At 54.5% G+C, this 57,671-nt stretch carries 47 protein-coding genes, 1 tRNA gene and 1 pseudogene; 16 read left to right on the top strand and 33 right to left on the bottom strand.

What is annotated here, in order from left to right; translation table 11 throughout:
* Window positions 1-131 precede the first annotated feature (131 nt).
* Together GCWU000341_RS00290 and GCWU000341_RS00285 are read left to right on the top strand one after the other, a co-directional pair.
* Window positions 132-731 carry a hypothetical protein gene (locus tag GCWU000341_RS00290; RefSeq protein WP_009213581.1) on the top strand — a complete coding sequence of 200 codons (600 nt, stop codon included), beginning with the start codon at window positions 132-134 and terminating at the stop codon, window positions 729-731.
* A gap of 148 nt (window positions 732-879) precedes the next feature.
* On the top strand, window positions 880-1,413 hold the full coding sequence (locus tag GCWU000341_RS00285) for a hypothetical protein (RefSeq protein WP_009213580.1): 534 nt from the start codon (window positions 880-882) through the stop codon (window positions 1,411-1,413).
* A 369-nt stretch (window positions 1,414-1,782) separates the two neighbouring features.
* Here GCWU000341_RS00285 and GCWU000341_RS00275 read toward each other — a convergent pair whose 3' ends face one another.
* Entirely contained in the window at window positions 1,783-2,460 is a 678-nt protein-coding gene (locus GCWU000341_RS00275) for a hypothetical protein (RefSeq protein WP_009213578.1), read from the bottom strand.
* Window positions 2,461-3,187: 727 nt separating this feature from the next.
* Here GCWU000341_RS00275 and GCWU000341_RS00270 point away from each other — a divergent pair.
* Complete coding sequence (locus GCWU000341_RS00270; RefSeq protein WP_009213573.1) at window positions 3,188-4,825, top strand: ABC-F family ATP-binding cassette domain-containing protein; 1,638 nt, start codon at window positions 3,188-3,190, stop codon at window positions 4,823-4,825.
* A gap of 130 nt (window positions 4,826-4,955) precedes the next feature.
* Here the strand turns inward: GCWU000341_RS00270 and GCWU000341_RS00265 are convergent, their stop codons facing one another.
* The 7 genes from GCWU000341_RS00265 to GCWU000341_RS00235 form a co-directional block, all read right to left on the bottom strand.
* Window positions 4,956-6,182 (bottom strand): AI-2E family transporter, encoded by a 1,227-nt coding sequence (locus tag GCWU000341_RS00265; RefSeq protein WP_009213572.1) that lies wholly within the window; start codon window positions 6,180-6,182, stop codon window positions 4,956-4,958.
* 157 nt (window positions 6,183-6,339) lie between these two features.
* Window positions 6,340-7,269: an ABC transporter permease gene (locus GCWU000341_RS00260; RefSeq protein WP_009213571.1), complete on the bottom strand. Its 930-nt coding sequence runs from the start codon at window positions 7,267-7,269 to the stop codon at window positions 6,340-6,342.
* Window positions 7,270-7,271: 2 nt separating this feature from the next.
* Window positions 7,272-8,348 carry an ABC transporter permease gene (locus GCWU000341_RS00255; RefSeq protein WP_009213570.1) on the bottom strand — a complete coding sequence of 359 codons (1,077 nt, stop codon included), beginning with the start codon at window positions 8,346-8,348 and terminating at the stop codon, window positions 7,272-7,274.
* Window positions 8,345-9,880: an ABC transporter ATP-binding protein gene (locus GCWU000341_RS00250; RefSeq protein WP_009213569.1), complete on the bottom strand. Its 1,536-nt coding sequence runs from the start codon at window positions 9,878-9,880 to the stop codon at window positions 8,345-8,347. The genes GCWU000341_RS00255 and GCWU000341_RS00250 overlap by 4 nt, the downstream gene beginning before the upstream one ends.
* A gap of 30 nt (window positions 9,881-9,910) precedes the next feature.
* Window positions 9,911-10,897, bottom strand: a complete 987-nt coding sequence (locus GCWU000341_RS00245) for a radical SAM protein (protein ID WP_040652781.1) — start codon at window positions 10,895-10,897, stop codon at window positions 9,911-9,913.
* Window positions 10,897-12,453 carry a YjjI family glycine radical enzyme gene (locus GCWU000341_RS00240; protein ID WP_009213567.1) on the bottom strand — a complete coding sequence of 519 codons (1,557 nt, stop codon included), beginning with the start codon at window positions 12,451-12,453 and terminating at the stop codon, window positions 10,897-10,899. Before GCWU000341_RS00240 ends, GCWU000341_RS00245 begins: the two co-directional genes overlap by 1 nt.
* A gap of 53 nt (window positions 12,454-12,506) precedes the next feature.
* Entirely contained in the window at window positions 12,507-13,637 is a 1,131-nt protein-coding gene (locus GCWU000341_RS00235) for a BMP family lipoprotein (protein ID WP_009213566.1), read from the bottom strand.
* A 336-nt stretch (window positions 13,638-13,973) separates the two neighbouring features.
* Here GCWU000341_RS00235 and GCWU000341_RS00230 point away from each other — a divergent pair, with 336 nt between their 5' ends.
* From GCWU000341_RS00230 to GCWU000341_RS00220, 3 genes are all read left to right on the top strand, one after another.
* Window positions 13,974-14,906, top strand: coding sequence for an amino acid ABC transporter substrate-binding protein (locus GCWU000341_RS00230; protein ID WP_040653082.1), 933 nt, complete (start codon window positions 13,974-13,976; stop codon window positions 14,904-14,906).
* Window positions 14,907-14,972: 66 nt separating this feature from the next.
* Window positions 14,973-15,620 (top strand): amino acid ABC transporter permease, encoded by a 648-nt coding sequence (locus tag GCWU000341_RS00225; RefSeq protein ID WP_009213563.1) that lies wholly within the window; start codon window positions 14,973-14,975, stop codon window positions 15,618-15,620.
* A gap of 17 nt (window positions 15,621-15,637) precedes the next feature.
* Window positions 15,638-16,399 (top strand): amino acid ABC transporter ATP-binding protein, encoded by a 762-nt coding sequence (locus tag GCWU000341_RS00220; RefSeq protein WP_009213562.1) that lies wholly within the window; start codon window positions 15,638-15,640, stop codon window positions 16,397-16,399.
* 238 nt (window positions 16,400-16,637) lie between these two features.
* Here the strand turns inward: GCWU000341_RS00220 and tig are convergent, their stop codons facing one another.
* The 5 genes and pseudogenes from tig to GCWU000341_RS00195 all read right to left on the bottom strand — a co-directional run bounded on the left by tig (window position 16,638) and on the right by GCWU000341_RS00195 (window position 21,848).
* Window positions 16,638-17,882 (bottom strand): trigger factor, encoded by a 1,245-nt coding sequence (tig, locus tag GCWU000341_RS00215; RefSeq protein WP_009213560.1) that lies wholly within the window; start codon window positions 17,880-17,882, stop codon window positions 16,638-16,640.
* A 13-nt stretch (window positions 17,883-17,895) separates the two neighbouring features.
* Entirely contained in the window at window positions 17,896-19,290 is a 1,395-nt protein-coding gene (locus tag GCWU000341_RS00210; protein WP_009213559.1) for an aminopeptidase, read from the bottom strand.
* Window positions 19,291-19,431: 141 nt separating this feature from the next.
* Window positions 19,432-20,109: pseudogene (lepB, locus tag GCWU000341_RS00205) on the bottom strand (signal peptidase I); the annotation flags it as partial.
* Window positions 20,110-20,449: 340 nt separating this feature from the next.
* Window positions 20,450-20,782, bottom strand: a complete 333-nt coding sequence (locus GCWU000341_RS00200) for a DUF3783 domain-containing protein (RefSeq protein ID WP_009213557.1) — start codon at window positions 20,780-20,782, stop codon at window positions 20,450-20,452.
* A gap of 7 nt (window positions 20,783-20,789) precedes the next feature.
* Window positions 20,790-21,848, bottom strand: coding sequence for an alpha/beta fold hydrolase (locus tag GCWU000341_RS00195; RefSeq protein ID WP_009213556.1), 1,059 nt, complete (start codon window positions 21,846-21,848; stop codon window positions 20,790-20,792).
* Window positions 21,849-22,048: 200 nt separating this feature from the next.
* On the opposite strand from GCWU000341_RS00195, the gene GCWU000341_RS00190 reads away from it, so the two are divergent.
* From GCWU000341_RS00190 to GCWU000341_RS00180, 3 genes are all read left to right on the top strand, one after another.
* Window positions 22,049-22,567: an SPFH domain-containing protein gene (locus tag GCWU000341_RS00190; RefSeq protein WP_009213554.1), complete on the top strand. Its 519-nt coding sequence runs from the start codon at window positions 22,049-22,051 to the stop codon at window positions 22,565-22,567.
* 94 nt (window positions 22,568-22,661) lie between these two features.
* Complete coding sequence (locus GCWU000341_RS00185) at window positions 22,662-23,603, top strand: SPFH domain-containing protein (protein WP_009213553.1); 942 nt, start codon at window positions 22,662-22,664, stop codon at window positions 23,601-23,603.
* Entirely contained in the window at window positions 23,596-24,516 is a 921-nt protein-coding gene (locus GCWU000341_RS00180; RefSeq protein ID WP_009213552.1) for an HAD hydrolase family protein, read from the top strand. The genes GCWU000341_RS00185 and GCWU000341_RS00180 overlap by 8 nt, the downstream gene beginning before the upstream one ends.
* A gap of 19 nt (window positions 24,517-24,535) precedes the next feature.
* Here GCWU000341_RS00180 and GCWU000341_RS00175 read toward each other — a convergent pair whose 3' ends face one another.
* From GCWU000341_RS00175 to GCWU000341_RS00145, 8 genes are all read right to left on the bottom strand, one after another.
* Entirely contained in the window at window positions 24,536-25,534 is a 999-nt protein-coding gene (locus tag GCWU000341_RS00175; RefSeq protein WP_009213551.1) for a hypothetical protein, read from the bottom strand.
* Entirely contained in the window at window positions 25,531-26,736 is a 1,206-nt protein-coding gene (locus tag GCWU000341_RS00170) for an LTA synthase family protein (RefSeq protein WP_242651581.1), read from the bottom strand. The genes GCWU000341_RS00175 and GCWU000341_RS00170 overlap by 4 nt, the downstream gene beginning before the upstream one ends.
* Window positions 26,670-27,227, bottom strand: coding sequence for a hypothetical protein (locus tag GCWU000341_RS13840; RefSeq protein WP_242651580.1), 558 nt, complete (start codon window positions 27,225-27,227; stop codon window positions 26,670-26,672). Before GCWU000341_RS13840 ends, GCWU000341_RS00170 begins: the two co-directional genes overlap by 67 nt.
* A gap of 130 nt (window positions 27,228-27,357) precedes the next feature.
* Complete coding sequence (locus tag GCWU000341_RS00165; protein WP_009213549.1) at window positions 27,358-27,906, bottom strand: HD domain-containing protein; 549 nt, start codon at window positions 27,904-27,906, stop codon at window positions 27,358-27,360.
* A gap of 158 nt (window positions 27,907-28,064) precedes the next feature.
* Window positions 28,065-29,687: a mannitol dehydrogenase family protein gene (locus GCWU000341_RS00160; RefSeq protein WP_009213548.1), complete on the bottom strand. Its 1,623-nt coding sequence runs from the start codon at window positions 29,685-29,687 to the stop codon at window positions 28,065-28,067.
* A 67-nt stretch (window positions 29,688-29,754) separates the two neighbouring features.
* The gene (gene uxuA, locus GCWU000341_RS00155; RefSeq protein ID WP_009213547.1) at window positions 29,755-30,828 is read right to left on the bottom strand and encodes a mannonate dehydratase; all 1,074 of its coding nucleotides are present in this window, start codon (window positions 30,826-30,828) and stop codon (window positions 29,755-29,757) included.
* Between the two features lie 115 nt (window positions 30,829-30,943).
* A complete protein-coding gene (locus GCWU000341_RS00150) occupies window positions 30,944-31,228 on the bottom strand; it encodes an ABC transporter permease subunit (protein ID WP_081443107.1) in 285 nt (94 codons plus the stop codon).
* Between the two features lie 200 nt (window positions 31,229-31,428).
* Window positions 31,429-32,652, bottom strand: a complete 1,224-nt coding sequence (locus GCWU000341_RS00145; protein WP_040653064.1) for a trans-sulfuration enzyme family protein — start codon at window positions 32,650-32,652, stop codon at window positions 31,429-31,431.
* Window positions 32,653-33,068: 416 nt separating this feature from the next.
* On the opposite strand from GCWU000341_RS00145, the gene rsmA reads away from it, so the two are divergent.
* The gene (gene rsmA / locus GCWU000341_RS00140; RefSeq protein ID WP_009213541.1) at window positions 33,069-33,944 is read left to right on the top strand and encodes a 16S rRNA (adenine(1518)-N(6)/adenine(1519)-N(6))-dimethyltransferase RsmA; all 876 of its coding nucleotides are present in this window, start codon (window positions 33,069-33,071) and stop codon (window positions 33,942-33,944) included.
* Between the two features lie 95 nt (window positions 33,945-34,039).
* Here rsmA and GCWU000341_RS00135 read toward each other — a convergent pair whose 3' ends face one another.
* The 12 genes from GCWU000341_RS00135 to rpmH form a co-directional block, all read right to left on the bottom strand.
* Entirely contained in the window at window positions 34,040-36,532 is a 2,493-nt protein-coding gene (locus GCWU000341_RS00135; RefSeq protein ID WP_009213540.1) for a hypothetical protein, read from the bottom strand.
* Window positions 36,529-37,029, bottom strand: a complete 501-nt coding sequence (locus GCWU000341_RS00130; protein WP_009213539.1) for a DUF4446 family protein — start codon at window positions 37,027-37,029, stop codon at window positions 36,529-36,531. The genes GCWU000341_RS00135 and GCWU000341_RS00130 overlap by 4 nt, the downstream gene beginning before the upstream one ends.
* A gap of 222 nt (window positions 37,030-37,251) precedes the next feature.
* On the bottom strand, window positions 37,252-38,181 hold the full coding sequence (locus tag GCWU000341_RS00125) for a ParB/RepB/Spo0J family partition protein (RefSeq protein ID WP_009213537.1): 930 nt from the start codon (window positions 38,179-38,181) through the stop codon (window positions 37,252-37,254).
* 2 nt (window positions 38,182-38,183) lie between these two features.
* Entirely contained in the window at window positions 38,184-38,948 is a 765-nt protein-coding gene (locus GCWU000341_RS00120) for a ParA family protein (RefSeq protein WP_009213536.1), read from the bottom strand.
* A gap of 1,153 nt (window positions 38,949-40,101) precedes the next feature.
* Window positions 40,102-40,887 carry a 16S rRNA (guanine(527)-N(7))-methyltransferase RsmG gene (gene rsmG, locus GCWU000341_RS00115; protein ID WP_009213533.1) on the bottom strand — a complete coding sequence of 262 codons (786 nt, stop codon included), beginning with the start codon at window positions 40,885-40,887 and terminating at the stop codon, window positions 40,102-40,104.
* An 83-nt stretch (window positions 40,888-40,970) separates the two neighbouring features.
* Entirely contained in the window at window positions 40,971-42,860 is a 1,890-nt protein-coding gene (gene mnmG, locus GCWU000341_RS00110) for a tRNA uridine-5-carboxymethylaminomethyl(34) synthesis enzyme MnmG (protein ID WP_040652776.1), read from the bottom strand.
* A 527-nt stretch (window positions 42,861-43,387) separates the two neighbouring features.
* A complete protein-coding gene (gene mnmE, locus GCWU000341_RS00105; protein WP_009213530.1) occupies window positions 43,388-44,767 on the bottom strand; it encodes a tRNA uridine-5-carboxymethylaminomethyl(34) synthesis GTPase MnmE in 1,380 nt (459 codons plus the stop codon).
* An 85-nt stretch (window positions 44,768-44,852) separates the two neighbouring features.
* Entirely contained in the window at window positions 44,853-46,067 is a 1,215-nt protein-coding gene (jag, locus tag GCWU000341_RS00100) for an RNA-binding cell elongation regulator Jag/EloR (RefSeq protein WP_040653060.1), read from the bottom strand.
* A 43-nt stretch (window positions 46,068-46,110) separates the two neighbouring features.
* Complete coding sequence (locus GCWU000341_RS00095; RefSeq protein WP_040652773.1) at window positions 46,111-47,436, bottom strand: YidC/Oxa1 family membrane protein insertase; 1,326 nt, start codon at window positions 47,434-47,436, stop codon at window positions 46,111-46,113.
* A gap of 16 nt (window positions 47,437-47,452) precedes the next feature.
* Window positions 47,453-47,668: a membrane protein insertion efficiency factor YidD gene (gene yidD, locus GCWU000341_RS00090; protein WP_009213527.1), complete on the bottom strand. Its 216-nt coding sequence runs from the start codon at window positions 47,666-47,668 to the stop codon at window positions 47,453-47,455.
* 104 nt (window positions 47,669-47,772) lie between these two features.
* The gene (rnpA, locus tag GCWU000341_RS00085; RefSeq protein ID WP_009213526.1) at window positions 47,773-48,138 is read right to left on the bottom strand and encodes a ribonuclease P protein component; all 366 of its coding nucleotides are present in this window, start codon (window positions 48,136-48,138) and stop codon (window positions 47,773-47,775) included.
* Window positions 48,139-48,208: 70 nt separating this feature from the next.
* On the bottom strand, window positions 48,209-48,337 hold the full coding sequence (gene rpmH, locus GCWU000341_RS12850; protein WP_081443128.1) for a 50S ribosomal protein L34: 129 nt from the start codon (window positions 48,335-48,337) through the stop codon (window positions 48,209-48,211).
* A gap of 340 nt (window positions 48,338-48,677) precedes the next feature.
* Between rpmH and dnaA the strand changes: the two genes are divergently transcribed.
* The 6 genes from dnaA to GCWU000341_RS00055 all read left to right on the top strand — a co-directional run bounded on the left by dnaA (window position 48,678) and on the right by GCWU000341_RS00055 (window position 57,408).
* The gene (dnaA, locus tag GCWU000341_RS00080; protein ID WP_009213525.1) at window positions 48,678-50,042 is read left to right on the top strand and encodes a chromosomal replication initiator protein DnaA; all 1,365 of its coding nucleotides are present in this window, start codon (window positions 48,678-48,680) and stop codon (window positions 50,040-50,042) included.
* Window positions 50,043-50,200: 158 nt separating this feature from the next.
* Window positions 50,201-51,322, top strand: a complete 1,122-nt coding sequence (dnaN, locus tag GCWU000341_RS00075; protein ID WP_009213524.1) for a DNA polymerase III subunit beta — start codon at window positions 50,201-50,203, stop codon at window positions 51,320-51,322.
* Window positions 51,322-52,461: a DNA replication/repair protein RecF gene (gene recF, locus GCWU000341_RS00070; protein ID WP_009213523.1), complete on the top strand. Its 1,140-nt coding sequence runs from the start codon at window positions 51,322-51,324 to the stop codon at window positions 52,459-52,461. The genes dnaN and recF overlap by 1 nt, the downstream gene beginning before the upstream one ends.
* A 123-nt stretch (window positions 52,462-52,584) precedes the next feature.
* Window positions 52,585-54,504, top strand: a complete 1,920-nt coding sequence (gene gyrB, locus GCWU000341_RS00065; protein WP_040653057.1) for a DNA topoisomerase (ATP-hydrolyzing) subunit B — start codon at window positions 52,585-52,587, stop codon at window positions 54,502-54,504.
* A gap of 29 nt (window positions 54,505-54,533) precedes the next feature.
* Window positions 54,534-57,017 (top strand): DNA gyrase subunit A, encoded by a 2,484-nt coding sequence (gene gyrA, locus GCWU000341_RS00060; protein ID WP_009213521.1) that lies wholly within the window; start codon window positions 54,534-54,536, stop codon window positions 57,015-57,017.
* A 301-nt stretch (window positions 57,018-57,318) separates the two neighbouring features.
* A tRNA-Ser gene (locus tag GCWU000341_RS00055) sits at window positions 57,319-57,408 on the top strand.
* Window positions 57,409-57,671 lie beyond the last annotated feature (263 nt).

The following is a 57,671-nucleotide window of genomic DNA, read 5'->3' as shown; positions in this document are numbered from 1 at the left end:
TCAATGGTTAAATTAAGAAGCTGTCCACAGAATCAGAAACGAACGAAGAAAAGACTGAAATTATATTTTTCCGAAAAATACTATCCCTTTCCCTCTTTGGGGGGTATTATATCAATAACGAAGAGTGACGAATGCTTCTATTCTGTATAAGTGGTGAAGCCATGAAAAAAGAAGCTCTTTCTCCCAGTCCGATCGACAGGTTTTTCCCAAAAGCAGAAAGATTAGGAAGAAAAATCATGGAAAGAAAAAACAGTGAATCCTCTATTCAGTGGGAAGCTTATACACGTACCTGGGGATTTAAAAAATTTTATCTGAAAGTTTTTTGGGCCACCGGCATTTATCAAAGATCGGTCGTGTTCAAGATCCAGCTGATTGGCTTTCTGCTCCTTTTTATGAAGACACTTTATTTTTTTAAGATCCAATGGTATCAGCTGTCTGATCTGATTTTTAATTTTATCTTGCTGTGCATCGCCCTGCCCGCAGTATACTTCACTCCTATTATTGCTTTTTCATTAAGCCGCTTTAGAAAGCCGAATCCTCTCAAAAAGAATATCTTTTCTTCCCTTACGAAGGAAGAAATCCTGGGCAAAGCCTGGTTGAAAGATCTCTCGGTCAAAGAATATGAGGATGGGATTGTTATTTACAGTTCTAAAAGGCTTGAACTCCTGCTTTATAAACCCATGGTAAGCAATGAAAGATACCAGCGCATCAGAAATTTTCTCTTGTCATAGTATACGGACCATATCAAAAAACTATCTATTTACATCTCTAAGAGGTATTCTATAAGCGGTGAAAGATGGCGAGTGATTTTATTTCTATCTTTCAAAAGCACCTATTCCAACGAAGAGTATTCGGGCCTTAGATCGCAGGAAGAAAAAGATGGAAAAAAAGGAAATAGAAGCAATTTTCTTCAGTCGGGAATTTAAACGCTTTCTCATAAAAGCCGGGGATCAAGTTCCTATGCGAAAGCTCATGAAAAAAATTGTCCCTTTTTATGTCGCAGTTCTTTTCCCTATCATGCAGTTGTTTGATATGCATCTACATAAAAGTTCTTTCCTGTCTACACTTTTGTTGATTTTGTTTTACGAGTTTTCTGCCCTGTTTCTCTACTTTTTTCCACATCTCTTTCTTTCCGTTCTGATATATCTTCGCAAAAAAAATATCCTTCCCCCAAATTCTCATGCGAAATTTATGAATGGCATGTCTGCAAAAGAAATCTTGGAGGGAAGATGGAAGTCGAAGATGAGAGCAGTTGAGCTCCAGGATGGGATTGTATTTTTCAATTTTTTCCGTTTAAAGGCTTATATCTATAGACCCTTTTTTAGTGAAAGCACTTATGAAGCCTTACGGCTTATATTCCTTGCGCAGAATCTCCACTCAAAAAACAGGGCCAATTCATCAGAATCTTCCTGAATCGGCCCTCTCTTCCAATGATTCTTTGCATTGTCTTACCGTCATAGACTCCGCAGAAATAACGCGGCCTCTTTGGAAATCTCAAGAATGAGCTCTTCCATAAGCGCAATGGGGATGAATGCCCGATTCCCGAATTCATTCAGGAGATCAACGGCTGCCTCCGCCAGCATTGCTCCGATCGGCTCAAGCCATCCGCTGGCCTTTGGCGCGAAGAAAAATAAGATACTCATAAGTTGTCAACTCGTAAGTATATAAATTCTACGCTGCTTCGAAGATATGTGCCGGGAGCATCTTCCCAGGCATCCGGAAGTGCCGCCATTCCCGATTTCTGGAATTGGAGAATGGCGGGCGCCTCAAGCTCTGGTCCCCTTAAATCGTTTCCGCGCCGCTTACCGCAGCAGTCGGAGTGAGAATATCCTCTTTGTTCTCCTGAAAGAGGATAAGCCCTCCCCGAGGCGAATAGCCGGTCTCCCACAGCGCGTCGAGCTTCACCCATTTCGCCTCAGAGTAAGTGAGTGTGAGGACGGAAAAGTCCGCCTCCTCTGAAAGCGGATCCTCCCCCTGATAGCGGCAGCCGATCAAAAGGAACCAGTGCCAGACATAGTCCTCCAGCGCCGGATCTTTGTGATTTAAGATGAGACAGGGGACGGGAAGAGACGCATCGATCTGACGGAGAACCGCCTTCTTTGCCTCCTCCGGATCGCTGCTCCCCTCCAGGGCTTCGATCCCGATCCCATGCTCCCCCCGGTCCTCCAGATATTTCTGATAGCCCTTCGCAAAGAGGGAGAGCTTATCGATCCCGCTCCAGCGCGGATGAAGATAATGCTTCATCTCCTCCGTGAAATAGAGATAACGGTCCCGATCGATCCGCTCCGGATCTCCGGGATAGAGCGCGCGATGGCCGCGGCGAAGCGCAAAGTAAATGGAACAGTCGCAGGCCGTGACGGCCGCACAGCCGCCAAGCTGCATCATATGGTCCAGACACCAGTCCTGATTCCCGCCCAGAGAATCCCCTATATGGAAGAATTCAAGCTCCTTTTTCACCACAGATCCCCCTCCTCAAAGAACGCCCCCTATTGTAGCAAAATCCCGTATTTTTTCAATGCCCGAGAGCCCTTTGACATCCCCCAGAATCTCCGATACAATGATTCCAGTAGTGTCGAAAGTTCCTTCTCCGCGACGTGCTTGCACGAGAGGGGAGAAGGAACTTTATGACACGCCCCCTTCATGAGCATGCAGCGGGGCGAAGCCACGCGGGAATGCGAATGAAGGGCGCGGGGCGGGAGCGGCCCGGGCCGCAAAGCCACGCGGGAATCATTGTTCCTGTAAGAACATGATCTTCGCGGGAATCATGCTCTGCGAAGAAAGTCCCTCTCATGAGCATGCAGCGGGGCGAAGCCACGCGGGAATGCGAATGAGGGGCGCGGGGCGGGAGCGGCCGAGCCGCGAAGCCACGCGGGAATCATTGTTCCTGTAAGAACATGATCTTCGCGGAAATCATGCTCCGCGAAGAAAGTCCTTCTCCGCGACGTGCCTGCACGAAAGAGGAAGAGGAACTTTATGACACCGGAATCATGATTTACACAGGAACATGATCTGTAAGAAATCGGAATTATGATCCTTGCGGAATGATGTGCTTCGCGAAATCCCATGCCGCTGCACGGCGAAGCTCCGAAAAACACAAGCCCCGCGGAAATCATGATCCGCAGATGGAAAAGCGAAGCAAGGGAAATATTTCAGGAAAAGAAAAGAAAGGGAGAGCTGGGAAGATAAGATGATCGCTGCAAGCAATGTAACCTACAGAGTGGGAAAGAAGGCACTCTTTGAGGATGTCAATATCAAGTTTACCGAGGGAAACTGCTACGGGGTAATCGGCGCAAACGGCGCGGGAAAGTCCACCTTTTTAAAGATCCTCTCCGGCGCGCTGGAGCCGGGCTCCGGGGAGATCATCGTGACGCCGGGGCAGCGCCTGTCCGTCCTGGAGCAGGATCAGTTCAAGTACGACGCCTATCCTGTGATCGAGACGGTCATCATGGGAAATTCCCGCCTCTATGAGATTATGAAGGAAAAGGATGCCCTCTATCAAAAGCCCGATTTCTCCGATGAGGACGGCATCCGCGCGGCGGAGCTCGAGGGAGAGTTCGCCCAGATGGACGGCTGGAACGCGGAGACGGACGCAGAGACCCTTTTAAACGGCCTCGGGATCGGAACACCTCTCCACCGCGAGCTGATGTCCTCCTTAAAGGGCTCCGAGAAGGTCAAGGTCCTCCTCGCAAAGGCACTCTTCGGAAATCCCGACATTCTCCTCCTCGACGAGCCGACGAACCACCTCGACCTGAACTCCATCGAATGGCTGGAGGACTTCCTCATCGGCTTCGAGAACACTGTCATCGTCGTCTCCCACGACCGCTACTTCCTGAATAAGGTCTGCACGGGCATCGCGGATATCGACTACGGGAAGATCACGCTCTTTGCGGGAAACTATGATTTCTGGTTTGAGTCCTCCCAGCTCATCGTCCGCCAGCAAAAGGAGGCGAACCGGAAGAAGGAGGAGAAGATCAAGGAATTGCAGGAATTCATCCAGCGCTTCTCCGCAAACGCCTCGAAATCCAAGCAGGCGACCTCCCGGAAGCGCGCCCTCGAAAAGATCGAGCTCGAGGACATCAAGCCCTCCTCCCGCCAGTACCCCTATATCCAGTTTAAGCCAAACCGCGAAATCGGAAATGATGTCCTGGAGGTAAAAAACCTCACAAAGAGCATAAACGGCGTAAAGGTGCTGGACAATATCAGCTTCAACCTAAACCGGACGGACAAGGTCGCTCTCGTCGGCCCGAACGAGCTCGCAAAGACCGTGCTCATGCAGATCCTCTCCGGAGAGATGGAGGCGGATTCGGGGGACTACAAGTGGGGACTCACGACCAGTCAGTCCTACTTCCCGAAGGACAACAGCAGGGAGTTTCAGTCCGAGGACACGATCGTCGAATGGCTGACGCAGTACAGCCCGGACAAGGATACCCAGTACGTCCGGGGCTATCTCGGCCGCATGCTCTTTAAGGGAGATGACGGCGTGAAGAAGCTGAATGTGCTCTCCGGAGGAGAGAGAGTCCGCTGTATGCTTTCAAAGCTCATGATCTCCGGGGCGAATGTTCTCCTTTTGGATGAGCCGACGGATCACCTCGATATGGAGGCGATCTCTGCCCTGAATGACGGCTTAAAGAATTTCCCGGGCGTCCTCCTCTTTTCCTCCCGGGATCACCAGGTGGTAGAGACCACGGCGAATCGGATCATGGAGATCATCGACGGAAAGCTGATCGATAAGCTGACGAGCTACGACGAGTACCTCGCCTCCGATGAAGAGATCAAGAAGCGCTTCACCTTTACGCTCTCAGAGGCCGACGCAAGCGACAATTAAACGGATTCTCTAAGAGGGAACTCCCGGACCGGGGAGCTCCCTCTTTTTGCGCGCTTTCTGCGCGCTCTTTGCCGCTTTTCTTGACGGAAGCTATGCTCTTCCCGGCCGATTTTTGATGCTTTCGAATTTCTCAGGAGACAGGATCTCCCGCAGCAGAGCAGCTTTTTCCCTCCTTATAGCGGAGCAGGCGGTCAAACTGAATCTTTAAAAGGCTCCCGACGGGGACCGCGATCAGCATGCCCAGGAAGCCGCCCGCCGCGCCTCCGATCAAAAGAGAGGCGATGACAAGGAGCGGGTGTACATTCACGCTGTCGCTTAAAAGCTTCGGATTTATGATATTTCCATCCAGGGTCTGGATCACAAAGAGGAGGGGGAGCGCGATCAAAAGTCTCCGGTAATCTCCGTAGAGGAGGCAGATCAGGAGAGTCGAGCCATAGGCGACCAGGGGTCCGGTATAGGGGATCAGATTCCCGATCCCCGTGAGGATTCCGATAATGAGGGCGTATTTCACGCCGACCAGAGCCAGGACGGCACTGACCAGGACCATCATGATGACGGCGTCGATGATCTGCCCGCGGATATAGCCAGAGAAGGCCCGGTCCGCATCCGAGAGAAAGACGCCGAGAAGGCGGAAGATCCGCTCACCGAAGAGGAGGCGGAAGGCTCTCCCCCAATAGCGGGCGATATTTTCCCCGTCCAGGAGAAAGTAGATGCAAAAGATCAGAGCGAAGACAAAGCTTGAGAGGAAGGAGCCCACATTCCCGAAGGTCGACAGAATCCCCTGCAAAAAGCCCTGGAGGAAGGACAGTCCCGTCCCGACCCCATCCTGCAGATATTGACTGAAGTCGCTCCCCCCGACCGGGAGCTTTGAGAGCTTCTGCAGGATATCCTGGTAGAAACCGTTTACGGCGGCGGCAAAGCCGGAGGCCATCTCCCAGAGATTATCCATGTCAGCAAGCTGCACGCTGCTTGTGAGCGCGGAGACCAAAAGGGACAAAAGCAATGTGACGGAAAGGATCACAAGGAGGAAGGTTAAGAGGAGTGCGGCAGGCCGGCATCCTCTCCGCTCCCCTCTTCCCTTCCCCTTCTTTTCCCCTGCGCTTCTTCTCTCCGGGAGGATCTCCTTAAGTCTCTTCTCCCAAAATTCCACCACCGGACTCAGAAGATAGGCGAAGGAGAAGCCGAGCGCAAGGGGCTTTAGGACGATGAGGAGCCAGCCGAAAATCCCCTCCGCCGATTTCAGAAGATCCCCGAAGTGATCCACCAGCTTGCTTCCGATATAAAGGAGCAGTGCAGTCGCGATCACATAGAGAGAAAGGATGAGGTACTGCGGTTTCAAAAGCTTCTTCCAGTCCATTTGAATCGATCTCCTTCCCTTCGTCCATTCCTTCTGCCTCCATCTCCTTCCCCCTCTCCTGATGCATCCCTCTTCGCTCCCTTCTCTTTGGAATGGAAGCCTCCGCCTCTTTCCGGGAAAGCGGGGAGCGGAGGACGGGCCCTGAGATATTACAGAATCATTTTGATCTCAGATAGGGCTTTCCGTTTGCGGCCGGGACATGTCCCGCCCCCACGAAGAGGATCAGGGTGAGCAGCGTCACGACATAGGGGATCATGGAGAGAAGGTGCGGTGAGATCAGGTTCGAGCCGCCAAGAAGAGAGCGGAGCCCGTTGCAGAGCCCGAAGATCAGGCAGCCGAGGAGGGTCCCCTGCGGTGTGAACTTCCCGAAGATCACCGCCGCGATCGCGATGAAGCCCTGCCCCACGATGACGGAGGGGCGGAACTGCGAGACCGTCGCAAGCGTCACGAACGCTCCCCCCAGCCCCGCGAGAAAGCCCGAGAGGATAACCGCGGTATAGCGGATCCGGTAGACATTGATCCCGAGCGTCGCGCAGGCCTCCGGGTGCTCTCCGACGGCCCGGAGCCGCATCCCGTAGCGCGTTTTGAAAAAGACGAACCAGAGAAGGAGGACGAGAAGGAAGCTGAGATAGGCCACGGAATAGGTCGAAATCACATTGTAGGCGAAGGAGCCCGCCGGAAAGACTCCGACGAACATCTTCGGAAGCTTCGCCGCTGTATCGAGCGCCGGGCTGTCGGAGGAGTTCTCAAAGATCGCCTTGCACAAAAACACCGCGCAGCCGGGGCCGATGAAGTTGATCGCCGTGCCCGCGATGGTCTGGTCCGCATGCAGACTGATGCAGGCCGCGGCGTGGATCAGGCCGAGGAGCGCCCCCGCGAGCCCTCCGCAGAGGAAGCCGATCCAGCCGTTGCTCGTATAGTAGGCGGCGAGGGCGCCGACGAAGGCGCCGATCGTCATCATTCCCTCGATGCCGATATTTACGACGCCGGATCTCTCCGAGAAGCAGGAGCCGAGTCCCGCGAGGAGGAGCGGCGGCGTGGAGATGAGCATCGCATTGATCAAAAGTCCGAGATAGGTGAGCAGCATACTTATTTCCCTCCCTCCCCTCTGACGGCCCTCAGGAGCACCGTGCGGACCGACGGGGTGATCGCAATGAAGATGATGATCGTCCCCATGATGATATTTACGACCTCCGTCGGGACATTCACGACGGTCAGCTTATTCCCTCCGTACTTCATGGCCCCGTAGAAAAGTCCCGAGAAGATGCATCCGATCGGATTCGTCCCGCCGATCAGGGCCACCGTGATCCCCTGGAAGCCATAGCCCTCCTGTGAGGCGAACTGGGCGATCCGCTCCGCCATGCCGAGGACCTGCACCGCACCGCCGAGCGCCGCCAGCATTCCGGAGATCCCCATTGAGAGGAGGAAGACTTTCTTCGAATCGATGCCGGCGTATTCCGCCGCCGAGCGGGAATAGCCCACTGCGCGGAGCTGATAGCCGAAGCTCGTCTTCGCCATGATAAACCAGATGAGGAGAGCCGCAAGGAGCGCGAGCACGATGCCCCAGTGAATATCCGTACAGCCGCTCAGGCGCGAGAAGAACTCCGGCATGCGGATGCTTGCGCTCTTTAAGATATTCCTGCTGGCATCCGCCCCCTGCTCCGTGTGGATCGCCTTTTGGTTGATCACATAGTTTGAGAAGTAAAAGGCGATCCAGTTCAGCATGATGTAGGAGAGGACCTCATTGATCCCCTTCTTCACCTTGAGAAGACCCGCGAGAGCGCCCCAGAGCCCTCCCGCAAGAGCCGCCGAAAGCAGGCACACGATCGCGTGGAATGGCGCCGGGAGCGGGACGAGGAGACCCACGACAAGCGCTGCGAGGCTTCCCATAATATACTGCCCCTCTGCCCCGATGTTGAATACACCGGTCCGGAAGGAGAAGGCGACCGAGAGCCCCGTAAAGATGAGCGGTGCGGCATAGACGATGCTGTAGACGACGAACTTCGGCTTTCCGAAGATCCCGTTCCAGAGCTTCCCGTAGGCCACCGCAGGATTTACGCCGATCAGAAAGAGGAGGATCGCGCCGAGCAAAAATCCGAGCGCGATGGAAAGAAGCGTATAGAGCGTCGGACTTTTCAAAATTTTCTGTTTCATTCCGCTTTTCATTCCGCTTTTCCTCCCGCCATCAAAAGACCAAGCTGATACTCGTCCGCATCCTTCCCGGGCATCTCCCCCGCGATCCTTCCGTCGAAGATGACGGCGATCCGATCCGAGAGCCCCATGATTTCCTCCAGCTCGAAGGAGACCAGAAGGATCGCGCGGCCCTTGTTCCTCTGTCCCAGGAGATAGCTGTGCACAAACTCGATCGCGCCGACATCGAGCCCTCTCGTCGGATTAAAGGCGATCAGAAGCTCCTTGTCATTTGTCACCTCTCTGGCGATGATGACCTTTTGCTGATTCCCTCCGGAGAGCTGTCCCGCGGGCCGCTCCTCGCAGCCTGAGGGACGGATATCAAAGCGCTCGATCAGCTCCGCCGCATGCTTTCGGATCGCCCCCTTGTTGAGGATCCCCCGATGCGAGTACGGCCTCTGTCCGAAATTCTGTAATATGAGATTCTCCGCCACTGTGAAGTCGAGCACCAGTCCGTGCTTCTGCCTGTCCTCCGGGATGCTGGAAACCCCCTTTAAGAAGGTATCTCGCGGCGTATGATTTAAGATGTTTTCTCCCCCCATCCTCACCTCGCCGGACTCCGCCTTGGAGAGGCCGGTGAGAATCTCCACAAGCTGAGACTGCCCGTTTCCGTCGATCCCGGCAAGTCCCAGGATCTCTCCTCCTCGGATCGAGAGACTGAGCCCCTTCAGGATCTCCGCGCCGCGGTAGTCCCTCGCCCGAAGCTCCTTTACGGAGAGGACCGTCTCCCCCGGATTCCTCTCCTCCTTCTCCGCCCGGAGGCTGACCTTCCGCCCCACCATGAGCGATGCGAGCTCATCCTCCGTGTGCTCCGAGACCTTCACCGTATCGATATACTTTCCCCTCCGGATGATCATACAGTGATCCGAGCTCGCCTTGATTTCCTTCAGCTTATGCGTGATTAAAAGGATGGATTTCCCGGCGGCCGTGAGGCTTCGGATGATCTCCATGAGCTCGTCGATCTCCTGAGGCGTGAGGGAGGCCGTCGGCTCATCCAGAATCAGGATCTTCGCCCCCCGGTAGAGGACCTTCAGGATCTCCACCCTCTGCTGCATTCCGACACTGATGTCCTCGATCTTCGCGTCCGGATCGACCTTCAGATTGTAGCTCTCCGAGAGCTCCAAAATCTTTTTTCTCGCCCCCGCAAGGTCCACACTGATCCCCTTCCTCGGCTCCGAACCGAGCACGATGTTCTCCGTCACACTAAAGGGAGGAATCAGCATAAAGTGCTGGTGCACCATGCCGATACCGAGCGCGATCGCCTTCTCCGGGCTGTCGATCTCCACCTCTTTTCCCTCGATCCGGATCACGCCCTCCGTCGGGCGGTACATGCCGTAGAGCACATTCATCAGCGTGGATTTCCCCGCACCGTTCTCTCCGAGCACCGCGAGAACCTCCCCCTTGTGAAGGGTGAGATCGATATGATCGTTTGCGACGAAGTCCCCGAAGCGCTTCACGATGCCGCGCATCTCGATGACCACGGTCTTCCCGTCCATGTTGCTTCCCATATTTCTCCCCTGCCCCCTTTCCCGTCTTCCCTACAGGGTCAATACCTTCACCGCCCCCTCGCTTTTTGCGATTTCCAAGAGGCGGGACATCTCCTCCTCCGTCGGGCTCTCGAAATCCCGATATTCCGCTCTCACGCCGTTCTTCCGAAAGGCGATGATCTTATAGCGGACCTCCGGGTAGGGCCGGAGCAGCCTCGCGCACTCCCGGATGCAGCCCTCATAGTCGAAAAGCCCCGGCACCACCACAGTTCGAAGCTCATAGAGCTTGCCGCATTGCAGGAGAGAGCGCAGATTCCTGAGGACATCCTCATTGCCCGTTCCGGTGACTCTTTCATGCTCCTCTCTCTTCCAGGCCTTGACATCCAGCATGACACCGGAGAGGAGCGGAAGCAGTCCCGCGGGATCCTCCGAAAAATCATAGCTTCCATTCGAATCGAGCAAAAGCTCCAAGCCCTCCGAAAGAAGGAGGGCGGCGAGCTCCCGGAGGAAGGCCGGATAGAGGGTGCACTCTCCGCCGGAGACCGTCACTCCCCGGATAAAGGGACGATTTTTGGACAGCTCCCGGAGGAGCTCCTCCGGACTCATCCAGCGGATGCGCGGGCTCGCGTCGTGACGGCATATCCGGATGCAGCGATCACAGCCAATGCACTTTTCCGGAGAAAAGAGCACCCATCTCCCGGAATGGGGGCTTTCCCGCTCTCTCTCCTCCGAAATGCCCTCTCTTTTTTCTTCCCCCCAAAAAGGGTAAGAGGATAATGCAGGCGCCGTCCGTGCAGACTCTTGTTTCTCTTCCCCCGGAAAAGGGCGGGATGCGGAAGGAAAAGGAGAATCAGAGAAATACAGCGCTCCTCCCGGACAGTCCTCCACGCAGTCCCCGCAGTGAATGCACAGCTTCCGGGTCTCCGGATTATGGCAGTACTTACAGTTAAAATTACAGCCCTGTAAAAAAACGGCGGTCCGGTTTCCCGGCCCGTCGACTGCGCTGAAAGGGATAATCCGGTTGACCGGAGCCCTCATCAGCGGACTCTCCTCTCCAGAATATGGCCATTTTGCTTTGCGCCCATGCCGAGCGCCGTCGTATCATGCTTCACATTCCCGCCCTTCTCGAGAGTTTTGATCTCCGAGCGCTTCACGAGATAGCCGGTGATCCGGATCACATCGGAGTCACTGGAGTAGAAGGAGAGGTAGCGGAGCTTCTTCTGAAAGGCTCCCTTAATGATATCCATGATATATTCCGGATTCCGGTGCACCGTCCGCTCAATCGGAAAGATATCTCCCGTCCCGGAGGGAAAATAGTGGTGGAAGCGGCTCAGAAGCTCCAGCTGATCCACGAGCTCCTCCGGCTCCTCCCCGATCGGAATCCTGGTCCCGGGGCTGATACCGATGTCACTGGAGATCCCGACCTGCGCGTGCAGGAGAAAATGCCCGCCGCTCACCTCGCAGTAGGGATTTCTGTGCGCCTCGTTAAAGGCGGAAATTGTGTCCATGATGCGGACGCCGAGCGACACGGCCTCCTCGGAATGCCCGAAGCGAAGGCCCTTCTTCCCCTCTTTCTCGAGCAGGATATTGACCGCCTCCGCGAGTCCCACAAGGCCGAACATCGCCGTAAAGCGCTCCCTTCGGATGAAGCCCTCCTTCGCGAGGAAATTGTTCTCGAAGAAGCCGGACTCCTCGACGATGAAGCGGATCCGCTCATCCATATAGCGGGCCTGAAGATCCATCACATAGGGAAGCTCCCGGGAGAGAAAGTCCTCAATCCCCTTCGCGCGCTTTGCGATATTTCCGAGAATCAGGCGGCAGAGCGTATAGGAGCCTCCTCCCTCGGGGAGGCCGTTATAGCAGGATGCGATGACATACTCCGGCCCGAGCTCCGAGCGAAACATCGCATCGTTCGCAAAGCTCGGCTTTGCGCTCTCCAAAGCGGCGCGGACCGCCTCCAGCAAAAACGCATCCTCCGTCAGGGAGGCGTCATACTTCATCGTCATATTCGGGACCGCGTCCTTCGTCTCCGCGATCGCGCGGAGGATGAGACTTCCCGCCTTCGTCCTCTCAGGGCCGATATTTCCGTGGGAGAAGGAGTCCAGGATCGTCCGGTCCATATGGATGAAGAAGGCCCGGATCAGCCGATAGGCCTCCTCCTCGTCCATGGAAGAGACAAAGGGCTCCAAAAGCCGGTCCAAAGCCCCCACATAGACCGGATAATTCGTGACGGAGGGGACATGCTTATAGAAAATCTCCAGCGCATTGATCGCCTCATAGAGATCTCCCGGCGCTCCGAGCTCCAGGAAGGAGGAGCCCTCCTTCAGAAAGCGCCCGTAGTCCGGGATGATGTATCGGGGGCGCATCGGCGCGTGCCCCTCAAAGAGATCGCAGATGCACTGCGTCTCGATCGGTGCATCGAGGAGCTCGGAGAGCCCCTCCGGGATGTTCAGCACCTCCAGGAGGGAATCCGCGAGGGATGCCATCGCGGCGACCTTCTGCTCATGCGTGAGCACTGGGGATTTCACGGTCTTAAGCATCTCCTCCCGTGTCTTCTCCACCCTCTCCATCGTGATTTCTCTCATTTTTCCCATTCGCTCCCTCCGTCCGAAGGCCGGGCGGCTAAACCTCTGTCTCTCCCTGCTCCTTAGTCGTCCAGCTCGTAGACAGAGCCGTACTTTGCCTCGAACTCCGCCTTTGTCTTCGGGACCGTGATCTCCCCGGAGATGATCTTCTTCTTGAGTTCCTCGACCTCAGAGAGCACGGTCGGGTCGATATTGTCCGTGACCGGCGCGAGATCCACACCCTCATCCGCGAGCGCGTAGGTCTTGACTCCCGGCTCCAGCTTCCCTTCCGAAAGCTCCTTTGTGACATCGAAGACCGCATTGTCCACTCTCTTCATCGCGGAGGTCAGGATCGTCTTCGGTGCGATAGAGCTCTGGTCGGAGTCCACGCCGATCGCCCAGATTCCGGCCTCCTTGCAGCCGTCGATGACGCCGAGTCCCGTGCCGCCCGCCACCTGGAAGATGACATCCGCTCCCTGCGCGACCATATTGTTCGCCGCGGTCTTTCCGGCGGCAGTGTCCGCGAAGGAATTCGCATTGGTCTGGAGCACCTTGATTCCGGGATTTGCGTCGATCGCACCGGCGAGATAGCCATATCCGAACTGATGCATGAGATCCGTCGCCATGCCGAGCACGATCCCGATCGTATTCTTCTTCGTCGTCTTTGCCGCCACATAACCGGCCAGATAGGAGACCTGCGCCTGCTCAAACATGAGAGAGGTCACATTTTTCGCATCCGCTAAAGAAGCGTCGTCCACGATCGCAAACTTCACATCCGGATGTGCCGCGGACTCCTCCTTCAGCGCATCCGCAAGCGCATAGCCGATGCAGATGATGAGATCATAGTCCTCGTCCACGAAGTTCTCGATATTCGGCTTATAATCCGCATCTGTGTGCGATTCCTGGTACTTCGCCTGCACACCGAGCTCCTTCTCCGCCCTCTGGAGGCCCTCCCAGGCCGACTGGTTGAAGGATCCGTCATTGACACCGCCGACGTCTGTCACGATCCCGACCTTAAGGCCGGAGGCATCGGCCTTTTTCTCCTTGCTCTCGCCCTTCTCCTCCGCCGCGCTGCTCCCCTTCTCTTCCTTTTGGGACTCTTCCTTTGTCCCCTCGGAGGCGGCCTTTGTGCTCTCCGCCGCGGAGCCTCCGCAGGACGCGAGAGACGCCGCCATGAAAAGCGCCATCATTGCCGAAAGAATTCTCTTTTTCATAATACTCCTTCCGCCTGCCGCGCAGGCAAAACCGCACCGTGACGGAAAGACTGCCTCTCCTCCGCCCGATCTTTTTTATTATTATATTATAAGGAAATATGCACAAAACCGCAAGAATGAGAAAAGAAAAGTCTTGACAGCATTAGTTTAGCATGGTAACGTGTTATCACACTAAACTAATGTCGGAAGGAATCCTTGACAGCGGCAGAAATCCGGCTTCCCGCCTCACTTCAGCGCGGCAGAAAAGAGAATAACAGCAAAAGCCGCGGATCCTGCGAGGCAGGGGGAACACTTCCGCAGGGAGGACATCTCAAAAAGATCATTATGGAGGGTATTATGAAAAGAAAGCTTTGGATCGGAATCGCAGCGATCGCGGCGGCCGCACTGCTCAGCGGCTGCGGAGGAGAGAGCTCCGAAAAGGCGACGATGCAGGGAACGGAAAAGGTGACGGAGAAGGCCGGGGAGAAGAGCTCCGAAGGCTCTTCCCAGGCGGAAAAAGGCGAGGCGGAGAAGAGCGTAAGCAAGGAGGGGAGCGTGAAGACGCCGAGCGGAAAGTTCACCGTCGGCTTCGATCAGGAATTCCCGCCGATGGGCTTCGTCGATGATAAGGGCGGCTACCAGGGCTATGACCTGGAGCTCGCGGAGGAGGTCGCAAAGCGCCTGGGGCTCGAATTTGTCCCCCAGCCGATCAACTGGGACGCAAAGGATATGGAGCTTTCCTCGGGCAATATCGACTGCATCTGGAACGGCTTCTCCATGCAGGGGCGGGAGGACAAGTACAGCTGGGTCGGCCCCTATATGGCAAATGAGCAGGTCTTTGTCGTAAAGGATAATTCCGGCATCGAGACGCTCGCGGACCTTTCCGGAAAGGCCGTCGAGGTTCAGAAGGACTCCTCCGGACTGGACGCCCTGAAGGAGGAAGAAAATAAAAAGCTGAAGGAATCCTTCTCCTCCCTCACGGAGGTCGCGGACTATAATACCGCTCTGATGGATCTCCAGTCCGGTGCCTGCGATGCCGTATGCATGGATTCCGTCGTCGCGGGCTACCAGATCACAAACTCGGAGAAGAAGAATCCTGGCTCCGAGGAGAAGATGAGGATCCTCTCCGACACCCTCTCCGCGGAGGAGTACGGGATCGGCTTCCGAAAGGGAGAGGACGAGCTCGCGCAAAGTGTGAGGACTGTCCTTCTTGAGATGGAAAAGGACGGAAGCACGGCGGAGATCTCCCGGAAATGGTTCGGAAAGGACGATGTCTTCACTCTGAAATAGCGCTCCTTCCCCTCCCGGAAGCTCCCGCAGCTCTTCTTTTACTTCCCAAACAGAAAGGATTTCGGAATGGCGGAGATACTTCTTCCTCTTCTCAAGGGCCTCGGCGTGAGCTTTCAGATCTTTCTGATCACGCTTATCCTATCTCTTCCTCTCGGCCTCCTCGTTTCGCTCGGGAGGATGAGCCGAAACGGCCCCCTCTCCGCCTTGATCCGGATCTATATCTCCATCATGCGGGGGACGCCGCTCATGCTGCAGCTCTTTGTGGTCTACTACGGCCCCTACTATCTCTTCCGCATCCGCTTAAGCCCCGGCTACCGGAATATCGCGGTCTGCATCGGCTTTGTCATAAACTACGCCGCCTATTTTGCGGAGATCTACCGCTCCGGCATCCAGTCCATCCCGAAGGGGCAGTATGAGGCCGCGGAGATCCTCGGCTACAGCAGGGCCCAGAGCTTCCTCCGCATCATTCTCCCCCAGGTCATAAAACGGATCCTGCCTGCCGTCACAAATGAGGTCATCACCCTGGTAAAGGACACCTCCCTCGCCTTCTCCATCTCGGTGATGGAAATGTTTACCGCGGCCAAGGCCCTCTCCTCCGCTCAGAGCTCCATGACCCCTCTGATCGCCGCCGGGATCTTCTACTATATCTTCAATTTCATCGTGGCCTTTTTGATGGAGAGGCTGGAGAAGCGCCTCGATTATTACAGCATCTGATAAATGGAGAGGACGAAATGAATGTCTTGGAAATGAAAAATGTGCGGAAGGATTTCGGCTCTCTGGAGGTGCTGAGAGGCGTCGATCTCAGCGTCTCGGAGGGAGAGATCGTATCCGTCATCGGTCCCTCCGGCTCGGGAAAGTCCACGCTTCTCCGCCTGGCGACGCTCCTCGAGCGAATGGACTTCGGAAGCCTCTCCTATGAGGGCATCGCGGCGGCCTATGAGGACGAAGGCGGCCGGTCGGTCTACGCCTCTCTGAAGACACTGAAGGATTTAAAGTCCATCTACGGACTCGTCTTCCAGAGCTTCCACCTCTTCCCGCACTGGAATGTGCTGCAAAATGTGACAGACGCCGTAATCCACGTGCAGAAACGCCCGAGGGCGGAGGCGGAGGAGAGGGGGCGGGAGCTCCTCTCCCGGATGGGTCTCCTCGAAAAGGCGGGGAGCTATCCCTGCGAGCTCTCCGGAGGACAGCAGCAGAGAGTCGCGATCGCAAGAGCTCTGGCCCTCCGCCCGAAGCTCCTCTTCTTCGACGAGCCGACCTCCGCCCTGGACCCCGAGATGAGCGGAGAGGTCCTGAAGCTGATCCTCTCCCTCCGGGAGCTGAAAATCGCCATGGTCATCGTCACCCACGAGATGGGCTTTGCGAGGGAGATCTCCGACCGCATCCTCTTCATGGCGGAGGGCTCCGTCCTCCTCTCGGGGCCCCCGGAGGAGGTCTTCCGCTCGGAAAATGAGCGGATGAAGAGCTTTCTCAGCCGGGTTCAGAGCTTTTAAAAAGTCTGAAAGTCCGAAGGAGATAGCCTGAAGGGGACGAAAAGCTCCTAAAGTCAAAATCCCGTCATTTCCTGCTGCATGCAGCGCGAAAGGACGGGATCTTCTTTTGATTCTTTCCACAAAATGTGTGTAAAAACGAAATAATTGTGGATAAGTCCCGCAAAAGCATTCTTTTTCGCGGGGACTTATCCACAATATATAGGTCAATTGCCTTCCCTGACCGCAAGGGATGCCTGTCTTACTTCGCGGCCGTACTGCTCTCTGCCGGAGCGGCGGTGCTGCTCTCCGGCACCTCGCTCGTCTCCTCCTGCACCGTCGTCTTTACCTTGGACTCGATGTAGTCCAGAACCGCCATCGTGACGGCCTCGCTCTCGATCGTCTCCTTTCCGAACTCCTCGATCAGCTTATCCTTATTGTACTCCTTGCCTGTGATCTTCGTCGCATTCTCCGCGACCTTATTGATGAGATCATCATTCAGCTTGATGCCCTGATCCGCCGCGATCTTCTGGATGACGAAATACTGCTTCCCGTACTCCTCCCCCTGCGTCTCCATCTGGGTTCGGAAATCCTGGACGCTCGTTCCGTACATGTTCAGCATATCGGAGATCTTCATGCCGTACTTCTCGATCTGATCCAGCTGACTCCGGATCGCATAGGCCGTCGCGTACTTCTTCATGCTGTCAGAGAGCGTGATCTCGGACTTATCCACGATATCGGCGAGTGCCTTCTGCTGGATCTCCATATGGTAATTGTAATCGCTGCCCGCGACCATGCGCTCCTTCATCTGCGTCCGGAAGGCATCGACCGTATCCGCCGTGGTCTCCTGATAATTCTTCACCCACTCATCCGTGAGCTCCGGCGTCTTCTCGACACTGTTTATCTTGACCGAGAATTCCGCATCCTTTCCGGCGACATCCTTGTTCCGGTAGTCCTGCGGGAAGGTCACCTTCACCGTGACATCCTCTCCGCTCTTGTGCCCGATCAGCTGATCCTCAAAGCCCGGGATGAAGCTGTTGGAGCCAAGCTCCAATTCATAGCCCTGTGCGGATCCGCCATCGAAGGTCTGACCGTCGATCTTTCCCTCGTAATCGATGTTGACGCTGTCTCCCTTTTCCGCGGGCGCGTCGACCTTGGTCTTATTGCCCTCCAGGATATAGCGGATCTGGTCCTCTACCTCATCATCCTTGATATCCTCCCGCGGGCTCACCGTCACCTCGATCGTGCTGAGATCCGGGAGCTTGATCTTTCCCATCTTCGAGACCGCCGGGGCCTTCGGGACCTTTGTCTCCTCCAGCTTCTTCAGTTCCGGATCATCCTCGGAAACCTGCGCCGCGGAGGAAGACTCCGAGCCGGACTCAGAACCGGAAGCGGACTCCGCTGCCGCCGTGCTGGACTTTGCATCTCCCTTTTTCCCGCAGGCTGCCGCCATCATTGCTGCCGCAAAAAGAGCGGCGGCTAAAATCATCCTTTTCTTTCTCATCATTTCCCCTTCTCCTTTATTCTTTGTTGAAAGCGCAGAATGCCCGATAGGTATAGTAGACATCCAGCTTCGAGGTGATCTCAAAGGGCGCGTGCATCGCGAGCACCGCGACTCCCAGGTCCACGGTGTCCACATCCATATTCCCCATGAACTGCGCGATGGTTCCTCCGCCTCCCTCATCGACCTTTCCGAGCTCCCCGGCCTGCCAGAGGACACCGGCCTCCTCCATATAATGGATCATCCGGTACATGGTCTCCGCGGAGGCATCATTGGAGCTGTACTTCCCGCGGCTTCCCGTGTATTTCGTGAGAACCGGGCCGTGGTTCATGCAGGAGCTGTTGTTCAGCTCGAAGACATCCGGGAAGCTCGGATCATAGGCCGCATTGACATCCGCGGAGAGGCAGAGCGAATTCCGAAGCACATCCCTCACCCGGATCCCCTCGCTCTCCGCGAGGTCCTCCATGTAATGAAGCAGGAAGTCCGAGGCCATGCCGGTATTTCCCGTGGACCCGATCTCCTCCTTATCCGTAAGATACGTCACCGTCGTATACTCCGGCTTCTTCGCATCCAGCTCCGCCATGAGAGCCGTGTAGGCGCAGACCTTGTCATCCTGCCCGTAGGCTCCGATCATGGAGCGGTCCAGTCCGACATCGACGGCCTTCTGCGCGGGGACCATTGTGAGCTCCGCCCGGAGGAAGTCCTCCTCCGTGATGCCGTATCTCTCATTCAGAACGGAGAGGACCTTCAGCCTAAAGGCCTCCTTCAGCTCGGAGTCCGGAATCGGCAGAGATCCCAGGAGGATATTGAGCTCCTCCCCCTTCAGCCCGTCCTTAAGGGGGCGCTCATTCTGCTTCGCGGAGAGATGGGGCAGGAGATCCGTCACGACAAAGACCGGATCGCCGGGCTCCTCTCCGAGCTTAATGTCCACATGGCTCCCATCCTTCCGCATCACTCTTCCGTGGAGAGCAAGCGGTGTCACTCCCCACTGATACTTCCGGATCCCACCGTAGTAATGCGTCTTGAAATAGGAGAGCTCCTCCTTCTCATAGAGCGGATTCGGCTTTAGGTCCAGCCTGGGCGAGTCGATGTGCGCGATGTTGAAGTGCACACCCTCTGCGAGGGACTTCCGTCCGATCGTCGTGAGGATCAGATTCTTTCCCCGGTTCAGGAAGAAGAGCTTCGCGCCTGCCGGGTATTTTTTCCCGCGCTCAAAGGGCTGATAGCCCCTCTCCTTTGCGAGCGCCAGGGAAAAATCGACGCATTCTCTCTCGATCTTCGAGCGGTCCAGAAAGCTCTTATATCCCTCGGAGAACTTCTCCGCCTCCGAAAAATCACCGGGCCGCTCCATCCCGATATTCTGCTTTCTTCGGCAGAGCCTCTCCTCCAGCTTCTGTCCTTCTGTTTTTTCCATCTGAGTCACATCCTTCCTTAAACAAGATATCTATGCCGAAATGAGCGCCGAAGAGGCCATAGCTCCTCCGCCTCCTTCGCTGCGGCTATCTCCCCAGGCCTCTTGGCAGTCTACGTCCCGGCTGTGTCCTTTTTGTGAAAATCAGTGAATGATGCCGAAATCGCTGAGCGGCCAGTATCTCAGGTAGACCTTCGCGAGCATCTTCTCCTTCTTCACAAAGGGATACTCTCCCCAGTATCTGGCATCCGCAGAATTGTTCCGGTTATCCCCCAGCATATAGTAGCAGTCCTCCGGCACCGTGACGTCCACCTCCGGAAACTGGTTCCCGTCGCAGAGCATGGGCTCCGGAAGATAATTCTCCTCCTGCTCGACGCCGTTGATGTAGAGTTTTCCCACCGGGAGCTTCCCGCTGGAGGAGCTCACATTGATCTTATGGATCTTTGAGACGTCCACCTCCCCGCTCCGCTTGATCTGGATGTGATCTCCCGGAAGGCCGATGACCCGCTTTACATAGTAGATCACCTGATTCTTGCTGTCCTCCTGTCCGCAGAGCGGGCACTTCCCCTCATCCGTCTCCCGGTAGCGATTGCCGCAGTTTCTGCACTGATAGCCGTAGACAAAGATCGCGACATCTCCCCGTTTCACTTCCCCGAAGTGATAGCTGAGACGTGAGCCGAAGACCCGGCTCCCCGCCATGATCGTATTCTCCATGGAGCCGGTCGGGATCGTGGAATTCGCTATCACGAAATTATTGAGAAGAAATGCCGCGACGCCGGCGATGAGAAGGATCTTAACCCACTCAAAAAGCTCCGCGAAAAAGCCGCCCTCTGTCTCTTCCTCTCTCCTTCTTCGGGATCCCTTCCTCCGCTTCTCCTTTTTCTCCGGGAAGGGATCTCCCTTTTCCTCCGGGCTCTGCTCCCCGGCTTCCCCGGGCCCTTCTCCGTCCTCCGACCCCTCTTTCTCCGCGTCCTCTCCGGAAGCGCCGGAGCTCCTCCTGCTCTTAAGCTCTCGGAGAAGAGGCGGTGCGGAAGCGCTCCCCGCATCCCCTCTCTCCTCAGAATCCGATCCGCTTCGCTCCGGATTCCCGAGCTCCTCTCTCTCTTCCTCGTCTTTTGCCATGCGTTCTCCTCTTAATCCTCCGCGGCGGAATCAGCATAGATCATGTCCTTTTCCTCTCCTGATACCGCTTCATGGACTCATGCTCCTCCCGGAGCTCCTCATAGAGTCTCCGCAGGTTCCAGCTCCGATTGCTCTCTGTCTCCGTACATTTATAATCCACCCGGAGCCCGAGAAGCCGGAGCGCGGAGAGGAAGTCCCCGAGCTCCGCCCCCGTAAAGCCGATCAGCTTCATAAGCTCCGCGTCCTCCGGCAGACTTTCCAGCTCCTCCTCTTTAGGCTGAAGCAGCTCGATATGGCGAAGCGCCGCAAGCGCTCCGATCTTTTGCTCCTTCTCCGCCTCTTTTCGATTGATATACAGAAGTTTTTTCTCCATACTGTCCCTAACGCTCTCTGAGCGCTCCTTCCCTCTCCTCTGTCTTTCCCTTATCCATGCGGGAAGAGCCCGGATCCGCTGCACTCCTTCGCAGAGGCACATGCTGATCCAGCCAGTCCTCCAGCATAGCGACGACCTCCCAGCGGATATCCTCGTTCAGCGTTTCGTGGCGCTTTCCGGGATAGATGCGAAGCTTGAGATCATGATGTCCGCTCGCCTTCAAAAGAGCGTAGACCATGGTCGGCCCTATACCGTATTCCCCGACCGGATCCGAGCCCCCCGAGAAAAGGAGGATGGGGATGTCCGGCATTTTCCGGAACCACTCCTCCCCGGAGATCTGTATCAGACCATAGAGCATATCACGATAGGCGCCGATCGTAAAGCTGGAGGAGAGCGGATCATCCTCATAGCTCAGACAGACCTCCGCCATACTGCAGCACCAGGCCCCGAGATTCACCGGGTCCTTGATATGGCGGTTAAAGTAGCGGGAGAGCAGTCTCCCGTAGAGCTTTGCATCCGTATCCTCTCCGAAAAGCTTCGCCTGCGCCGTCATAAAGCGATAGACCGGGGCATAGAGGGGACTCGGTCCCGCCGTTCCGGAGAGGAGCAGCGCATCCGCCTCCCCCGGGAAGCGGACGCAGAAAAGTCTCGCGAGAAAGGAGCCCATGGAATGCCCGAAGAGGCAGAGCGGAAGACCCGGAAACCATTTGCGGACCTGCAGGATATTTCTCCGGATATCGTGGAGCATATAGTCCCAGCCCCGTTCCGGGCCGAAGGAGCCCTCCGCATTCGCGGATCTCCCATGCCCCTGCAGGTCGAGAAGCGTCACGATATAGCCCCGGGCACTCAGATGCTCGGCGAGGAAACGGTAGCGGTCAGAGTGGCTCTGCATCCCGTGCAGGATGCACACAATCCCCCGCGCCCCGCATCTCTCCTCCCGGTAGAGCACCGAATAAATGCTGCCGTTTCCATTGGCAGATTCTCTTCTCCAGACGCGCCGCTCCATCCTCTCCCCTCCTCTCATCTCCCAACGCCTTCTCCTGACATTCCTTCCAATAACAGCCATGCCGCTTTTCCGCCCCGGCAGCAGTGATTTGCTCCTCTAAGCCGCCGGGCAGGGCAGTCAAGCTATTTTATCATCACAGCGCATAAATTACAAATCTCCGAGAAAGCAGCGGCACATCTCCCCATTTTTGTGCTATCATGGGGAAAAGACGCAAAGGCAGTGCTTCGCTGCTCCTCCGCTGATTCTTAAAGGGGGTTTTTATGCCATTCTTTCTTCTTTTCATCCTTATCCTTTACATTGCCGTTTTTCTATGCATATCCATGCGGGTCGTGCCGAAGGGCAGAGTGCTGATCATCGAGCGCCTCGGCCGCTATCACGCATCCTGGCAGCCGGGAATCCATTTTCTTGCTCCCTTTATCGATCGCATCCGAGGGAAGATCAATCTGGAGGAGCAGAGCGCGGATTTCCCACCTCAGACCTTCAGCACGGAGGATAATGCCTCGCTGCAGATCGACGCCGCCGTCTTCTTCCTCATCAGCGATCCGAAACGCTATACCTACAGCGTGGACGATCCGAACTCAGCGATCGAAAAGCTGACGACTGCGGCGCTTCGTAAGATCATAGCTTCTATGGACCGTGATATCGCTCTAAGCTCCCGGGACGAGATTCAATCCCAGCTTTTCTCCCTTCTCAAAGACGGCGCCGATGTCCTGGGCATCCGGATAAGCCGCGTCGAGCTGAAGGACATCTCCCGGGCGCCCGACAGCTTCACCTGGTAATAAAGGGATAGCGCATCTTTCCGTTTTTGTGCTATCATGATGCTGGAAAAGATCCGTCATTCCTCAGCCGTTTTTCCACTTTAAGGAGGTTTTTATGCCATTTTTTATTGTCGTTATCCTTTTTATCCTCGCCATCGTTCTTCTATGCATTACCGTGCGGGTCGTGCCGGAGGCCAGGGCACTGATCATTGAGCGCTTCGGAAGCTATCATGCGACCTGGCGCCCGGGGCTTCATTTCCTCATCCCCTTTATCGATCATGTCTCAAAGCACATCAATCTGAAGGAGCAGGTCGCGGATTTCCCTCCCCAGCCGGTCATCACGAAGGATAATGTCACCATGCGGATCGACTCCGTCGTCTTCTTCGTCATCACCGATCCGAAGCTCTATGCCTACGGCGTGGACAATCCGATCGCCGCGATCGAGAACCTGACCGCCACGACGCTTCGAAACATCATAGGCTCCATGGACCTCGATACCACTCTGACCTCCCGGGATGAGATCAACACCCAGATGCGCTCTCTCCTCGATGTCGCCACTGATCCCTGGGGCATCAAGGTAAACCGCGTCGAGCTGAAGAATATTCTCCCCCCGGACGCCATCCGGGAGGCGATGGAGAAGCAGATGAAGGCGGAGCGGGAGAAAAGAGAGGCCATAACCCTCGCGGAAGCGAAGAAGCAGTCCGCCGTCCTCACGGCAGAGGGAAATAAGCAGGCCGCCATCCTGAACGCCGAGGCGGATAAGCAAAAGACCATCCTCGCCGCGGAGGCGCAGAAGGAAAAGGAGATCCGTGAGGCCGAGGGACGCGCTCAGGCGATCCGAAGCGTCAAGGAGGCGGAAGCCGAGGGTATCCGCCTGATCCGGCAGGCCGGAGCGGACGACGCGGTCCTGAAGCTCCGGAGTCTTGAAGCCTTCGCCTCTGTCGCAAACGGACGGGCGACGAAGATCATTATCCCCTCTGACCTCCAGAATATGGGAGGACTTCTCGCAGGATTAAAGGAGACTTTGGACACTCCGATCCCGGAAAAGAATGATTAAGATCATATTCTTTGATATCGACGGCACCCTCCGTCCCTTTGAAACGGGAAGGATCCCGGACTCTGCGAAGCTCGCCGTAAGGAGAGCGCAGAGGGCCGGGATCCTCTGCGCGATCGCGACCGGGCGCCACTGGATGGAGATCTACGGAGAGAGGCTCATAGAAGAGCTCTTTTTTGATGCCTATGTGACGCTGGACGGGGAATTCTGCTATCTCCTCCCCCATTCCCCGCGCTCTACTGCGCAAAGCCCGCTCCGGGATCCTTCCTTTCGTTTCGATCTCCGGGCAGAGGAAAGACTTGCCCCGGAAATGGATCCAAGGCTCGGAGATATCGTCCAGAAGATCCCTCTTCCGACGGAGCAGGTCATGGCCGTGCTCCGCCTCGCAGAGAGGGAGCGCTTCCCCGTTCTCATACAGGAGGAGCGCCGGATCTACGCCAATCTCGTAAACGAGGAGCTTCTCCGCTGTCTCTACGAGATCCGAAACGATATCGTCCCCCCCGTGCTCCCGATCCGAGAGGCCGCGGAAAATCCGGTCTATATGCTGATACCGATCCTCTCCTACGAGGAATCCCTTAAGATCCCTCCCCTGATCCCGGACTGTCAGCTGGTCCGCTGGTCGGACGGAAGGTCCTTCGACCTCACGAAGAAGGGGATCAATAAGTCCTCCGGCATCGACGCCATACTCCGTCATCTCCGCCTCTCCCGCTCTGAAGCCGCCGCCATCGGAGACGGCTGGAACGATATCGACATGCTCTCCCGGGTCGGGCTCGGCATCGCGATGGGAAACGCGAAGCCGGAGTGCCGGGAGGCAGCCGATCACGTCTGTCCCCCTATCCTGGAGGACGGCCTTGCCCATGCGGTGGACTGGATCCTCCAAAGAAACCGGGAGGAGGGCGTGCGAAGGAAGGGCTGAAGCGGCAGAAGACCACCGATCAGGAAAGGTCTCTCTCCGTGAGCTCCGCTCCCGCGTTTTGTTCCGATTTCAGCGCGGCTTTTGCGGCATCCGGATCGGAAAAGCCGATCAGGGAATCATCATTCGTGCTCCCGAGAGAGACAAAATCTCCGAGTGCGAAAAGCTTCTGATAACGGATACTGCCCCCGGGGCGGACAAGCAGATTCTGAAAGCGGGCGAGCCCGTAGAAGGAGAACTGTCCCCCATCCCTCGTCCGATAGTCGATCTCTATGAGATCATAGAGCGCGTTTTTCTCCTCCCCCTCACTCGAAAGAAAGAGAGAAAGCGGCTTCCAGCCGAGCTCCTCATCCTGCTTCCTCCCATTCATCGTCATGGGGAAATATCCCTTTCGGATCTCCTCAAGGGCCTCCCGGTGGATCGCGGACAGAGTCTCCTCATCGAGGGAGGAGAGCTCAGAGAGACAGCTCTCCAGACCGCTCACCTTGTATTTTCGCAGCTTTTCCTTCAGGCGATAATCCTCGCTCTCTGCCCGGAGCGTCACACTGTCCCCGTTCTTAAGGCCGGAATCCGGGCTGAGCTCGAAGTGAATCCTATGTTCATCGACCTCCTCCGGAAAGCTCCCGAGCGTATACTCCGCCTTTCCCTCCCCGCTCACACCGGAAAAGTGAAGCTCGACATAATCAAAGGCGGATACTAAAGGCCTTCTGAGGTCCCGGAAGATAACGCAGAAGGCGAGAAAGGCCGCGATGCAAAGCAGCGTGATCAGCCGCCTCTTCCATCTTCCGATCCGCTTCCGTCTCTCGCGGCTTCGCACAAGCTCATCCCTCGCGCGAAGCTTTCCCCGCTCCGTGCCATAGGCGATATCCTCTGCCTCCTTTGCCGTGAGCTTATCTCCCTCCCGGACGATGAGCATCTTCTTTCCGCAGTACGGACAAAAAAGCTCCTCCTGCCCCTCCTCGACGCTCATCGCTGCCCCGCAGCTTGGACAAGTCAGATCGATCCTGTAGACTCCGCTCATTCTCCCTCCTTTTCTCCTCTTCCTCCAGCCTGAGAGGCTCCGCTCTCTTTCCGGGATTCCCTTTTCTCCTTTTTCTTCCTCTCCTTCTCCCGCCTCTCCTTCTCTCTCTCCTCCTTGTCCTTTGCCGCCCTGCTCTCAAAGGCAGCGGCCTTATCGATCTGTCCCAGGCGGAGCATAAGCTCAGAGCGCTTCTTGAGCTCCTCCCTCTCATAGTCCCTGCCGAACTTCTCCATGAGCGTCGGCTGATCGGAGTAGAGATTCGTCCCAAGCCCGAGCCTCTCCCCCTCGATCTCTACGCCGAGGGAGGCGAGCGTCGTCGGGAAATCGTCAAAGCTGCTGTACTCCCGCCTCTCCCTTCGCGCCGAGGCGATGGGAGAGTTGATATAAGCGGTGTAAACCCTCCGCACGTAGCTCTTCGGCACATCCTTACAGAAATCGTGATCCATCGTCGGATGATCCCCTGTAACAACGATCGTCGTATTCTCGTACCAGGGCTGTGTCTTCGCCCAGTTCACAAAGTCTGCGAGCTGACGGGACGCACAGGCAAAGACATTGGCGTATTGATTTTTCCCAAACTCCCTCCTGCAAAGACGGCAGACATAGCCATCCGGAAAATGCGTATCCACCGTGAGAAGCGTGAGGTTAAAGGGGCGGCCGTCCCGGGAAAGCCTTGAGAGCTCCTCCTTCGCATAGCTGTAGAGCTTCTCATCCTCAAAGCCCCAGTTCACCCAATAATCCGGGCGGAATTTCCCCTGCCGCTTCCAGTAGCTGTAATCCTTCACCGCATAGTCCCCATGGCTTTGAAAGTAGAGCCTGCGCCCGCCGAAATATCCGACAGAGCCAAGCAGAAAGCTCTGCTCATAGCCCTCCTCCTTCAGGATATCTCCCAGTGTCTGTACCCCGGGGAAAAAGCTCTTCTGGCTGTCCATCGCATTCTTATCGATCGAAATCTTGAGCGGAAGCCCCGAGCTCATGGCAAAGATCGCCCCCATCGTCCAGGTCGAGCCCGGCATGCTGTAGGCCCCGTTCAGCTTCCCGTCTCCGCCGGAGAAGTCCTCATTCTCCTCCGCAAGCTCCGTGAGCTCCGGGATGCAGTTCATCGGAAAGGCTCCTCCGTGCGCTTCATCGGAAAAGCTCATCTCCGTGGACTCCATGTAGATATAGATGAGATTCCTCTTCTTCTCCGGAAAACGGAGCTCCACCGATCTCGGATCGACATAATTTCTGTCGATAAAATCGGAATGTGTAAACTGAGACAGGAGGAAATCCCGAAGCCCGATCCCCTGCCAGCTGTCCCGAATCGAGAGAAGGAGAAAGAGGAGCGGAAAAAGAAAAAGAATGCGGCGCACAAAATAAAAGAGGAAAAAATTACGGCAGCGCCGGAAAAAAGGAGAAAGAGAAGGAGGAGAAGGAGAGCAGGGAGGAGAGCAAAGAGAAGGTAGGAGCGGAGGAGGGCGCTGCTCGCCCCCTGCATCGGCGCCTTCAGATGATAGAGGATCTCCTCCACACTGAGCTCCGACCAGTTTGAGAGCATCCAGCGGAGGCTGAAGTACAAAAGCGAGCTCAGAAAAAGGGAGAGAAGCAGCAGAAGCCTCCGGATATAGCCCGGCAGAAAGATAAGCCGCCAAAACCATCCCGGAAGCTCTGTCTCTCCTCCCCTCCTCTCTGAGATCCAGTCTTCTTCCCTTCTCATCCCTCTCCCTCCAATCCTTCCGTAAATATATCCTGGCGGCAGGACAAAGACCCGCCCCGGAAGAGTTCAGCTCCTCCGGGGCGGGTCTTCCGTCGTTTCCAGTGAAATACAGCGCCGCATCAGTCCGTGCTCAATGCCGTTCTCTCTCGTCCCTCTTCCGGACGCGGATCGCTCTTAAGAAGGGAGCGTTCATAAGGAAGCGGAATCGCTCCAGCGCATCCAGCGCGTTCTGCCAGGACTCCTGGGCTGCCACCGTTTTATCGGAAAGCGTCAGGAGATAGGCGAGGCGGGAGTTCGGAAGCCCCGTGGACAGCGGGAACATATGTGTCAGGATCGCGCGGCGCTCCTTCTTCGAGAGGGAAAAGCCCTGCTTTGCCGCGTTTTCCACCGCATCCTCGCCGTGATAGAAGCAGTACCACCTCCCATCATGACTTGTACCGTCGTCCTTGTGATAATCCACCATGCAAAAATCATGGAGCAGCCCCACATAGGCGGCACTCCTTCGATCCACTCCGAAGCGCGGGGCGAGGCGGTAGGCCATATAGGCGACCCGCACGCTGTGATCGTAGGTATTGGTGCTCCCGTGTCTTGGCAGATCCTTCAGCTTCATATACTCCGGATTTCGAGTGATCTCCCGGAATTGCTCCGCAAAGCGCAGGGCCTCATCAGATAATATCATTGGATTTCATCCTTTCTTTCAGCGGATGGACTCTTGTCTTTATGCGCCGCGGGAAATAAAAGCGGCGGATTGTGAATACCGTTTTTCCAAAAATGCAAGCCCAATATACCCGATTCAAGTCCCGAAAGCAAGGATTTTCTCAAAAAACACAGTCAAGCTTAAGATTTTTTATCTTCCTCCCCGGACAAATATTTTTTTAAAGTTTCCCTGACGGCGCCCCTCCCCCGGAGCTCCTCCCGGAAATACCCCTCGATCTTTTCCCCGATTCCCGCCCGGTAGAGATCGATTCCGAAGATATTTTCATTGGACAGGATCGGGCGGAGCCGATCCGCGACGGAATCCGGCTCTCCGAGCCGAATCCCGGAGAGAGCCTCCGTGAGGCTTTTGAGCATCGGATCCGGTGAGCGCTCGAAGCTCCTCCCCTCATCGTCCACCGCGAGGAGATAGCGGAGCCAGCCCGCGATTGCGAGCGGGATCCCCAGGAGCCTCTCCGCGCTCCCAAACCGCTCTACGTAAGCCTTGATCGTCTCGCCATAGCGGATCCCGACCTTCTGCGAGCTGTCCGTCGCGATTCTCTGCGGCGTATCCGGCATATAGGGATTCGGAATCCGTACCGAGAGGAGCTCCGAGAGGAAGGCCCGCGGGGACAAAATCCCCGGATCCGTCACGACAGGAAGCCCCTCTGTCTCTCCGATCCTCTCCACGAGCGCACGGAGCTCCCTGTCCTTCATCTCATCCGAGATCCGCCGGTAGCCGAGAAGACAGCCGTAGACCGCGAGCGCTGTGTGAAGCGGGTTTAAGCAGGTCGTAACCTTCATCCGCTCCACCCGGTTCACGGTATCTCTGTCCGTCATATAGACCCCGGCCTTTTCCAGCGGCGGGCGCCCATTCGGGAAGCGATCCTCAATCACCAGATACTGCGGCCCCTCCGCGTTGACAAAGGGAGCAATATAGGTTCCTTTTCCGGTGACAAGAATCTCCATATCCTCGATGCCGAGCTCCGAAAGCTTCTCCGCCACAGCTTCCGCAGGCCTCGGGGTGATCTTGTCGATCATCGTCCAGGGGAAGGATACCTCGCTCTCTTCCTCAAGATAATGAAGGAAGTCCTCTGGGAGGAAGCCCCTCTGTCTCCACTCCTCCGCCACTGTGAGGACGGAAGAACGAAGCTTTTCCCCGTTTTTCGAGCAGTTGTCCATCGAGACGAGCGCGATCGGCCCCGCGGCGCTCCGGAAGCGCTCATAGAGAAGAGCCGTGAGAATCGCCATCACAGAGAGCGGCTTCTCCGGCCCCCTCTCGAGATCCTCCCGCACGAAGGGAAGGAAGCTCCCGTCAGCGCCTCTCAGGGCATAGCCCTTTTCCGTGATCGTGAGGGAGGCGATCTGAAGCTCCCGGCTCCGGAAGATCTCCCTCAGCCTCTCCCATCCCCCGCCCTCCGCCTTCACGGCCTCTGCGAGAGAGGCGATGACTCTTTTCTCGAGGCTCCCGTCCGGATTCAAGGTCACGGAGAGGAGCAGATTATCATGAGGACGGTAGATCCTGTCCACGACGTCGAAGTCGAAGCTCTCCGCGCAGCTGATCCCCCGGTCGAGCTCTCCTTCATTTAAAAGCGTATCCGCGATGCCGCCGATAAAGATCCGGAAAATATTTCCGATTCCGAAATGCACCCAGCGGGGCGCCGCTATACTTTTCCTCCTGACAGAAGAGATATCATAGGAAGGAAGACTCACGCCGATCCTCTCCCAGGCCTCTCTGTCTCTCAATCCCTCTTCACTAAGCTTCATAGCTCCATCAAGTCCTTTCGAAAACCAAAAAGGGGGAAGCCCCGGCAGGGCTCTCCCCTCTCCCCTTTCAGCCCTGCCGATCCTTTGCAATCGCCTCCCAGAGTCCCTCAAGATAGCAGGCGCCGAGCGCCCTGTCGTAGAGACCGTAGCCCGGCATGGCCTTCTCTCCCCAGATCATGCGCCCGTGGTCCGGCCGGATGATTCCGTCAAAGCCGCTTTCATAGAGCTTTCGCATGATAAGATAGAGATCCATAGAACCATCGGAGGAGAGGTGGGCCGCCTCCTCGAAATCCCTCGGGGAATTAAACTTTAGATTTCTGACATGGGCAAAGGGAATCCTTCCCCGCGCTGTCTCTATGATGTCCAGGATCTCCCCCTGCTGCTGCTTGGAGCCCAGAGAGCCCGTGCACAGCGTGAGCCCGTTATAGGGTCTGTCCACCGCTTTGAGAAGGCGCACGATCTGCTCCTTTCCGGTGACAATGCGGGGAAGTCCGAAAATCGGCCAGGCCGGATCATCCGGGTGAATCCCCATCCGGATATCATAGCGCTCACAGACCGGGCCGATCGCCCTGAGGAAATAGATGAGATTCTGAAAAAGCTTCTCCTCATCGATATCACGGTATTTCTGAAAGAGCTCCTTAAGCCTGTCCAGGCGCTCCGGCTCCCAGCCCGGCATCACAAAGCCGCCGGACATGGCCTCCACGGACTCCTTCATATGATCCGGGTCCAGACGGTCGACGGTATCCTGATTATAGGCGAGTACGGTAGAGCCGTCCGGCCGGATTCTCGCAAGCTCCGTCCGGGTCCAGTCGAAAACCGGCATGAAATTATAGCAGATGACACGGATCCCGGCCTTTCCGAGATTCTCAAGCGTCCCGATATAATTTTCAATCTGTTCCTCTCTCCCCTCCGCCCCGGTCTTGATATCGTCACTGATATTTACCGACTCGATCGCAGAAATCTCGAGACCGGCCTCCTCTACGGTCCTTTTGAGCTCCCTGATCTCAGACTCCGTCCAGAGCTCCCCCGCCTGCTTCTGATAGAGGGTCGTGACAACGCCCCAGACCCCAGGAATCTGCCGGATCTGCTCCAGTGTCACGGTATCATAGCCCGGCCCGTACCAACGCAGTGTCATCCGCATCTCTTATCCCTCCCGCCTCTGTATATTATCGCAGCATAAAAGCGCCGTTTTATGCCATTGGTAGCGCTTACACAACCACTCTAGCATTTCAGCCCGGCGCTGTCAATCTCCGCTTTTACATTGCCCAGCGGAGGATATGATTCTTGATTTTCTCGAAGATTGTCATGACAATGATGAGGATAAAGACCATGAAGAGGAAGCCGCCCCAGACATTCTCATAGATTCCCAGCGTGGAGTATCTCTTCACATAAAAGCCCAGTCCATACTGCGCGCCGTACATCTCCGCATAGACCAGCATGACGAAGGAGCTCCTCAGAGAATTGACAAAGCCCGCGAGAATGGCGGGACTCGCCGCGGGCAGAATCACCCGGATAAAGCGCTTCCAGCCCCGAAGCTCCAGCGTGGCCGCATTGCCCCAGGAGGCAGACGAATTCCCCCGCCTCTATCGTGAGGCTGATATCCTTTAAAATCCATTTCTCCGGCGAAGCCGGATAGGAGAAGGAGAGATCACAAATCTTAATTTCTTTCATGGATATACCCCTTCCTCTTGCTTTTCCGCTTCCCTCTCTCTTCGGCTGTACCGCGCTCCTCCTTCGTCCTTCAGTCTAAAACCGAGAAGGCCGCCCGGAAATCGGCGAGCAGATCCTCTTTGTCCTCCAGACCGGCGGAGACCCGAATCAGAGCATCCGTGATCCCCTCTCTCTCCCTCTCCTCCGCGGGGACAGCGCCATGCGTCATGCTGGCGGCATGCTCCACGAGGGTTCCCGGGTCTCCCAGGCTCACCGCGATCGATGGGATCGTGAAGGAATTGAGCAGCTTTTTACAGGCATCAAAGGCCTTCATGCCCCGGATCCCGTCCTTTAACTCAAAGGCAAGGATTCCTCCATAGTTCCCCTTCATCATCCTCTCCGCAAGCGCATGCTGCGGGCTGGACGAAAGGCCCGGATAATACACCCTTTTCACATGGGGATTTCCCTCCAGGAAGGAAGCGATCGCAAATCCGTTCTCACAGTGCCTCTGCATCCGAAGCTCCATGGTCTGCATCCCGCGGAGAACCAGATAGGAATTAAAGGGGCTCGGCGTCGTCCCGAGAAGCTTGGTGGTGATGCCGGAGCGGATCGGGTCCAGCTCCTCCTTGGCGCCGATAATGGCCCCGCCGATCGCATCCCCGTGTCCGTTGATATATTTCGTGGTGCTGTGAACCACGAGATCCGCGCCGAGCGAGAGCGGCCTGATCTCAGGAGGCGGCGTAAAGGTATTGTCCACCACTACCTTTATCCCCCTGTCGTGGGCAATGCGGCTGATCTCCCGAATATCGCTGAGCTCCATCATGGGATTCGACATGCTCTCAAAATAGAGCAGCTTCGTATTCTCCTTTATCCCCCCGGCGACCGCTTCGAGATCCGAGAAGTCCGCGCTCGTCACCTCGATATTGAATTTACTGAGGTTCTCCCGGAACACATGCTCCGTGCAGCTGTAGATGCATCTCCCGCGGAGGATATGATCCCCGGCCTTCGCATAGGCGAGCAGCGCTCCCCCGACAGCTCCCATACCGGAGGCCGTGGCGATGGCAGCCTCCCCGCCCTCTAAGATCGAGAGCTTCTGCTCCAGCGCCGTCGTCGTGGGATTCCCTCCTCTGGTATAGGCGTAGCCCGCCCTCTCCCCGGAGAAGATCTCTCCTCCCTCTTCCGCCGTATCAAAGCAAAATGTCGAGGTCTGATAAATCGGAGTCGCAAGGGCCCCGTAGCTCGGATCCGGCTCCTGCCCCGCGTGAATCATTCCCGTGCCAAAACCAAGTTTCGAAAAATCAAGCTTTCTCTTCAAATCTTCCTCCTCTGTCCTGTCCGCTGCTTTCCCATCCGTATCCATTTTCAGAACCCATCTTCTCCGTCTTCAAAAATCGGCGGAGACGCGGAAATTTTCCCGCATTTCTTCGGATTCTAAAGTAGGACATCGGGACTGTCCAATCATTTAATCTGATATTCTTCCGTGTCCTATACCGGTTTCCGATAAATGGGGATGCGGACAAAAACCTGGACTCTGACAGAAGCCGGAAGGGACTGAAAGAATATATTCCAAGATGCAGCTAATGAAGGCGTTCGCATCTTCCTCTTCCCTTGGGGGTATTCCGATAAAGAGCTCTTCCGTCCGGATGAGCCCGCGAACCGATCCGGGCGCAAAATCGACGCAAAGCTCGATTCCGCATGGCTCCCTCCCCGGGATTATGCTATACTTTCCCTATGAATAAGCTGATTCGGCCCGGAGAGACCCTCCGGGTCATAAAAGAGAATAATTTTCAATTCCAAAAAAGATTCGGTCAGAATTTTCTGATCGATGAAAGCGTGCTCCGGGATATTCTCGCGGCCTCTGAAATCACGCGGGAAGACTGTGTGCTGGAGATCGGGCCCGGCATCGGGACGCTGACTCAGGCGCTCTGCGAATCCGCGCGGAAGGTCATCGCGGTGGAGCTTGACAAAAAGCTGATCCCGATCCTCGAAGAGAATCTGAGTGCCTATGACAATCTCCGCCTGATTCAGGGCGATGCGCTCCGCCTGGATCTCACAAAGCTCATCGGGGAGGAAAATGACGGACATCCCATCAAGGTGGCCGCGAATCTGCCCTATTATATCACAAGCCCGATCCTCATGTCCCTTCTCGAAAGCCGCGCCCCCATCCGCTCCATCACGATCATGGTGCAAAGAGAGGTCGCCGATCGAATGCGCGCCCTCCCCGGCACAAAAAGCTACGGGGCGCTCTCCCTCGCGGTGCAGTACTATGCAAAGATCGATCTTATCCGAACGGTTGCGTCCTCCTGCTTCCTTCCCCGCCCCAATGTGGACTCTGCCGTCGTAAAGCTCACACTTCGAAGCGAGACCCCGGAAAATCCGGAGGAAAAGGCCTTCCTCTTCCGTCTCATCCGATCCGCCTTCGCCACCCGGAGAAAGACCCTGGCAAATGCCCTTTCGGGAGGGCTCTCCCTCCCAAAGGAAAGGACAGAGGAAGCTCTCAGGGAACTGGGGCTTTCGGAAAACATCCGCGGGGAGGCCCTGAGCCTTTCGCAGTTCTCCGCTCTCTCGGCTCTGCTCCGCGGGAAATACTTGAGGGAGAAATCGTGATCCCCCTCCCGCATAGTTCCCGCGGACCTTCTCCTCCCACCCGGGGGGCTATCTCGCAGAGCCGCCTCCCGCGAAATTTCTTTACGGGATGATGCCTATGGGCTCAGCGTCTCCTCGGTCTTAAGCGCTGCTATAAATGCATTATTCTCCGCCTTAAATCTCGCCTCTGCCTCGCTCCTTGCGATCACAGTCCGATTTTTCCCGGAGGGATCCCCCAGCGTGATGGTCCCCGCATTATAAGAGAAGATACAGCGGTAATCCTCCCCCTCCCGGATCAGGACGGGGACTCCCTTTCCCACATAATAGAGCACGCTTCCGAGATCGACCCCGTAGGCATTCAGAAGCAGAAAGCCATCGCAGCGCTCCATATTCTCAAGGCTCGGAATCTGCGCTATCAGCTCCTCCGGCAAAAGCTTCGGATTCTTTAAATTGACCGCGTTCGCCTTATCCGTCCGGTTCCAGAGCATCCTTCCGCTTTCATCCAGGATATAGCCGTAATCCTCATAGACCTGCTCCCAGGCTCCCTGCATGGTGCGGCTCGAGCCTCGGAAATGTCCCAGCGAATACGCGAGGAAAAGCGGCTCCCTGCCCTTTGCCTCCGGAATATTCAAATCAATGCTCGAGGACTTCTCCAAAGAGAAGCTTTTCGGAGAATAGCACTTCACCGTCTTCCCCCCGATATCCGAAATCCCATAATACCAGCACTTCTGAAGAGTCGGATCCTGCAGATTTTCCGCACTCACCGCGGCGGGATCCAGATTCTGCTTGCTGGAAATGATGCTGTCACTTCCCGCAAGCCGGAACTCCCCTCCGTCCAGACGATATTCGTCAAAGCGCACCCGATCCTCGCTCACCTCCGCATTTCCGTAATAAATTCCGTCCTTTTGATAACGGCTTTTCTCCTTGAGATCCGGGCCGGCGATCCTCAGCTCGGAAACCGCAACCTCATGCTGAGGCGTAAAGGCCCCCGTGACATTGGGATCTGTCAGACCATAAATCAGATCCTCTCCGATAAAGCCCAGAACTCTGAGCTTTCTCCCGCTCTCCGTAAGCTCCAAACTCTTGTCATCCGAGAGATCCACGAAGCTGATCCGCTCTGACTCATAGGGCCCCTCTTCCCCGCTGCTGTCCTGATAGGCGATGTAACGCCCACTTTGAGATGCCGCAAATTCGGAATTTTCGAGATTCCCGGCGACAGTGACCAGCTCAAAGCTCGTCGTATCCACCCCATAGACATTGCCGTCGTAGTAGAAATAGAACATCCGGTTCGGGCTCAGATAGGAGAGCTTCCGGATATCCTCCTCCAGGACCTCATAGCCCTCCGGAAGCGGCAGGAAAAAATTCTCCACCACGGTATTCTCGGAATTGTCATAGGTATAATAGAGGATTCCGCAGCTCCCCTCGTGACGGCCGCGGTTAAAATAGCCGTAGACAAGGAAGTCGACATCCCCGTTATTCTTGACTCCGAGGATCTTGATCCCGTGCGCCTTATAGCCCGCGCGGAGCGCCTTGTCCTCCTCGGAGAGATATGAGAAAATGCGGACGCAGCTCTTTGCCCTGCTGTCATAGCGAAAGAGACCATCCGGGCTCCGAAAGGCCAGAAACTGAGTGGAATCCGACTGCTTCGCATAGAGCTGGGAGGAGCTCTCAATCCCGACGAGAAGCTTCTCTCCCCGGAAGCGAAAGTCCGCGCTCTCAAACTCCTCCTCCGTCCTTCTGTCATAGTCCATAAGGAAGATTCTCTGCGGATCATAGCGGAAGACAAAATTGTCCTCATTCATAAATTTCCGCACATTTCCGTCCCTGTCATTGCAAAAGCTCGCGTAACGGATCTGCACCTCCCCCATATCCCCGGAGAGCTCCTTGAGACAGATTTCCGGCTGTCCGTCCTGCTGCATTCCGCTGTCCCCCCAGGTGATCTGATTGAAGCTGGAATGCAGGCTCACATGGGCAAGCGTCGATTCATCCGCCGTGTCATCACTTTCCAGATAGACGCTCAGCGCCCTGGCATCATTCTTTGAAAAGGTCTTTCTGGTGAAATCCTCCGCAATCTCCAGCATCTGCGGAGAAAAGTCCTTATCCGTCCAAAGGATTCTCGTATAATAATTGACTCTCTTCTCCCCCAGGTCCAGGCTGAGCCGGAGAAGATACTCTCTGTCCTTTTCGATGAGATTCTGAATCGGAATCTCAATCCTGGTCTTCTCTCCATCCTCCGTGATATCCTTCACCGTCCCGTTTTCGATGAGCTTTGAAAGGTCCAGAGAGCGGATCTCATACTGAACAGAAACTACCTTTCCGTTCATTTCCAGTGCGCTCAGACTCAATTTCCGATCTTCCGGCAGCACTGTCAGACAGTCTCGCGCGGTTTTATTTCCCATATCCTGCGTATAGCCATGCATGGGATTGATGCGGATCCCGCCCGACTCCGCAAAGAGCACCGGCAGCTCTGCCTCTCCCATGACGGAATAGACCCGGTTGGAGAGCTCCACCGCCCGATAGGAGAGGGTAAAGTATATGACAAGAGCGGCAAGAAATATGCCGATCATCAAAATCGCTCTTTGAAGACTGCTCTTTAACCTTTTCTTCACTGCTCTTTCTCTCTGTAGCCAAGTGCCTGCTCAAGCGCAAGCTTCTCCTCCGCGCCGAGCTCCACCCCCGTCGTACCGACATCTACATCCTTGATATAGAGAAAACAGCCCTCCCGGGAGTGTACCGAATTTATCACAAAGCCCGTGTTCGTATAATCCAGCATGGCGATCGCAAAGGACATATTCCCTCCCATTCCGCCAAACGCATTATATTTCACGATGCCGAATTTCTGAAAGGAGGCCCGGATATTCCGATTCACAATCCGGAGCATATCCTTTATATTTTCCTTCTCCTCCTCCAGCCGCTCCACGTGACTCTGAAGATCCACGAAATAATCCTCCAGAGTCTCCGCGTCCTTTCCGCGCATAAAATAATCATACTGCCGGTAGAGCTGCTTGTAGCGCTGATTCGCCTGAAGCCCCAGTATAAAGGCGGCAAGCGCCAGGATCAGGGAAAACAGGAGTCCTCCCGCCACGAGATGATTGATAGCTGGCATCTCTTTTCTTCCATCCTTTCATGGTAATTTGATTCGGACAAAAAAGCGGATTCCGCATGGCTCCGCTCCAGAGCTTCCGCCATAGCACTCCCTGCTTCGTCCTCTCGCGGGACTTAGCCCTCTTTTACGCTGATAAAGAGCTCTCTCATAAAGTCCTTTCCCTTCTTCTCTCACGCATGCTCATCGCAGAGCCGGACTTTTGATGCTGAAATCCTCTCCAAATCATATATTTAAGAGAGAGGAGATCCGCTCCAGATCCTCCGGGGAATAATATTCTATCTCAAGTCTTCCCCTTTTCCCATCCCGGGAAACGATGGATACCTTTGTCCCAAGCCTGGACTTCATCCTCTTTTCCAGCTCCCGGCAGGCCAAAAGAAGCTGCTCCCGCTCCCTTCCCTCTTCGCTTCCCTTCTTCTCCTTCTTTCGTCCCCGCCCTTCCCGGGCCAGGCCCTCGATTTCCCGTACAGAGAGCTCCTCTCTCGCGCAGCGCTCCGAGATCTTCCTCCGGAGCGCGCTGTCTCCGATCCCAAGGAGCGCTCTCGCATGCCCCTGACTCATCCTTCCCTCCCGGAGCAAAGACAGAATCTCGGGCTCCAGCTTCAAAAGCCGCAGACTGTTGGTGATCGTGGAACGATTTTTTGAGACCCGGGACGCAAGTTCCTCCTGCGTGAGCCCGTATTCCGTGAGAAGACTCTGATAAGCCATCGCCTCCTCCACGGGATTCAGATCCGATCTTTGGATATTTTCAATGATGGAAATTTCCTTCGCCGTCTTCTCATCGAAGTCCCGGACGATCACCGGAAGCTCAGAAAGCCCTGCGAGCTTCGCTGCCCTCCATCTCCGCTCCCCGGCGACGATCTCATAGAGCGGTCCCTGTTTTTTCACGATCAATGGCTGAATCACGCCGTAGAGCCGGATGGACTCCGCAAGCTCCTGGAGCTTTTCCTCGTCAAAATCCTTCCTGGGCTGATTCCGATTCGGCTGAATCAATCCGATCCGAACAAGCTGCTCCTTTTCTCCCGCCTTTTTCTCCCCGTCTTCTCTCTCTGCTCTCCCCGCGTTTTTCGTCACTCCCTCCGCATGGGCCGAAGCTCTGGATGAGGATGGACCGAAAATCGCGTCCAGACCCTTTCCAAGTCTCTCTCTCGCCATCCCTACTCCTCCCTGTTCATCACTTCCACCGCAAGCTTCCGATAGCTCTCCGCCCCGCTGGAGGCAGAGTCATAGGCGGTGATCGGAAGTCCATGACTCGGTGCCTCCGCAAGGCGCACGTTCCTCGGAATCATACTCTGGAAGATATTCCCCCGAAAATTCTTCCGCACCGTCCTTACAACCTCCTGAGAGAGACGAATTCTCCCATCATACATCGTAAAGACAATGCCCTCGATCAAAAGAGAGGGATTCAGCGCCTCCTGCACGATCTCTATACTGCTTAAAACCTGTCTCAGGCCCTCCAGGGCATAGTATTCACACTGAATCGGAATCAGAACGGTATCCGCCGCGCTCAGAGCGTTTACAGTGATTGTCCCAAGGCTCGGAGGACAGTCGATGAGGAGATATTCATATTTCTCCCGGAGGGGCCGCAGTGCTCCCCGAAGGATGAGATTTTTATTCTCCACATCAGCGAGCTCCGCATCGCACGCGGCAAGACTCATATCCGCCGGAATCAGGTCGAGATTTTCCATCCAATCCCGAAGGATCGTCTCCTCAATACCGGAATTTCCCGTAATTACATCATAGATTGAGCTCCGGATCTCGCTCCTCTCCACTCCCAGGCCGCTGCTCGCGTTCCCCTGAGGGTCGAAATCCAGAAGAAGAACCCTCTGACCGGCCTCCGCGAGTGTCGCGGCGAGATTCACGGCAGTCGTCGTCTTACCCACCCCGCCCTTCTGATTTGTGATCGCGATAATTCGTCCCATGATACCGCACCTCCCGGCCGCCTCCCCCTTCTATGTTTCACGTGAAACATTTTACCCCATGAGGAATGCTGTGTCAAACAAACGGAGGAGCGGTAAAGCGTGAATCTATTGTCAGAAAAAGCAAAAAAGATATCCTCCGGATGCTGTCTCCGTACCTCCTATTGGAGCTCCGCGCTCCGACGCCGCACCGAGCTTTCCTCCCGGTCGCGGCTGGCGGTTTTCTAACAGAGTTCGCAAAGAGCGTGCAGCAGAGCTGCGCAATACTCGTGCTTTTCCTGATGAAAAGCACTCCCTTGCGACAGCTCCGGTACCTGAGGTACCTGTGGCACGCTCTAAGCTCGCTCTGTAAAGAAAACATGTCCAGCCCTGCTCCAACGGGAGAGAAAGCTCGATGCAGCGTCGGACTGCTGTGTTTCTCCCGCTCTGATAAATTGGAAAACCAGGACTTATGCATGGATTTCCCGAACCTACGCCGCACCGCCGAGCGGTCAACCCATAAGCAGGCCTTCTTTTGCCCTGGCATTTAACGCCCGGGTGGCTTCAGCCGACCTCCCTTTGGGAGACACTTCTCTTCGAGAAGACTCAAGGACGCTCCGAGTCTGCCCGATGGCAGACTTCCGCAGCGAAAAGGACGCCATGCCAAAGAAATCTCTTTTCATCAGCGCTCTCCTCCTATCCACCGGATGCCGTCTCCGTACCCCCCTATTGGAGCTGCGCAATACTCGTGCTTTTCCTGATGAAAAGCACTCCCTTGCGACAGCTCCGGTACCTGAGGTACCTGTGGTACGCTCTAAGCTCGCTCTGTAAAGAAAACATGTCCAGCCCTGCTCCAACGGGAGAGAAAGCTTCGACACAACGTCGGAGCGCTGCGTTTCTCCCGCTCTGATAAATTGGAGCACCGGGACTTATGCATGGATTTTCCGAACCCACGCCGAGCGGTCGACCCATAAGCAGGCTTCCTTTTGCCCCGGCGTTTAGCGCCCGAGGAACACCAGCCGATCTCCCTTCGGGATACACTTCTCTTCGAGAAGACTCAAGGACGCTCCAAGTCTGCCTGATAGCAGACTTCTGTGCTCGCGCCGCTGGTCGCGGCAGTCGGAGCGAGAGCGTCCTGCGTTGGGGCGGCCGCTCGGCGATAAAGGCGGCAATAAAATCATTCTCTCTTTCCTGCCATTCCCAGAGGTTCTTTTGATGGGATTCCGGCCCGTCTGGGATAGCGGGACGGACTTTCCCGGAGTTTTCCGATCAAAAGAATACTTCTTTCGATATCGCTCTCCGGCAAAATGAAGCTCTCTCTCTTTATGAGCTTTCCTCCGAGCAGACGAATCGCGGCCTTCGCTTCTTCCAGCTCTTCCTCGATTCCGCCCGCCTTCATCGCAAGGAAATACCCCCCGTTCTTCACAAAGGGAAGGTCATATTCAGAGAGCACAGAGAGCCTCGCGACAGCTCGTGAGACCGAAAAGTCAAAGGCACCCCTCCATTTTCTCTCATGAGCAAGTTCCTCCGCTCTTCCGTGTACACAGGAGATTCCTTTGAGATTAAGCTCCTCTATGAGCTCATTCAGAAAACGAAGGCGTTTCTGAAGGGAATCATTCAGGACGACCTCCAGCTCTGGGAAGGCAATTTTCAGAGCCAGTCCGGGAAATCCGGCTCCGGTTCCGACATCGATGAGTCTCTTTCCCGGAAGGGTATTCCGAAGCAATGTTTCACGTGAAACATCGCCCGCGGAAGGAAGGCTTACCGCTGCCAAGGAAAGGCTGTCCGTGAAATGCTTCAGTACCACATCGGATTCTTCCGTAATCGAGGTAAGATTCATTACCTTGTTTTTTTCCGTCATTCTCTCATAATATAGGAAGAATTTCTCCAGCTGCGCCTCCGTAAGCTCGACCCCGAGAGCCGCCGCACGTCTGCTGAGCCCCTCCCGAAAGCTCTCTGTCATATTCTTTCCTCCCTTTTCCTTCTCCCCTTGATTTTATATCAGACGCCGCGTGAAAGAGAAATCGCAATGTTTCACGTGAAACATCATCCTTTCCTGCGGCGTTTTTCGAGATATACCAAAAGGACACTGATATCCGCCGGGCTGACACCGCTGATTCTCGATGCCATTCCCACATTATCCGGTCGGATGAGCTTCAGTTTCTGCCTGGCCTCCAGCCGCAGATTTCCGACTTCGGCATAGTCGATATCCTCCGGAATTCTCTTTTCTTCCATGCTTTTAAAGTGGGAGACCTGCTGAAGCTGCCGCGCGATATATCCCTTATAGCGGATCTCTATTTCGACCTCCTCCCGGACCTCCGCGGAGAGCTCCGGTCTGTCCGGATCCAGCGGCCGAAGGCTTTCATAGTTGAGTTCCGGCCTTCTGCACAGCTCTGCGAGGGAGACTCCGGATTTGATTTCAGCTGTCCCGAGCTTCCTGAGAATGCGGTTCGTCTCCTCTCCGCCTCCTACAAAGCTCTTCTCCATTCTCTCCGTCTCCCGCTCTATCGCCAGCTTTTTCTCCTGGGTCTTTCGGAGCTCCTCCGCAGAAATCAGTCCGATCCTATAGCCGATCTCCCGGAGGCGAAGGTCCGCGTTGTCCTGTCTCAGCAGGAGACGATACTCTGCCCTGCTCGTCATCATCCGGTAGGGCTCCCGGTTTTCCTTGGTCACGAGATCATCGATCAAAACTCCGATATAGGCCTCCGAGCGGTCCAGCACCACTGCCTTTTTCCCAAGGCAGCGCATCGCAGCATTGACCCCGGCCATGAATCCCTGTACCGCGGCCTCCTCATAGCCGCTGGAACCATTAAATTGTCCGCCGGAAAAAAGGCCGCGAATCGTCTGGAATTCCAGGCTGCTCTTAAGCTGCTGGGAATCGATACAGTCATATTCGATCGCATAGGCGTTCCGCACGATCTCCGCTCTCTCTAACCCCTCCATGCTCCGGTACATATCAATCTGCACATCCTCCGGAAGAGAAGAAGACATCCCGGAGAGATACATTTCATTCGTATACAATCCCTCGGGTTCGATAAAGATCTGATGCCGCTCCTTCTCCGGAAAGCGCATGACCTTATCCTCTATAGAAGGACAATATCTCGGTCCTGTCCCCTCTATCTCTCCATTGTACATGGGAGAGCGTTCAATATTTTTTCGAATGATCTCATGCGTCTTTTCGTTGGTATAAGTCAGATAACAGTCAATCTGCTCCTTCTGCACCGTATCCGGATCCGTGGAAAAGGAAAAGGGAATAACCGGACGATCCCCCTTCTGTATCTCCATCTTCGAGAAGTCAATCGTTCTCCCGTCGATACGGGCCGGCGTCCCCGTCTTAAAGCGAAGCATTCTTACTCCGGCGCGGCGGAGAAACCCGCTCAGATGCCCTGCATTTCTCAGACCGTTTGGCCCGGTATCCTCCGAGACCTCTCCGTAGATACAGCGGGAATTCAGATAGACTCCTGTGCACAGTACAACCGCTCTTGCAAAAAAATCTGTCCCCGCGGCATCCCGCACACCGAAAATCTCTCTTTCTCCTTCGCTCTCCTTAAGCAAAAGCTCCGTGATCTCCGCCTGCCGTATCGTGAGATTCTCCTGATTCTCTACAGTGCGCCGCATCTCCTTCATATATTCCTGCTTATCCGCCTGCGCGCGGAGAGAATGCACCGCCGGACCCTTTGAGCGGTTCAGCATCCGTGACTGGAGGAAAGTCTTATCGATATTCTTCCCCATCTCTCCTCCGAGCGCATCCAACTCCCGGACGAGATGCCCCTTTGAAGAGCCTCCGATATTCGGATTACACGGCATCATCGCGATATGATCCGCGCTGAGACAGAACATGATTGTTTTAAGACCGAGCCGCGCGCAGGCCAGCGCAGCTTCCACACCCGCATGACCGGCACCAACCACCGCCACATCATAAGATAATTCGGTCATACCGAACCTTTCCCTTCCCAAATGTTTCACGTGAAACATACTATATAAACTCTGTTTAGCCGACCTCCCTCCGGGAGGCACTTCTCTTCGAGAAGACTCAAGAACGCTCCGAGTCTGCCTGATGGCAGACTTCTACGCTCGCGCCAGCTGAAGTGAGAACGTCTCGCATTGGACAAGCGAAACGGACAAAGGCAGAGCATTGCCGATCTGACGCTTTGTCCGTCGAAAAGCGGGCCGTCTGCCGCCCCGGCGCTTAGCGATTTGGTCCTTCAAAATCGCTTACGCGTCCGCTGGCCGCGGCAGTCGGAGCGAGAGCGTCCCGCGTTGGACGGGCAAACGACAGATCGATTCACTCCTACTGAAGCCGGCTTCCAAACATAAAAATCTGCTGTAAAGTGGACTCAAAGCACCTCCAACCTTTTCCACTGATCCGAAAGCGACTTCCAAGCGTAAAAATCCAATCCGCATAAGGCAGACTCAAAGCGAAAGCGGCCCAGCTCGGCCACCTTGAATGAGCAAACGGCGGATCACTTCCCCATACAGAATTTACTGAAAATCTCATCGATCAGGTCTTCCGAAACCCTCTCCCCGAGGATCTGCCCCAGTTCTTCGTAGGCCCGCATGATATCAATCGTATAGAAGTCCTCCGGCATACCGATTTCGATCGAGCGGCAGAGCTCACGCAGCGCCTGCCCGGCGTTTTGAAGAAGCTTCCTCTGTCTTTCGCTGCATATGATGAGCTCCTGGTTCCAGCGGAGCTCCCCTCCGAAGAACATTTCCCGGATCTTTTCCGAGAGCATGCTGATTCCCTCTTCGGTTCTCGCGGAGATCGAGAGCACCGGGCAGCCGCTCCTCTTCTTCATCTCCTCCTCCGAGATAATGGTCCTCAAATCCGATTTATTGAGTAGGAGCAGCGCCTTCTTCCCCGGCAGAAAGCGAAGGATCTCTTCATCCGAGCTGTCCAGCGGTCGCGAGGCGTCCACAACGTAGATGATGAGATCCGCGTCCTCCGCGGCCTTTTTGGCTCGTTCCACGCCGATTCTCTCCACAGGATCCTCCGTCTCCCGGATTCCGGCCGTATCAATGGCCCTGAGATTAAGATCCTTGAGGGAGAGCTCCTCCTCCAGCGTGTCTCTCGTCGTCCCCTCGATCTCCGTTACGATCGCCCTCTCTTCTCCCAAAAGAGCATTGAGAAGGGAGGACTTCCCGGCATTGGGTTTTCCGACAATCACCGTGCGGATTCCCTCCCGGAGCAGTCTCCCGGAGGAAAAGGAGGCCTCGAGCGCCTCTGTATCGCGGAGCAGGGATTCCGCATGCAGGCGAAGCTTTTCGGAAAAGCCCTCCAGGGAGATATGTTCCGGATCATCGAGCGCCGCCTCGATATAGGCATCATCCTCTAGGAGAATTTTTCGCATCTCCCGGATCTTTCGGGAAAGTGATCCCCGAAGCTGGGAAAGACCGGCTCGAATCGCATCCTCGCTCCTCGCATGGATGAGATCGGAAACTGCCTCTGCTTCAGAGAGATCGAGTCTTCCGTTCAGAAAAGCTCTCTTCGTAAATTCTCCCGGCTCCGCCGGTCTCGCTCCGCTTCGAACGCAGAGAGAGAGAACCTTTTGGAGGAGAAGCACGCCCCCATGGCAGTTGATCTCCACGCTGTCCTCCCCGGTATAGGAGTGCGGCGCGAGAAAGCTTGTGACGAGAACCTCGTCAACTGCCTCCTCATTGTCATAGACAAAGGCGTAGCGAACCCGGTTTGGCTTTGAAAGATCGAGTCTTTCCCCGCTCTTTGTCCTCAGAAGGCTTCCGGCGACAGAAAGCGCATGCTCTCCGCTGATCCTTATGATGCCGATCCCGGCCTCCGCCGCTGCGGTGGCCAGCGCGCAAATCGTATCCTCTGCTCTCTCCATCTCCGCTCCCTCCGTTTGGCCGTAAAATTCCCTCTCCTTTACAGGAAGCGGGGTATCCCGGATGGGAATACCCCGCTTCCTGCGGTCAATGCTCTCTGCCGCCTCTGTCCTCCCAGTCTCTCTGGGGAGAGGCCTTCGGATAGATCACAACATGGCGGAAGGGCTCATCCCCCTCCGATTTTGTCGCCGCAAAGCGATCGTTCTGCAAAGCCGCATGAATGATGCGGCGCTCATACGGATTCATCGGCTCGAGGCTTACCGGCTTTCTGCTCTTCTTCACCCGGTAGGCGATATTCCTGGCCAGTGTCCGAAGCGTCTGTTCCCTTCTCTTCCTGTAGTCCTCCGTATCCAGCTTTACCCGGATATAATCCTCTCTATGCTCCCTGTTGACTACAAGAGAACAGATGTACTGAAGGGAGTCCAGTGTCTGCCCGCGCTTTCCGATCAGGATTCCCATATCCGGACCCTTTAATTCGATATAGAGCTCGTTGTTTTGGCCCCTGAATTCACTCTCGGCACTGACCTCCATCCCCATTCCGAGGAGAACGGAGCGTAGGAAGGAAAGTGCTCTCTCATCGGCTTCCCTCACTTCACTTTCGGAGATCTGCTTCGTCTCTCGCTGTCTGACATGGGATGGGGGCTTACTCATCAGCATATTGGCGGGATCGTAGCCGCCTCGGCTGAATTTCCCTTCTGTATGGTTCTCCTCATTCCCCTGATTTCTGCTCCGGTAAGGAGATCTTTCTCTAGGAGAAAAGTCCGGACCATTTCTCTTTCCGAATCTTTCTTTTCTTCCCGATCCTGTATCCCGCTCTTCTCTCCTCCTTCCATTTCCCCTTCGCTCTATTCTTCTCTCCCGAGGTTCTCTCTGTTCTTCCCTTTTTTCTTCCCTTCTCCCGCTCTCTTCCGGAGACGACACAGGGATCGAAGAAAAGGCTTTCTCCTCTGAGAAAGTTGCTTCCGCTTCTTTCTCTCTCCGTTCCGCTCTCTTCGTCCCGCTCTCCGGGATCCTCTCTCTTTTTTTCTTCTCTTCTCTTTCTTTTGTGAGGCTGTCCTCTCCCTCTTCCTTGATCTTTCCGGAGGTAATGCTCCTGATCTCTCTCTCCAGGCGCTCCAGTTCTTTCTGTTCTTCCTTTACGCTGGCCTCTAAAATCCAGGGCTTTGCCCCAATGCCGAAGAGCCCCCCCGTCCCCTGTACTAAAACATGATAAGAAAGCCTGTCTGAAGTCGTGTGCAGCTGGATCAATGCCTTCGTGATCGCCTCATCCTTTGTCTTTGCGGAAACTCTGATTTTTTCCATTTTCATACCTCAGCCAAGAGCCTTTCGGTCCCCTGGCCAAACCTTAGTCCTTTTTCTTCTCGTTCTTTTCGTTGTAAAGCCTCACCATATTCGCCTTACTCGCGAGACTCCCCTCTTTCGCATTCTGGTTATAGTATTCTGTGGACTCCTTCGTCCTCACATTTTGCTTCGCAATCGTCTCCATCCGGCTCTTCTCCGCGTGGTCCATCTTCGCCTGCATGGATTGAATTTTCTGCTCCACGGCCCGCTCATCGATCGGCGGAAGTCCCTTCCTCGCCCTCCTCGCATTCGCCTTCGCCATGGACTCCTGTAAAAGCTCCTCGTTTGTCTTCTTTCCGAAGAACCAGTTCAGGGCCAGCTGCTGAATCAGCATAAAGAGAGAGGAGGCGATCCAGTAGAGTCCGATACCGGAGGCAAAGGAGAAGCAGAAGTACACCGACATCAGCGGCATCATGATATTCATGCTCTTCATCATCTGTGCCGACTGATCACTTCCGTCCGCTGCCGCCATATTCTGCTTTTGCATGAGTATCGTACTCGCCCACTGTGTGAGCCCCGCTAGGATCGGTATCAGCCAATAAATCGTCGGCCGCAGTCCATAGGAAGAAGGAGCCGTGGAAAGATTCAGTCCCAGGAAGCTATTGATATGCTGCGCCTTCAGCGCCGCGCTCTCAATCACAGAGGAAGCTTGCGGAAAGCTCTCGGAAAGCTTGAGCCACTGCGCCGGATTCAGACGATAGAGAAAATCAATGATAAAATTCTGCACGGCATCCGCGCTGTATTTTGTCGGATCGCTCTGTCCCAGATTGTGGAGCAGCTTCAGCGTAGACGTCAAATCATTGGAATTTGCGAATTCCACCAGCTTTGAAGCCGCATCAGCTCCGCCAATCGAGGAGCATACCTTCTCATAAATCACCCGGACAGAGGGGACATAGGCCGGGATATTCATGATAATCCGGTAGAGCGCGAAAATGATCGGAAGCTGCAGAACGAGGGGCAGACAGCCGGAGGTCATAGAAGTTCCATATTTCTCATAGACAGCCTTCATCTCCGTCTGCTGCGCCATCATCGACGCGTTATCCGACTTATTCTTGTATTTTTCCTGAATCGCCTTGATCTCCGGCTGCATGACCTGCATCATTCTGGAGGACTTCTGCTGCTTCAGCGAGGTCGGAAAGAGAAGGATCCTCGTGACCAGAGTAAATAAAATGATGGCCAGGCCGATATTCGGGATTCCGATCCTGTCCAAAAAAACATAGATTGCATTCATAATCAGCCCGAGTATCGTTACGATCAGATTCCAAATCGGGCCGAACAGCGGAATATTAGACGTATTCTTCGTCAACAAAGCCAATGATAAGTAATTCAAATTCTACCCTCCATAGTCAGGGAACAGGATCATATCCGCCCTTGGCAAAAGGATTGCAGCGCAAAATCCTCCAGACCGCCAGCAATGTTCCTTTTACAGATCCATACTTTCTGATCGCCTCGATGGCATATTGAGAGCAGGTCGGCGTGTACCTGCAGCAGCAGGATCCCTTTATCGGAGAAAGATATTTCTGATAAAAGCGGATCAGCGCTATTTCCATTTTCTTTATCATATTGGAATTATCCCATCCCCCGTCCCGCGGCTGCCCACGATTATCGAAATTTTAAGATGACTTTCTTCCTATTATATAAGAATTCAAAATGAAATCTTCCAAGATCAGAATTCGGCCATAGCTCCATCCGTCTCTTCCTCTTCCAGGATGTGATGCCTGCTGCATAGCTCGAGATAGGCCCTCTCAATTTTTCGATAATCGGCTGAAGCCGAAGCCTTTCGAACAACCACAATGATGTCCAGCCCTTGTTTCAGATTTTTGTTCCGTCGAAATATTTCCCTGAGCTTTCTCGCCAGGCCGTGTCTCACGACAGAATTTCCGATCTTTTTGGAGCAGGAAATTCCAAGACGGTTCCCCTCCATTCCATTTGGAAAAACATAGACCGCAAGACAATCATTCGCGCGGGATTTCCCCCTCTGATATGCTCTTTGATAATCCGCACTTTTCTTTACGGACGGGAAGCGTTTCATAAAATATCTCCAGTATGGAAGAAAGACCGCCCGAAAAGCGGTCTCTTCTCGTTTACTCTATGTGCTGAGCTTACACAGTCAGAGACGCTCTTCCCTTCGCTCTTCTGGCAGCCAGTACTTTTCTTCCGCCGGCCGTAGCCATCCTGGCTCTGAATCCGTGAACCTTTGCTCTCTGTCTCGTCTTTGGCTGAAATGTCATTTTCCCCTTGTGCACGGCAATCCCCCCTTTCCTACTTTTTTCGGGCAAACATCGCTCTCATTATATAGATTGGGTCCTCATCCGTCAAGAGATATCCTTTTTCCCCCTATCCCCGGCTTTATCCACAGATTTATACACTTATCCACAGTACAAAAATCTATCCACAAAATGTTGATAGATTGTGGACAAGTGCATAGTGTGCATAGGATAAATCCACATTTTACGGGCTTTTTCCCACTTCTCCACCCCTTCCTGCCTTACTTATCCACATTCAGCTTGCTATTCTATCCACAATCGGGTATGCTATATACACTTTTTTCACAGCGCATTGGAGTTTATCATGTCGGAACAATTCGAAGTCATAAAAGGAAAATGGGAAATGATCCTGGAATATGTCCGGGATAATTTTGATGTGATGCCCGTATCCTACAAGACCTGGCTAAAGCCCCTGGAGCTCTGCGACTTTATTGATGGAGAGCTCATTATTATTGCGCCGGATCAGGTCTTTTGCCAATACATCGAAAAACGCTATAGTACGATTCTCAAGGTTTCGATCGAGGAGATCAGCGGAATCTCCTCGGAGATCCGCCTCATTACAGCAGAGGAAGTGAGAAATTATCATAAGGCAGGAGAAAAAAAGCTCACAGAAGAGGACTTTCCCCAGATCTTAAAAAAAGCGAATCTGAATCCCCGCTATACCTTCGACAGCTTTGTCGTCGGTTCCTCAAACAATCTCGCCCATGCGGCGAGCCTCGCCGTCGCGGAATCCCCGGGAGAAATCTACAATCCTCTCTATATCTATGGGGGAGCCGGACTCGGGAAGACTCACCTCATGCAGTCGATCGCTCACTTTATCTTAAAATCCAATCCGCAGTCCAATATCCGCTATGTGACATCGGAGACCTTCATCAATGAGTTCGTCGACTCGATCCGAAACAAGAACAATCTCTCCCCGGCCGAATTTCGGAAGAATTATCGGGATCTGGATGTTCTCCTCATAGACGATATCCAGTTTATCATCGGCAAGGAGGGAACGCAGGAGGAATTTTTCCACACCTTTAATACTCTCTATGAGAACAAGCGCCAGATCATTATCGCATCCGATAAACCGCCGAGAGACATCGACAATCTGGAAGACAGGCTGCGCTCTCGCTTCGAGGTCGGTCTCATCGTAGATATCCAGATGCCGGACTACGAGACCAGAATGGCAATCCTTCGGAAAAAGGAGGAACTCGAGGGCTACAGCATTGACAACGAAGTCATCAAATACATCGCGACAAATATAAAATCCAATGTCAGAGAGCTGGAGGGAGCCCTGACTAAAATCGTCGCAATGTCCCGGCTCGAAAAGAAGGATGTCACGCTGGAGCTCGCCGAGGAACTTCTGAAGGACCATATCAGCTCGGAGGCACCAAAGGAGGTGACGGCACAGCTCATCATCTCCCTGGTCGCGGAACACTTCAATCTGAATGACGGCGACCTCTCCTCTCAGAGAAAGAACAAGGAAATTGTGCTTCCCCGGCAGATCGCGATGTATCTTTGCCGGGAGATGACGGAATCTCCTCTGAAGGCCGTCGGTGAGCTCCTCGGCGGAAGGGACCATACCACGATCATGCACGGGCACGATAAAATATCCACAGAATTACGCACAAACGAACAATTAAAATCCACAATCGAGGCCTTGCGGAAAAAGATAGCTCCCTGAGGAAATCTTGTCCACAGCCCGCTGCACAGCATTTTAACGTACTTATCCCGGACAGAAAATGACGATATTCTGCGCTTCCTTCGGGATTTTCACTTTTCCACAGCTCCTACTGATACTACTGGATAAAAAAGAAAAAGAAGAAAAGGAGAAACCGCCTCATGAAACTGCAATTTCAAAAGGATGCTCTGATTTCCTCCATCAATATCGCCATAAAGGCCGTTCCCTCAAAAAGCACCATGCCGATTATGGAATGCCTCCTTCTGGATGCCTCCAACGGAAAAATCTGTCTTGTGGGAAATGATACGGAATTCGGGATTGAAACTGTCTGCCGGGGAGAGATTTTGGAAGCGGGAAAGGTGGCACTGGATGCGAGGCTTTTCTCTGAAATTATTAAAAAACTGCCTCAGGATAACGAACTTTCTGTTTTAATAGAAAGTGATGAGCATTTTGTCACCACAATTCGCTGCGAAAAGTCCGTCTTTAAGATTTCGGGGAAGGACGGCAATGAATTTACCATGATTCCCGGAATCGACCGAAGCAATTCTGTCTCTCTCTCTCAGTTCACGCTGAAAAGCTTCATCAATCAGACGATCTTTTCTGTCGCTCTCAATGAGAGCAATAAGAAGATGACGGGAGAGTTTCTGGAGGTAAAGGGGGATCTTTTTTCCGTGTGTTCTCTGGATGGGCATCGGATCTCGATCCGCCGCACGCAGCTTAAGGAAAGCTGTCCGGAGATGAAGGCCATTGTACCCGGGAAAGCATTGATTGAGATTTCCAGGATACTGAGCGGAGGCCTGAAGGATGAGGTAATGATTTACTTTACGAAGAATCATATCCTCTTCGAGTTTGATGATACCCTGGTGCTGAGCCGTCTGATCGATGGGGAGTATTTCCATGTCGCGCAGATGCTCTCAGAGGATTATGATACGAAAATTACGGTAAACCGAAGAGAGCTTCTGGATTCCATCGAGAGATCCACTATCTTTGTACAGGACAATGAGAAGCAGCCCTTGATCCTCCGTATCTCCGACGGCCTTCTCTCTCTTCTCATAAGCTCTGATCTCGGAAGGATGGATGCGGAGGTCTCCATAGAAAAGAGCGGAAATGATCTCATGATTGGCTTTAACCCCAGATATCTGGCGGATGCGCTTCGGAATATTGACTCGGAATCCGTTTCCATTTACTTTACGATTCCGCGCTCTCCTCTTTTCATCCGGGATGATGAAGAGACTTATACGTATATGATACTCCCGGTCAATTTCAATGCGGACGCCATCTGATGCAGATCGACTCGCTGGAATTACAGAATTTCAGAAATTATGAAAATCTGAGCCTCCATCTCTGCCGGGGAAGCAATATCCTCTACGGAGAGAATGCTCAGGGGAAGACGAATCTCCTCGAAGCGATTTTCATGGCCTGTACGGCGAAATCCTACCGTTTTACGAAGGATCGGGACCTGATCCGCTTCGGGGAGGAGGAGGCCCACATCAAGCTTATCCTGAGGAAGGGAAGTGCTCCTTATCGGATCGATATGCATCTGAAAAGGAATCAATCGAAGGGGATCGCGATCGATGAGATCCCGATTCGAAGGGCCTCGGAGCTTTTCGGGATTGCAAATATCGTATGCTTTTCCCCGGAGGATCTCTCCCTCATAAAGGACGGCCCCGTGGTCCGCAGGAGATTTCTGGATCTTGAACTCTGTCAGCTGAACAGGGGTTATCTCCAGGAGCTTGGGAGATATGGAAGGATCCTGAATCAGAGAAACCGCCTTTTAAGGGATATTCCCTTTAAGGCCGGCCTTTTGGATACGCTTTCTGTCTGGGATGAGCAGCTGCTTTCCTCGGGGATAGCTCTGATCGAGATCAGAAGCGCCTTTATGAAGCGCCTTTCTCCGATTATTTCGGAGATCCACGGGAGGCTTTCGGGGGGGAGGGAAAAGATCGAGGTCGACTATGAGCCAAATGTAAAAGCGGAAAATTTTCGGAAGAAGCTTTCTCTTCTCCGGGAATCCGAGCTCAAGCAGCACCTGAGTCTTGCCGGTCCGCATCGGGACGATATTTCATTTCGAATCGACGGGAGAGATATCCGGAAGTTCGGTTCCCAGGGGCAGCAGAGAACTGCGGCTTTGGCGCTTAAGCTCTCGGAGATTGAGCTGGTCCGGGAAATGATCGATGATACCCCGATACTGCTTTTGGATGATGTGCTCTCTGAGCTGGATTCTGCGAGGCAGAACTACCTTCTTAAGATTTTAAAGGATACGCAGAATATCATAAGCTGTACCGGTCTCGACGATTTCCTCTCCAAGCGCTTTCCGATCGATCAGCTCTATCAGGTAGAGGGAGGGAAGATCAGAGAGCTCCCGCGCTCAGATACAAAAGTCTGTTCGGGATACCGTTTTTCTGATACAATAAAAGGATAATGGAAATATATTTGCTGTCGCCATTGCTTTCGGCATGGATCTTATACTTGATCCGTCCGATGAGGAGGGAACGTGTCAATAGAGCAGAATGAGAGAGAGGATCTGGAGAGAGAGCGGGAGCTTATGAAGGGCTCTGAGAATTACGGTGCGGATCAGATTCAGATTCTGGAAGGACTGGAAGCCGTGAGAAAGAGGCCCGGTATGTATATCGGCACGACCTCCTCCCGCGGGCTGCATCATCTGGTCTATGAGATCGTGGATAATTCTGTGGATGAAGCTCTCGCGGGCTACTGCGGGGAAATCTCTGTCACGATAGAGCCGGATAATTCCATCACGGTGGAGGATGACGGGAGAGGGATTCCCGTCGATATCCAGAAAAAGGCGGGGAAGCCCGCTCTTGAGGTCGTTTTTACGGTACTTCACGCGGGCGGGAAGTTCGGGGGCTCCGGCTATAAGGTCTCCGGCGGACTGCACGGTGTGGGAGCCTCCGTCGTGAACGCGCTGTCCAGGAAGCTTTGGGTCAGGGTCTACAGGGATGGAAAAATCTATCAGATGGATTTTGAGCGCGGAAAGACGACTGCGCCGATGCGTGTCGTCGGCTCCTGTGAGCCGGAAAGGCATGGGACAAGCGTTCACTTTCAGCCGGACCCGGAGATCTTTGAGGAGACAGTATACGATTTTGAAACGCTGAAGGTGCGTCTTCGGGAGACGGCCTTTTTGACGCGGGCGCTCCGCATCAATCTAAAGGACAAAAGAGAAGGACAGGAGCAGGAGAAGAGCTTTCACTTTGAGGGCGGAATTAAGGAATTTGTGAGCTATCTGAACCGGGGAAAGGATCCCCTTTATTCCGAGGTCATCTACTGCGAGGGAGAGAAGGATAAGATTTTCGTCGAAGTGGCGATGCAACACAATGATTCCTATACGGAAAACATCTATACCTTTGTCAACAATATCAATACCCCGGAGGGAGGGACGCATCTCACCGGCTTTAAGAACGCACTCACAAAAACCTTTAATGATTACGCAAGGCAGAATAAGCTTTTAAAGGATTCGGAGCCGAATCTCTCCGGAGAGGATATCCGGGAGGGACTGACCGGTATTATCTCCGTTAAGATCGAGGATCCGCAGTTTGAGGGACAGACCAAGCAAAAGCTCGGGACTTCGGAGGCGCAGACCGCGGTGCAGAGCATTGTTTCAGAGCAGCTCACTTATTTTCTGGAGCAAAATCCGTCTGTTGCAAAAATCATGTGCGAGAAATCGATCCTCGCGCAGCGCGCAAGGGCGGCGGCGAGAAAGGCCAGAGATCTCACGAGGCGAAAATCAGCGCTTGAGGGGGTGGGACTTCCCGGAAAGCTCGTAGACTGTTCCAGCCGCGACCCGGCAAGCTGCGAGATCTTTATCGTGGAGGGAGATTCCGCCCTCGGCCCCGCAAAGGAGGGCAGGAATGTGGAGACGCAGGCGGTGCTTCCGCTCAGAGGGAAGGTTCTGAACGTGCAGAAGGCCCGGCTGGACAGAATCTATGCGAATGAAGAGATCAAGGGGATGATCACAGCCTTCGGCACGGGAATCAATGAGGATTTTGATATCACAAAGCTTCGCTACCATAAAATCATCATCATGACGGATGCGGATGTGGACGGAGCGCATATTGCGACCCTGATGCTGACCTTTATCTATAACTTTATGCCGGAGCTCATCAGACAGGGGCATATCTATCTCGCGCAGCCGCCTCTTTTCAATATTCAGAAAAATAAAAAGCATTACTATGCCTATTCCGATGAGGAGTATCAGAATATTCTGCGGGAGATCGGGGCGGAGGGGACAGATGTATCCCGCTTCAAGGGACTCGGCGAGATGGATACGGAGGAGCTTGCGGAGACCACGATGGATCCGGAGACCAGGACGCTTTTGAGAGTCAATATGGCAGAGGACGACAGGGCGGAGCTCGACCTCACCTTTACCACTCTGATGGGAGATCAGGTGGAGCCGAGGAGAGAGTTCATTGAGCAGAATGCGAAGTATGTGAATCATCTGGATGTCTGATCGTTCAGAGGGACAGAAGGAGGCGGATTTTGGAGCCGAATATCTTTGACAAGGTTCAGGACGTCGATTTAAAGAAGACGATGGAGAACTCCTATATCGATTACGCGATGAGCGTCATCGTGTCGAGGGCGATCCCGGATGTCAGAGACGGACTGAAGCCGGTGCAGAGAAGAGTTTTATACTCTTTGCAGTCTCTGGGGGTCACTCCGGATAAAAAGACGAAGAAGTGCGCGACCATCGTCGGGGAGACCATGGGAAAGTATCATCCCCACGGGGATTCCTCGATCTATGGGGCCCTCGTTTACATGGGACAGCCCTGGTCCATGAGACATGTTCTGATCGATAAGCAGGGGAATTTCGGCTCTGAGGACGGCGACAGTCCCGCTGCCATGCGCTATACTGAGGCGAAGATGTCCCGCATCGCGGCAGAGATGCTCTTTGGCATCAACAAGGACACCGTCGACTTCATGCCGAATTTTTCGAACGAGTATGAGGAGCCGACAGTGCTTCCGGCGAGATTTCCGAATCTTTTAGTGAACGGAGCCACGGGGATCGCGGTCGGCATGGCGACCAATATTCCGCCTCACAATCTGAGGGAGGTCATCGATGCGCTGGATCTCATCATCTCCGATCGGATCGAGGGGAGGGAGACGGAGCTGGATGAGATTATCAAGAAGATCAAGGGGCCGGATTTTCCCACCGGCGCTCTGATACTCGGGCGAAGAGGAATAGAGGAGGCATACCGAAGCGGAAGGGGAAAGATCAAAATGCGGGCCGTCTGCGAGATTGAGCCCATGCAGAGCGGGAAGCATCGGATCCTCGTAAAGGAGCTCCCCTATCTCGTCTGCCGCTCCCGGATCATCGAAAAGGTGGCGGAGCTTGTGAAGGACAAGAAAATCGACGGAATCACCTTCATAAACGATGCTGCCGGGAAGGGCTCCAGTGCAAAAATCAATATTGAGCTCCGAAAGGATGCGAATCCGAATGTAATTCTGAATCAGCTCTATAAGCATACACAGCTGCAGGATACCTTCGGCGTTATCATGCTCTGCATCGTAAACGGAGAGCCCAGAATCCTGAATTTGCAGGAGATGCTGAATGAATTTCTGAAGCATCAGATCAATGTCGTGACGAGGCGGACCCGCTATGACCTCAATAAATGTGAGGAGAGGGCTCATATTCTGGAGGGACTTTTAAAGGCCCTCGATCATATCGATGAAATCGTCCGGATTATCCGAGCGGCGGATACCGTGGAAAAGGCGAAGCAGGATCTCATCGCCCGCTTCGCGTTCAGTGACGCACAGGCACAGGCGATCGTGGATATGAGGCTTCGCGCTCTGACCGGACTGGAGAGAGGGAGACTTCAGTCGGAATACGAAGAGCTCCTTCGAAGAATTGCGCGCTACCGGGAGATTCTTTCCGATCAGAGGGAGCTTCTCTCTGTGATCCGGGAAGAGCTGACGCAGTTAAAGGAGAAATTCGGAGAGAAGCGCCGGACGCAGTTTGCCTTTGACGATGCCCTGGACGATGAAGACCTCATTCCGGATGATGACATTGTGATATCCTCTACGCGCCTTGGCTATATCAAGCGCATGTCTCCGGAAAATTTCCGGCAGCAGAACCGGGGCGGGAAGGGAATCCGCGGGATGCAGACCCTTGATAATGACAATATCGAGGATCTTTTCATGAGCACAAACCATCATTATATCATGCTCTTTACCAATAAGGGGCGCTGCTTCAGAATCAAGGGCTATGAGATCCCGGAGGCCTCCCGGACCTCCCGGGGCACGGCTTTGGTAAATCTTCTCAAGCTGCAGCCGGAGGAGAGAGTCAATGCCTGCTTCAGTCTCCGGGACCTTTCCTCGGAGCAATATCTCGTGCTCGCGACGAAATCCGGCCTTGTGAAGAAGACCCCGCTCTCTCAGTATGCCAATGTGCGGAAGAACGGACTGATCGCGATGAATATCCGGGAGGATGACCAGCTCATCGAGGCGAAGCTGGTCGATCCGGGAGAGGAGATCATGCTTGTCACGAAAAAGGGCATGGCGATCCGCTTCCGCGAGGAGGATATCCGGAGCACCGGGCGTTCCGCCATGGGAGTGCGGGGCATAAGACTCGACTCCGGCGACGAGCTGATCGGGATGCAGAAGCTCTCTCAGGGAGGCTATCTTCTCCTGGTCTCGGAAAAGGGCTATGGGAAGCTCACAGCTACAGAGGAATTCAAGCCGCAAAACCGCGGGGGAAAGGGGCTTCACTGCTATCGCATCACGGAAAAGACCGGCGATCTCGTGGGCTTTAAGCTCTGTGATCAGGACAGGGAAATCATGCTGATTACCTCTGAGGGAATTCTCATCCGCATGAGCCTCGAAAAGGTCTCCGTCATAGGGAGAAACACCTCCGGCGTAAAGTTCATGGATCTTCCGAAAAACGGAGATACCGTAATCGCATCGATCGCAAAGGTCAGGGAGTCCTCCGAGGGAGAGGAAGAGGATTCCGAGGAGACAGACTCCTAAAGTGAAATTTCATCGGGAAGCTTCGCCGTGATTCCGTCCTTTCGCTGTGCTCAGCGACTAAGTTTTTTCAGGCTTTTCCGCTTTCGGGCGGAAGAACAGCCCTTATGCCGCTATGAGTGGATATTTCTTTTAATAGGCTTATTTGCGGCCTTTGGATTTTACGGATCCCGGCAAAAAGACATTGACAGAGAACTTTTTTATTGCTAATCTAGATAGGCACCGGTAAAAACGGTGTTCCCGGAAAAGCTTCCGGGCCCGCATTGATAAGAGGGAGATATCGGATCAGAGCGGGAATTCAAAGGGAGAAATACTCAAGAGGCCGAAGAGGCGCCCCTGCTAAGGGTGTAGGTCGGGTTAAACCGGCGCGAGGGTTCAAATCCCTCTTTCTCCGCTTGGCAGCTCCGCAAAAAGCAGAATAAAATGCTTGACAAGACTGCGGCGGCCTGCTATCATAAGCAAGCTGTCCCAAGGGGACGGCGAGGACCTTGAAAATCAAAGATCGAATCATACACAGACCCTGAATATTCGAAACGGCGAAAGCCGTCTCTGTTTGGAAGCGGAAGAATGCGGAAGGACAGAGGAGAGATTCAGAAAGCACAGAAAGTGCAGCGAAGAAAACTCGCAGTAAAAGAAGGAAAAAAGCCAAGCTTAAGA

The sequence above is a fragment of the Oribacterium sp. oral taxon 078 str. F0262 genome (genome assembly GCF_000160135.1).
Lineage (GTDB): Bacteria > Bacillota > Clostridia > Lachnospirales > Lachnospiraceae > Oribacterium.
The sequence above is the reverse complement of the archived record's forward strand: the minus strand, read 5'-3'. Positions and strand labels throughout refer to the sequence as shown.

Excerpts from the sequence above, each read along its gene's own strand:
- GCWU000341_RS00180 (WP_009213552.1), top strand. The coding sequence starts at position 23,596 with ATGATTAAGATCATATTCTTTGATATCGACGGCACCCTCCGTCCCTTT.
- GCWU000341_RS00270 (WP_009213573.1), top strand. The coding sequence starts at position 3,188 with ATGATCGCTGCAAGCAATGTAACCTACAGAGTGGGAAAGAAGGCACTC.
- GCWU000341_RS00260 (WP_009213571.1), bottom strand. The coding sequence starts at position 7,269 with ATGCTGCTCACCTATCTCGGACTTTTGATCAATGCGATGCTCATCTCC.
- GCWU000341_RS00175 (WP_009213551.1), bottom strand. The coding sequence starts at position 25,534 with ATGAGCGGAGTCTACAGGATCGATCTGACTTGTCCAAGCTGCGGGGCA.
- GCWU000341_RS00120 (WP_009213536.1), bottom strand. The coding sequence starts at position 38,948 with ATGGGACGAATTATCGCGATCACAAATCAGAAGGGCGGGGTGGGTAAG.
- uxuA (WP_009213547.1), bottom strand. The coding sequence starts at position 30,828 with ATGCGGATGACACTGCGTTGGTACGGGCCGGGCTATGATACCGTGACA.
- rpmH (WP_081443128.1), bottom strand. The coding sequence starts at position 48,337 with ATGACATTTCAGCCAAAGACGAGACAGAGAGCAAAGGTTCACGGATTC.
- GCWU000341_RS00190 (WP_009213554.1), top strand. The coding sequence starts at position 22,049 with ATGCCATTCTTTCTTCTTTTCATCCTTATCCTTTACATTGCCGTTTTT.
- GCWU000341_RS00210 (WP_009213559.1), bottom strand. The coding sequence starts at position 19,290 with ATGGAAAAAACAGAAGGACAGAAGCTGGAGGAGAGGCTCTGCCGAAGA.
- GCWU000341_RS00165 (WP_009213549.1), bottom strand. The coding sequence starts at position 27,906 with ATGATATTATCTGATGAGGCCCTGCGCTTTGCGGAGCAATTCCGGGAG.
- dnaN (WP_009213524.1), top strand. The coding sequence starts at position 50,201 with ATGAAACTGCAATTTCAAAAGGATGCTCTGATTTCCTCCATCAATATC.
- mnmG (WP_040652776.1), bottom strand. The coding sequence starts at position 42,860 with ATGACCGAATTATCTTATGATGTGGCGGTGGTTGGTGCCGGTCATGCG.
- GCWU000341_RS00225 (WP_009213563.1), top strand. The coding sequence starts at position 14,973 with ATGGCGGAGATACTTCTTCCTCTTCTCAAGGGCCTCGGCGTGAGCTTT.
- jag (WP_040653060.1), bottom strand. The coding sequence starts at position 46,067 with ATGGAAAAAATCAGAGTTTCCGCAAAGACAAAGGATGAGGCGATCACG.
- rnpA (WP_009213526.1), bottom strand. The coding sequence starts at position 48,138 with ATGAAACGCTTCCCGTCCGTAAAGAAAAGTGCGGATTATCAAAGAGCA.
- GCWU000341_RS00235 (WP_009213566.1), bottom strand. The coding sequence starts at position 13,637 with ATGAAAAAGAGAATTCTTTCGGCAATGATGGCGCTTTTCATGGCGGCG.
- GCWU000341_RS00220 (WP_009213562.1), top strand. The coding sequence starts at position 15,638 with ATGAATGTCTTGGAAATGAAAAATGTGCGGAAGGATTTCGGCTCTCTG.
- GCWU000341_RS00245 (WP_040652781.1), bottom strand. The coding sequence starts at position 10,897 with ATGAGGGCTCCGGTCAACCGGATTATCCCTTTCAGCGCAGTCGACGGG.
- yidD (WP_009213527.1), bottom strand. The coding sequence starts at position 47,668 with ATGATAAAGAAAATGGAAATAGCGCTGATCCGCTTTTATCAGAAATAT.
- GCWU000341_RS00255 (WP_009213570.1), bottom strand. The coding sequence starts at position 8,348 with ATGAAAAGCGGAATGAAACAGAAAATTTTGAAAAGTCCGACGCTCTAT.
- GCWU000341_RS00230 (WP_040653082.1), top strand. The coding sequence starts at position 13,974 with ATGAAAAGAAAGCTTTGGATCGGAATCGCAGCGATCGCGGCGGCCGCA.
- tig (WP_009213560.1), bottom strand. The coding sequence starts at position 17,882 with ATGATGAGAAAGAAAAGGATGATTTTAGCCGCCGCTCTTTTTGCGGCA.
- dnaA (WP_009213525.1), top strand. The coding sequence starts at position 48,678 with ATGTCGGAACAATTCGAAGTCATAAAAGGAAAATGGGAAATGATCCTG.
- rsmA (WP_009213541.1), top strand. The coding sequence starts at position 33,069 with ATGAATAAGCTGATTCGGCCCGGAGAGACCCTCCGGGTCATAAAAGAG.
- mnmE (WP_009213530.1), bottom strand. The coding sequence starts at position 44,767 with ATGGAGAGAGCAGAGGATACGATTTGCGCGCTGGCCACCGCAGCGGCG.
- GCWU000341_RS00125 (WP_009213537.1), bottom strand. The coding sequence starts at position 38,181 with ATGGCGAGAGAGAGACTTGGAAAGGGTCTGGACGCGATTTTCGGTCCA.
- GCWU000341_RS00240 (WP_009213567.1), bottom strand. The coding sequence starts at position 12,453 with ATGGGAAAAATGAGAGAAATCACGATGGAGAGGGTGGAGAAGACACGG.
- GCWU000341_RS00200 (WP_009213557.1), bottom strand. The coding sequence starts at position 20,782 with ATGGAGAAAAAACTTCTGTATATCAATCGAAAAGAGGCGGAGAAGGAG.
- GCWU000341_RS00290 (WP_009213581.1), top strand. The coding sequence starts at position 132 with ATGCTTCTATTCTGTATAAGTGGTGAAGCCATGAAAAAAGAAGCTCTT.
- GCWU000341_RS00185 (WP_009213553.1), top strand. The coding sequence starts at position 22,662 with ATGCCATTTTTTATTGTCGTTATCCTTTTTATCCTCGCCATCGTTCTT.
- recF (WP_009213523.1), top strand. The coding sequence starts at position 51,322 with ATGCAGATCGACTCGCTGGAATTACAGAATTTCAGAAATTATGAAAAT.
- GCWU000341_RS00285 (WP_009213580.1), top strand. The coding sequence starts at position 880 with ATGGAAAAAAAGGAAATAGAAGCAATTTTCTTCAGTCGGGAATTTAAA.
- GCWU000341_RS13840 (WP_242651580.1), bottom strand. The coding sequence starts at position 27,227 with ATGAGAAGGGAAGAAGACTGGATCTCAGAGAGGAGGGGAGGAGAGACA.
- GCWU000341_RS00160 (WP_009213548.1), bottom strand. The coding sequence starts at position 29,687 with ATGAAGCTTAGTGAAGAGGGATTGAGAGACAGAGAGGCCTGGGAGAGG.
- GCWU000341_RS00250 (WP_009213569.1), bottom strand. The coding sequence starts at position 9,880 with ATGGGAAGCAACATGGACGGGAAGACCGTGGTCATCGAGATGCGCGGC.
- GCWU000341_RS00195 (WP_009213556.1), bottom strand. The coding sequence starts at position 21,848 with ATGGCTGTTATTGGAAGGAATGTCAGGAGAAGGCGTTGGGAGATGAGA.
- GCWU000341_RS00130 (WP_009213539.1), bottom strand. The coding sequence starts at position 37,029 with ATGCCAGCTATCAATCATCTCGTGGCGGGAGGACTCCTGTTTTCCCTG.
- rsmG (WP_009213533.1), bottom strand. The coding sequence starts at position 40,887 with ATGACAGAGAGCTTTCGGGAGGGGCTCAGCAGACGTGCGGCGGCTCTC.
- gyrB (WP_040653057.1), top strand. The coding sequence starts at position 52,585 with ATGAAGGGCTCTGAGAATTACGGTGCGGATCAGATTCAGATTCTGGAA.
- GCWU000341_RS00265 (WP_009213572.1), bottom strand. The coding sequence starts at position 6,182 with ATGGACTGGAAGAAGCTTTTGAAACCGCAGTACCTCATCCTTTCTCTC.